The organism is Arsenicicoccus dermatophilus (assembly GCF_022568795.1).
In the GTDB taxonomy this organism is placed as follows: Bacteria; Actinomycetota; Actinomycetes; order Actinomycetales; family Dermatophilaceae; genus Arsenicicoccus; species Arsenicicoccus dermatophilus.
Genome location: NZ_JAKZHU010000004.1, coordinates 1 through 57671, shown reverse-complemented (window position 1 = coordinate 57671; position 57671 = coordinate 1). Strand labels below are relative to the sequence as shown.

Genomic DNA, 57671 nt, shown 5'->3' with positions numbered 1-57671 from the left:
GGGAGACACGACGACGCCGTAGAAGCCCGGCCATCGTCCTCGTCGACGGACGCCGATCTGGTCCGCGAGGGCCGCCGTGGTCACGCCGTAGGCGTCGGCCGTGCGGGTCAGGTAGGAGTGCCACGTCTCGTCCCGCGCTGGTAGGACGCGTAGGGCCAGCGCGTTCATCGCCGACCCCTGCTCTGCTGGCCGGGCGTTGTCGGGGGCGTGGTGGCGGCGCCGGCGTGGGTGATGCATCGCTGGGTGGCGTACAAGGCGCGTGCGTCCAGGACCGTGTCAGTGCTCACGGCGTACTCGGCGGCCTCCTTGGCCCAGGCGATGGCCAGGCCCGGCCTGTTCATGGACCCCTCCGCCAGTGTCGTGAGGGTGCTCAGGTGCTGCAGGCGGCTCTGGTCGGGGCCGCGAGGGAATGCAAGTGCGCGGTGCAGCGCCTGCCCGAGCCGCCCCCAGCTGGCTGGCTCCGTGCGGGTCGGCATGGGCCAGCCTCCGCAGGTGACGGTGAACTTCCCGGACAGCCGGACCTGGTCGCCGGTGGTGCCTGTGAGGATCTGGTCCTGGGCGAGGTTGGCGCCGACGATGACCCCGGTCGCGGGGACACCGGTGATCAGGCCTTTCAGGGCGGTGGCCAAAGTGGTGGAGTTCCGTGAGCGTGCCCCGAGCATGCCGTGGGCGTCGTCGACGATGTATCCCTCCACGCCCGCCAGGGCGGCTCCGCGCCTGAGGGCGGCCAGGTATCCCATGGCTCCGCGTTCGCTGGTGCCGGCGGGAACGCCGCTCTGGTCCAGGAGGGCCTTGGCGATCCCGGCCAGGCCGGCATGGTTCGCGGCCTCGGTGTACAACCAGGGTCGTGGCTTGCACAGCAGGTCGTCGGGGCCGAGCGCCTCGTAGACCTCGGCGGTGCGTTCGACGGCGTGCCTCAGGACTGCCCAGCTCTTCCCGGACAGCGGTGGGCCGTCGACGATGACGACCCAGCGGGGGGTCAGGGCCTCGCGGGCGTTGCGCCGCTGGGTCTGGAGGATCGCGTCGCGGACCTTGTCGGTGTCGTCGGTCCGGACGGGGCCGACGGCGAGGTTCCAGTCGAGGAAGTCCTGCAGGGGGTCGCCTGCGCGGGGGCGGCGCCTGCGGGTCAGGGCCTGGTGGTGAGGGTGCCAGGTGAGCGGGTCGCTGGCGCTGAAGGTGCTCATGCCTGTTCCTCGGTGCTGTACCAGTCCTGGTCCGGCTCGTAGGGGCCCAGGGCTTCGAGGTCGATCTCTTCCTCCTCCTGGTCCGCGTCCAGGTCTGCGTCGAGGAGCTCGTCGCTGTCCGCGTCCGCGTCGATGACGACGCCCTGGATGACGGTGTCGTCCTCGGCGCCGCCGAAGGCCAGCTCCCGGACCTCGGGGGGCGCGTCGGCCAGGTCGTGGGCGTAGTCCCGGGCCCGCCCCGCCTCGATCGCCAGGATGCGGTCCTGGTTGCGTTCGGCCAAGCCCTGGGCGTTCCACCGGTTGATGAACTCCGCTGCGCTGTGATTGCTCTCGGGCCCGGTCAGCGGACGCACGTCGCCGGCCAGCAGGTGCTGGCGCAACGCGCGATCGAACATGTCGCTGCAGGGCAACCGCGACCAGGACTCTTCCCCGGTGCGGGGGACGCAGAGCCAACCGCGGGTCTGGGGGTGGCGCAGGTAGACCCTGCTGACGTCCCAGCGGTCGTAGTGGACCAGGACCTTCCGGGCGCGCACTCCGGCTCCGGCCGCCACCAGGGGGCGCATCGCCTGCAGCTCGGTGGAGTTGTAGGTGCGGCCGTTGACGTTGACGCCGTACGCCTGGACCAGGCACGACTTGGTGGCCAGCAGCTCGACGTACAGGTAGGGGTCTCGGGGCGTGGTCAGGGAGCCACCAGAGCTCAGGTAGGCCGACCACACCAGGGCCGGGGACAGGGCGACATCGCTGCGGTGCGCGGCCGACAGGCCTGCGTGACTCGTGTGGTGGTAGATCAGCAGGATGTACTCCCAGAGCGCGTCACGCAGGTCCTGGGCAGTGAGGGTGGCCAGGTCCTCCACCCCCCTGGGATGGTTGTTGACGTTGGCGCCCTTGTAAGCCGGCAGCAGTGACTGGATCTCGCGCAGCACGTTGTGGAACGACTCGATCACGCCCTTGGCGTGCGCCGCCCGAGGTCCGCAGAAGTCGATGTCGATGCCGACCCGGGCCAGCGCGGAGATCAGGTGGACCGAGTCGAATTCCTTGCCGTGGTCCATGACGATCACGCTCGGAGTCAGGGCCGGCTTGATCCCGATCCGCTCCAACTCCTGCTCCTCCGGGTCGCACGGGTCGCTGTTCACCGCGATCAGGCGGGGGACACCATGGTGGTGGACCAGCTCGTATGGATACCCGGACCGGGTCACGACGGGACGGCCGATGTCCCACACGAGCATGGCGACGTCGCGTGAGGTAGGTGCGTTCGTGACCACACGCAGCGCCAGGATGCAGCGGCTGAACACGTCGATCGCCGTCAGCACGACCGCACGGATCCACCCGCACCTGGGGTCGAAGACGTGGATGTTGGTCGTGGTGGCATCGACCTGCACGACCTCGCCGGGGCGCGATACCACGCGCGATCCGTACACCACCTGCGGCTTGAGCGCGACCCGCTCACGACCCTTGGCCTCCAGGTGCAGGTCCATCGCGCGCGAGTGTTCCCCGATCAGCTGCTTGAGGCGGTAGTCGGAGAGCTTCGTCTCCACGCCGTCTCGAAGGAGCCGGGCCCGGATCAGGCGCAGCAGCGTGACCTGGGAGGTCTTCGCGCGCTGCGGCTGAGAGGCCAGGACTTCCTGGACGATCTGCAAGACCTGCGGCTCGGCGGTCCGCCGGGGTGCGCCAGGAGGATTGGTGTTGCCGTGGATGAGGCCGTCGATGCCGTGGCGCTGGGCCTGCTGAACCTTGCGGCGCAGCGCACGAATCGACGAGGGACTCACCCCGCGTCGCCTCCGCTCCCTGGCCTTGCGCTCCAGGCGCTGCGCCTGGCTGGTGGTGTGCGGGTCGTAGTCGGGGTTCGCGCGTCCATCGGCGATGTCGGCCGCCAGGTTTCCGCGCATGCTCCCGGTCAGGATCTGCAGCACGTCGGCGTACAGGTCCAGGTAGTAGCGCTGCTTGTCCGGGTCGCATGCCGCCAGCAGCGCCGAGCGGGGCGTCTCGTCGTCGGTGGGCGCTGGTAGGGGCGATCTCTGGGCTGAGAGCCGGGTCCACAGCTCGACCACCGGCATCCGCCACAACCCGTCGCCGGTGTCCAGGACCACCTCGAGTCGGGCGCCCGGGGTCCTGTCGAACGAGGCGATCGTGAAGGTTCGACCGTCCAGGACGACTCGTGCTCCCGCCCTGAGCACCTCGCCGGGGCCAGGCTCGCGGTCGTCAGCGGCAAGGGTCAATGTGCCGGCAGGCATTGGGTCCTCCTCGGAGGGAAGGGGCGGGTGCTCACGGGGGCATCCGCCGTCAGGGGGCTGTCAAGGTCGAGGAACAGGTGGCGTCGAGCCACGAGGTGGAACACGGCGGCGTACGCCGGGGCCGTGCGGGTGCCCAGCGCGACGGCAGCGCCGCGCAGCTGCGTGGTGGAGCCCAGCCCCTGGATCCGGGCCGCCCAGTCCGCAGGCAGGTGGTCTGGGACGTGGCGGTGGGAGTAGACGAAGGACACGTTGCGGCGGCGCTGGGGGGTCAGCTCCGTACGCACCTCGTACCGCCAGCCCAACGCGTCCGCCGTGGCGCGCGTCAGCACCAGCACGGCCACCAACCGTGGGTCTTCCAACCGGGCGCGGCGGGTGACGTCCACCAGAGTGATCCGACCGTCCCGGGACCGCAGTAGGGCATCGGGGACGTGAGAGCGGACGCCGCCGGGCAACGCCCACTCCAGGCGCATCGCCTGCGTGGACATGTCCACCACCGGGCGAGCCAGCAGCAGGTCACGGTAGTTGTCCTGCTCGTTGCGGGACTCATACCACCCCGCATGCCCGTCCACGTGGAGACTGGGCAGGCACATCCGGCCGATGGAGTTGGTCATCCCCTGGTACGACGCAGGCCGGCGCACGCTCGCCAGGGCGCTGACCCGGCACTCGGCCAGGGTGCGGGCTTCGTGCTGGTGTACGGCAGGGTCACGGCCATCTTCGGGCAGGCAACGGGTCGACACCCACGCGGCCGCACCCACCTTCTCGAGAGCGACGCAGTCCTGCGACAGCGCCAGCACCTGCTCCCACGGGGCTCGGGGGCCCTGCAGGGCAGGCAGATATGTCACCCGCGTCCCGCGACGATGCGAGACCGCCCGGTCCGGGGCGTTCACCGACGCTCCGACCAGGGTCGTCGGGCGTTGACAGACGCCACGACAGGCCGCCAAGATGGCATACGAAGAACTCCTCGCACAGGGGATGAGACTGCTGAGCGCTTCTCAGAGCGCTTGGACCACGCACGAGCCGGGTTGCCGCCCGGCTCTGCGCATGTCTGGGGTTGGTCGACGGGCTCCCAGTGACGCCCTCCTGTGCCCTGGCTGCTGGCGCTCACCTCTCTGTCGTGGCCGTCGGATCCGAACCCGCGGCGCGCTGGGCCCCCTTGACCTGCCTGGCACCGGTCGACCCGGCGGTGGCGGCAGGGGCTCTCGCAGCATATGACCGAACGTCTCTTCAGAACCACCCCTGGGCCCGTACGGCATGCGCCCGCCCAGCAGCTCCTCTGGCGGTCGAAGGCCCCCACGGCGCCGGTTTCAACCACGAGGGAAGGGGTCAACCACCGCAGGAATGATGTATAGGGGTAGGCAAGGAATGATGTATAGGGGTATACATTCGTATCTCCTCAAAGAATCCATAACACCGGCATACATGCCGCCCTGGGAGAGTCGATGAAGAAGCAGCCCGAGACAGCCGCCCTCACGGTCGCCGCCCCTGCTGCCCTTCGCCGCAGCCCCGCACCACCCACCGTGATGCGGTGTCTCAACCCCACGTGCACCAACACCTGCTCATGGAGCCCCCAAGGGGGTCGTCAGCCGCTGTACTGCTGCACCCAGTGCCGAGTGGACACTGCCCGCATCCAGAAGCGCCTGCAGAGAGACCTCGACACCCTGTCGGCCGTCGTGGACGACCCCAGCACCAGCACGGCCCAGCGTCGAGCGTTCGCCTCCCGCATCTCCCACACCCGTTGGGCCCTGCGCCGCTTCCCCAGCGGGCCCAACGCTCGGTCTCGGGCCGACGACGAATGAGCCGGACCGCAGCGAAGGCGTCGTCCCACAGCTCCAAGGCGCCAACGGCTCCGGCTCGGGCACCGGGTGGGACCCATGCCTGACGCGACGACACTGACGCTGGTCGCGACGATGGCGAAGCTCGCTCTGCGCGCGACCGGTCACAGCGACAGCGCAGATGCCATTGCTGACGTCATGGGAGCCGGCTCGACCCTGGGGTTCCGCGGGCGACTGCGGACCACCCCGTTCCACCACCAGATCAGCAAGGACCTGGAGGGTCTCCGCGAGAGCGAGTTCGCGAGCATCCAGGCCAACGACTGGGAGGCAGCCTGCCTGGAGGTAGCCGCGGTGCTCGAACGGATGGGACACGCACACGCGCTGGACGCGGTCGTGGACCCTGAAGACTTTCACCGTTCTGCGGCTCGCGCCGGCGCTGCTCGGCGACGCAGCCTCGGTGGTGAAGCCGCACAGCAGGCCTTCGACCTGCTCCTTAAGCACGCGGTGGACAAGCTCGCCGAGTTCATGAAGTCGAGCCCCCGGTTTCAGAACGAAGCGGCCACACGCCTGCTCCAGGAGTCAGCGGCCCTCATCTCGCAGGTGGACCTGGTCCTGGCATCCCAGACTCGCGTCGCTGAGGACATCGAGCGGCTTCTGTCTGGGGCGACGTTCGGCCTCACCCGCCTCGACGAGTACGCGAATCGCCGGATTCTGACTGATCCCAGCCAGCATGCCGGAGTGCATATCGGGCGCGCCGCCGAGGTGGAACAGATCGAGCAGTGGGCTCTTGGCTCCCAGGGCAGGAGCGCTCTCCTCGTGTCGGCCCCTGGAGGTCGAGGAAAGACCCGTCTGTGCACCGAAGCCCTGCTCCGCATCACCGCCGCCCAGCCCAATCTGCCCATCTGGGTCGTCGAAAGCGTGGACACCCTCAACGGGTACGTCCTGTCGGCCTTGGACGAGCCATGCGTCGTCTACGTCGATGACGCACACCGCCACCCTCACGTGGTGGAGCAGCTGGTCAACCAGGCACTGACCCATCCAGGTCTACGACTGCTGATGAGCGCGCGCCCGCAGGCCGTCGACCAGTTGCGCAGGTCTGTCACCGCCAACACGGGTGGTGCGGTCTCCTGGGTCATCGTGCCCCTGCAACGCCTCCAGCAGGCGCAGTCCCGGAGACTGGTCGACGCGATGCTGGCCGGCTCGGACTACGGGGCGCCAACTGCCTTCCGTAGATGGCTCATACAGCAGGCTCGCAAAGAGCCCTACCTCCCGGTTCACGCCATCGACCTGTTCCGCCAGGGAAAGCTCGCCGGAGCGCTGGCCGTTCAGGAAGACCTGCGCGACAGGGTGGTCTCGCGTCACTTCGAGGCTTGGCTCCCCGTCGTGGACGGAGTTTCCCGTCCGCAGGTCCAGCGACTGCTGGCAGCCCTGCACGCCCTGAGCACGGCGCGCACGGATCTGAAGGTCGCGGCCGAGGCTGCTCTCGATTTCGCGGACGTCGGACGTAGCCTGCGCGTCGCGTTGCTTGCCGAGCTCGAGGCCAGCGGGCTGCTCGAGCGCGTCAATGACCGCCTCGAGGTCGTGCCCGAGATCGTAGGCGACTACGCCCTGGAGCTAGAGGCGAGATTCGACGCCCCAGGCTTCGTCCGAACCCTGTGGGAAGAGCTTGGTCCGATCGGCGGATGGCCTGTCTTCGTCAGCCTGTGCGCTCTGGACTGGCGCCTGCGCGAGCAGGGCACGGACGGAGCCCTCGACGCGATCTGGTCTACCGTGCCCGATCACCTGCGCGCAGAGGGGTGGTGGGACACCGCCGAGGTACTCACCAAGCTCGACGCGCTGCCCCAGATGCAGCCTCGCAGGCTCGCGGACTCCCTGCTCGAGCTCATCGATCGCGCCCTGCAGGCCGCGTCGACCACGGACGAGCAAGGTGGTGACGAGATCGCGCACCTGTTCGCCGAGCCGGATGCCCTGGTTGTCGCAACCTCTGCCGTTTCACTCCTGTGCCGGTGCGCCGCCACGGAGAGCAGCCTGCTTCAGCGAGTCCTCGACGCGGCGTGGCGCGTCGCGACGCATCCCCGGATGCAGAGCACCGGCGCTGAATCTGTCATCAACACGATGGTCGACCAGCTCGGCAGACCCAGCACCCCGAGCGGGGGCACGCGTGACCCGCAGCCGGTAGCGGCCTGGGTCCGGCGGACCGCAGCCACCACAGCACCCGAGCACCTGCAGCTGCTGCTGCCCTTGTGCAAGGCCCTGATGTCCAAGACAGAGCGGTACTCCGAGCTGGTCGACGAGATGCGCGTCGTGTGGGGAACAAGGCTCGTCTCGCCCTCGCAGACGCGCGAGGCCCGAGACGAGATCCGGGCCATGGCCAAGGACACCATCGGCCGCATGCCGCCCCTGGCCGCCACCCAGCTGGTCAAGATCCTGGTGGAGAGCGCCCGCCGCGCGACACAAGGCGACGACTTCGACGACGTGGATGCCGCCCGCCACTACGAGGCTGCCTGGCAAGACGACGACCATGCGACCCTCGACCTGGTAGCGGCTCTCCTCTCCGAAGGCACGAGCCCGGCCATACGTCGGCTCGCTCGCCGCGACCTCGCCGCAGTCGTCGGATGGTCAGGCACCCCTGTCGTGGGTCTGCGGGCCCTGGAGATCGCCACGCAGCTCGACAACATCTGCGGCGACGACTGGGCTGAGGTTTTGCTCAGGGGAAACAACCTCCTGCACGACCGCCGTCTCCAGTCCCGGCGAGGCATGCCCCTGCCAACCCTCGAGGAGTTCATCGCCGAGGAACGCGCCCGCCCAACCATCAAGGAAGAGCTGCAGGCCCTACGGAAGGCCTCAGACCAGGCGGTGCAAGCCGCATCAAAGGCTCTCCTCGAGCTGGGCAGCGCGAAGGGGATCCAGACTCTGAGCGTCGCGGCGCAGGACATCGCCGCGGCTGCCGGAGCTGGCCATGTCCAGGCGTTCCCGCTCTGGGTACATGTCGCCACCACAGCCCCCGCAACTCAGGCTGCTGACCTGACCAGGGCGCTGGCGGAGTGCGAGCACCCTTACCTCGACGCTGGGGCAGCCAGTCTGATGAACGCGTGGCTCACCGCCGACGCGGCGGACTTCTTCGACTGGCTCGAGCCACGCCTCGGCGACATGCGAGTCTCTCTGCGTCGTGAGACAGCGCGGGCAATCACCTGGGGGCACACGTCTGATCCCCGCAGCGGCCAAGTGCTTGAAACGCTTCTCGGGGACGAGGACCCAGGCGTCCGCGACGAAGCGGTCCGGGCGCTGGCGAACGAGGTCCGCGACGTACCCTCACGGGGGCTGGCACGGCTCCTCTCCGCCCATCCCACGGTCGACGGGGCGCAAGCAGCCCTCGAGAGCGTTGCGCCTGAGCTGCCGGCATGGGTGTCCGCCCTGGACGAGGAAGGCCTCGGCAACGTGTTAGCCCTCCTGGAGGCGGTCGGGCCGGGCTACCCGCACCTGTCCGCCCTCGCGATCGCCCTCCTCCAGCGGGATCCCGCCCGTGTCATCGACATCTGCAAAGCGCACCACCAGCCCTACGGGACCGGACTCGACCACGACCTGGTCCAGCACCTTGGTGAACACCTTGACGACGTGATGACCCTGGCCTTCCACGGCGACCCTCACGCCGCTGCGCCGTTCATCAGTCACGTCGCCACGCTCCCCCTCCCCGAGGACATCCGGGGCGGATTCGCCACCCGGATGCGAACCCTCAGCGACGGGGAGGCCTTCACGGCCGCGCTGACTTCCCTCTCCAGCCTGGGCAGCTGGCCTCTGCGCGACCCCGAACTTGCTCTCGCTGTCCTCGATGCCGCGACTCATCTCGACCCGCGCGACCAACGACGCGTGCTGTACGCCGTTCGCAGCGCCATGGCGCCGATGTCGTGGACAATCGACCCCCACGGGGCGAGCGACGAGCTCGATCCCATCACCAAGCTGGCCCACGAGGTGCGGGGCAATGCCCGCTATGCCGCCCTCCACGAGTCTGCAGACGCCACCATCCAGTACATCGAGGAGCAGAGGCAGCAGGCACTCGGCGAGTGGGAAGAGCTGTTCTGACCGGTGACCGACCCAACTGCAGTGGGGGCTTGAGGCAGGTCAACACCGGCCCGCGAGGTCCTGGTTGAGGGCCAACAGATGCGCGAAAGGCGCAGGCTGATCACGCTCCCCGCGAATTGAGAGGTGTGTTCACATAGCACTGCCCGACCAGACGCTGACACCCTCCCGCCGTCGTGACGGGTCCTTGGCCGCCGCGTGACGCACGCCTCGCGACGCACGCCACCCGTCACGCAGGGTAGCCAACTCCGCAAACCCTCAACTTGTCCTTGCATCTTCGTGGCGGCTCGTGCTCAGGACAGGCCCCAGATGGACAGAATCTTCGTCCAACGAGGTCAAAGTGACGGATTACCCGTCAGTAGAAGCGGTCTGTGACAGATTGCTCGTCCGGACACCCTGAAAAGGACAGAATCACTCGATCCCGGACAACAACATCAGTCGTCGCCGGCATGGGCGCGCAGATACCTCCCGAAGTGCGGCACCGTGAACGCGATGCGCCCCCGCTCCCCGGAGTAGATCAGCCCCTTCTTCAGCAACGCGTCCCGAGCGGGCGACAAGGACTGCGGCTTGCGGCCGAGCAGCGTGGCCACGGCCGAGGTCGCCACGGACTCGGTCTCGTCGAGCGGGCGACCCGCCTCCCGCTCGGCGACCGCGGCGTCCGCCATCGCGCGCAGGTACTCCCGCTCCGCCGGCGTCGCCCGCTCGTAGCGGGACCCGAAGAACCCGACGGCCAGCTCCTCCTCGGCCGCGGGTGCCGCGACGCGCACGTCCTCCACCCGGATCGGCGAGGCGGGCGCCACGTCCCACGCGACCGCGCCGTACGCCTGGATGAAGTAGGGATAGCCGCCGGTCACGGCATACATCTGGGCGAGCGCGTCCTCCTCGAAGGCCGCGTCCTCCGACTCGGCCGGCGCCTGCAGGGCCTGGTCGGCGGCGGCCCGGGAGAGCCGGTCGATGCGGTTGTAGCGGAACAGCCTCTCCGAGTAGGACTTCGACGCGGACAGCACGGCGGGCAGGTGCGGCAGCCCGGCGCCGACCACGATGAGCGGCGCCCCCTGCTGGGACAGCTCGTGGCAGGCGGCGCACAGCGCGGACACGTCCTCGGGGTGCAGGTCCTGCATCTCGTCGATGAAGACCGCGATCCCGCGCCCCACGTCGGCGGCCAGCCCGGCGCAGTCGGTGAACAGCTCGACCAGGTCGATCTCGATGTCGCCCGAGTCTGCCCGCCCGGTGACGGCGGGCGCCTCGATGCCTGGGTTCCACCGGTCGCGCAGCTTGGCCTTGGGGTCGACGTCGCGCTGGGCGAAGGCCTTGATCACGCCGAGCACCTGGTCGACGTCCTCGCCCTGCGGGTGGCCGAGCTCGCGCACCGCGGTGTGCAGCGCGGAGGCGAGCGGGCGCCGCAGCCGCTGCTCCGGGCGCGCCTCCAGCTTGCCGGTGCCCCACTTCGCGCGGACCGCGGCCGAGCGCAGCGCGTTGAGCAGGACGGTCTTGCCGACGCCACGCAGCCCGGTCAGCACGATCGAGCGCTCCGGGCGTCCGCGCGACACCCGCTCCAGCACCACGTCGAAGGCCTTCAGCTGCTCGTCGCGCCCCGCCAGCTCGGGGGGTCGCTGTCCGGCACCGGGGGCATAGGGGTTCCTGATCGGGTCCACGCTCGGAGCCTATGCGCATCTCTAGGTCCGACCGCAGATGTCGTCATACAGCTGGATCGTGTCGCATCGACTCGTCTCACGTGTTCTCGGACGGTGACTAGACACACCCAGACATCCGTATGCCGGTCCAGACATCCCCACACCCGCGGACCTGGCTTGTAGGTTGAGCCCCATGGCCCTGGCCCGCTACGTAGACCTGACGATCGACGCCCGCGACACCGAGAAGCTCGCCCGCTTCTGGTCGCGCGCGCTCGGGCTCCGCATGGTCGCGTACGGCGCCGACGGCTACGGCCTGCTCGGCGAGGACCCCACCGACACCGTGTGGATCCGCCCGGTGCCGCACCGCGCCGACCAGCACCGACGCGTCCACCTGGACATCTACGCCGCCGACACCGACACCCTCGTCGAGGCGGGCGGGTCGATCGTCGACCGGCACAGCTATCCCTGGGACATCGCCCTCGACCCCGAGCAGCGCGAGCTCGGCGTGGTGGTGCGGCCGTCCGAGCGGCGCCGGATGTACCAGGTCGTCGTCGACTCCCCCGACCCCGAGGCCAACGCCGCCTGGTGGGGCCGGGTGCTGGACACCAAGGTGCACCCCGTGCCCGAGGACCCGGCGATCGCGTTCATCGAGCCGATCCCCGGGGCGCCCTTCGAGTCCATCGTCTTCGCCCGCGAGACCCGCCCCAAGAGCGACTTCAACTCCATGCGCCTCGCGATCACCGCGCAGACACCCGACGTCCTGCTGCTCCTGGGTGCGACGATGTGCGACGAGGACAACCCTGACCCCGCGCGCACCTGGATGCGCGATCCCTTCGGCAACGAATTCACCTGGGTGGCACCATGACTCTCCCCTCCGGCACGCATGCCTTCACCGGCCAGATCGCAGGGCTCGGCTTCGCCGAGGGCACCCGCGTGGTGGTCGGTCGCTGGACCGAGTCCCCCTTCGGCGCCTTCACCGACGTGATGGTCGAGCGCGGCGACGGGCACCGGGTCCTGCTGGCCCCGACCGCCGAGGTCGCCGAGACCGTCGGTCAGCTCTACACCTTCGACGAGGTCCAGGTCGTGCCCGTCGACGCCGCCATGTCCGGCAGCTCGTTGGTCGTCACCGCCGGCCCCCTGCGCCTGCGGGCGACCATCGGCAAGCGTCCGGCTCTCGGCAAGGCCCTCGCGGCGGCCCCCTCCGGGCTGCAGCGCACGAGCTGGTTCAGCAAGGTCACCGACCCGATCGCGCGCGCCGTCCAGCAGGGCGTCCGCACGCGCGGCACCACCGCCAACGGGCTGCAGGCGACGTATGGCGCCACGGACCTGCACCTCGTCACCGCCGCCCAGGCCTCCTGGAGCGGAACGGATCTCGGCGAGCTGGGACGCATCGACCCGCCGGTCCGCTTCGGCTTCGGCTCGACACCGCCCGAGCCCACCCTGACCTCGCTCACCACGACGATCGAGGTGCCCCGGCCCGACCCGCTCACCGGCGTCATCGACTGTTGGGGCATGGGCGCGCTGCGCGAGAAGCAGGCCCGCGAGGCCGGCCACGCGGCTGCCGTCGCCGACGAGCGCGAGCGTGAGCACGCGGACGCCGCCGAGGAGCGGATGCGCGAGCTCACCGACGCCGCGGCGGACGAGACCGGCGAGACCGGTCGGCACGTACGGTCCCAGCGCGCCGCGGGCGCCGACGCCGGCGAGATCCGCACCGTGCTCAGCGAGCAGCGCGCGGGCCAGGCCGACGAGGACCACGACGCCTGATCCGGGCCCCCCGATGAGGTCGTATGCCGCAATCTGTCCTCAGGACGAGATTCCGGCACAGGGCCTCATCGTCGTCTCTGGCCCGATCCGCATCCCGCCCCCGGCTCAGGAACGACGCGTCTGCGGGCCGAAGACGTGAGTCGAGTGCGCTGCGAGCGCCGACGTGGACGGGCGACGCGGGCGTGCACGGGCGCCCGCGGGCGTGCCGGGAGGTCGCGGACGTCGGTCACTGCACGTCGGGCTGACCACCCTGCTCGTCGACGAGGGCACGACCGGCGGCCTTCCACCCGAGCATGCCGTCGGTGAGGTTGGCGGCGTCGACACCCTGCTCCACCAGCCAGGCCGTGGCGCGACCCGCCCGCCCGCCGCCGCGGCAGGTCACCGGGAGCGGACGCCCCGCGGGCAGCTCGCCCACCCGCGCCTCGAGCTGCGGCAGCGGGATGTGGATGGCGCCGGGCGCATGCCCGAGGTCCCACTCGTCCTGGTTGCGCACGTCGAGGATCACCGCGTCGTCGGCGAGCTGGTCGCGGCTGATCTGGGGGACGTCGTCCTGGCGTTCGGTCGGGATACCCATGCACGTCAGCCTCCCACACCGGCCACCCGGCGGGAGACGGTCGGGCCGGCGGAGCCGCGAGCGCGGGGGGAACGAGCGAGGTCACTTGAGGAGCTTGGACATCCGCCGGTCGGCGAGAGGCTTGCCGCCGGTCTGGCAGGTGGGGCAGTACTGCAGCGACCGGTCGGCGAAGGCCACCTCTGCCACCGTGTCGCCGCACTCGGGGCAGGGCTCGCCGGTCCGCCCGTGCACCCGCATCCCGGCGCGCTTGGCGTCCTTGACCTGGTCGGCGGGCCTGCCGGACGCGGCGACCACGGCGGCGGCGAGGGTGTCGCGCAGCGCGCGATACAGCCGCGCGACGGCGTCGTCGTCCAGCGACGAGGCCTGGGCGAAGGGCGACAGTCGCGCGACGTGCAGCACCTCGTCGCTGTAGGCGTTGCCCACGCCGGCGATCACGGACTGGTCGCGCAGCAGCCCCTTGATCTGCACGCTGCGTCCGGCGAGCAGCCCGGCGAAGGCGTCCTGGGTGAGCTCCGGCGCGAGCGGGTCGGGCCCCAGCCGCGCGATGCCGGGCACCTCCTGCGGGGAGCGGACGATGTAGGCCGCCAAGGACTTCCGGGTGCCGGCCTCGGTCAGGTCGAAGCCACCGCCGCCGAGCAGCCCCACCCGCAGGGCGATCGGCGACCTCCCGGGCCGCACGGTGGTGCCGGGCAGCTCGTCGTACCACCGCAGCCAGCCGGCCTTGGCGAGGTGGAAGACCAGGTGCAGCCCGTCGCAGTCGACGTCGACGAACTTGCCGTGCCGGGACACCGACGACACCACCGCCCCCTCGAAGGCCTGGGGCGGTGGGTCGACGGTCTTGAGCACCGAGAAGGACCCGAGGGCGACCTGGGTGATCGCGTCGTCCACCAGCCGCTCGGCGAGGAAGTCGACGAGGGCCTGCACCTCGGGCAGCTCGGGCATGGCGTCAGAGCGGGTTCTGGTCGTCCCGGTCGGGCTGCTCGGCGAGCGCCTCGGCGTGCACCTGCGGGTCGGTCACGTCCGGGTGGTCGTGGGCGCCGATGTCGCGCAGGCGGTACTGCTTCTTGAGGCGGCGCCACAGGCCGTAGCCGTCGGGGGCGCGGTAGACCGGGGTGGTCGCGTTGATCCGCTCGATGGGCTGCAGCTCCTCGTTGGAGACCGGCAGACCGTGGGACAGGACCTGCTCGGCGGGGGTCAGCTCGCGGATGGCGATGAGCTCGACGACGTCCGGGTGGTCCTCGGCGAAGTCGCTGTAGAGCTTGGGGTCGTGCTGGCCGTCGTCGCCGATGAGCAGCCAGTGGATGTCGGGGAACTCCTGCCACAGGCGGCGCAGGTTGGAGCGCTTGTGCTCCTGCCCGGAGCGGAACCAGCCGGTGTTGGTGGGACCCCAGTCGGTGAGCAGCAGCGGCCCGAGGGGGTACTTGTGGCGGGCGAGGAACTGGGTGAGCGTGGAGTAGGTGTTCCAGGCGCCGGTGGACAGGTAGATCACCGGGGCGCCGGGGAAGACCTCCTGCAGCTCGCGGTAGAGCGGGGCCATGCCGGGGACGGCACGGCGGGCGCTGGAGTGCACGACGAAGGTGTTCCAGGCGGCGATCAGCGCGCGCGGCAGCATCGTGGAGATCACGGTGTCGTCGATGTCGGAGACGATGGCGTACTTCGTCTCCGCGCCGATCACCAGGACCGGCGCCTCGGCGACGTCGGAGTCGGGCGACTGAATCGTCGCGGTGTGCCACCCGGCCCCGAGCCCGTGGCCCTCGACGAAGACGTCGACGTAGCCGCCACGGTCGGTGCGGGCCTCGACGACCTGGTCGCCGAGCCTGACGGTCACCGGGCAGTTGACCGCCGGCGGCGGCGTCGCGAAGCTGCGCCACCCGCGGTCGCGCTCCTGGCCGCGCAGGTCCTGGACGGCGGCGTCCGGCTCCGGCGCCTCCTGGGTGGCCGGGTCGCCGGGACGGGCCATCTTGATGCGCCCGAGGACGCGCACCTTGTCGGGCGTGCCGTAGCCGGTGTGCCCGATCGCCTCGGTGCGCCACCCGCGCTCGTGCAGGAAGCCGGTGATCCGTCGGTGCCAGGCGTCCTCGACGAGGGACGCCGCGTGGGGTCGCGAAGCCATGGCTCCGACCCTATGCGCTGCGCGGCCCCGGCGGTGGCGTTGGCGCGAGAGAGGTCGAGGTCAGCGGGCGGGAGGGGGTCAGTGGCGGGCGGCGCCGAGCCCGAGGACGGCGGCGATCCCCAGGGCCGAGCGCGGGTCGTACGCCGAGCGCCAGAGCCCTCCGTGAGCAGCGGCCCGCGCCTCCGCGCACCACGGCAGCGTGGTGCGGTCGCTCGTCGAACGGCCCGGGTGGCGCAGGTCGTCCACGAGCAGGGCGGCCATGAGGGTGTTGGACGTGACGGGCTCGAAGACCTCGACGCCGAACCAGTGGGCCCCGGCATAGGCCGCCGCGAGGGCGCGGTTGCGGGTAACCGACCGGGTGCGGGTGGGCGGTGCGACGTTCATCGACACGGTGACGCCGTCAGCGGCGGCCACGGTGGCGCGCCAGCGGTGGACCCGCTTGGCGAGCAGGTAGTTCGGCCCCTGCTGGGACACGATGCTGTCGCTGATGGCGGGCACCTCGCGGGGGACGTACTGCCGGCGCAGCAGCCGTCCGCCGCTCGCGGCCCGGATCGGCTGTCGCACCAGGCGACCGACCCGGCGGCGCTGGTAGCTGCGGGCGGACTGGTCGACGGCGTCCGGGGGAACGACGAAGGCGTCGGTCGGGGTGGCGAGGAAGGCCAGCGCCACGTCGCCGCCGCGCCGCTCCAGGAGCCGCACGGCGAGCGCGTCGCAGGCCGTGGCCAGGCGCAGGTTGGTGGCGGCGTCGGCATACACGTAGTTGCCGATCACCAGCGGTCCGTCGAGGGACTCCAGCCAGGTCGCGACCGAGCCGAGGTCGTGCAGCAGGTCGGCGCCGGCGTGCCGGGTCTGCGCGCCGGGATCCGGACCCGCCGGCGCCGCCTGGGCGTCCACCGGCAGCACGAGCCGCCCGGCACTGCCGCGGGCCAGGGCGGCGAGCCGGGTCCACAGCTCGGGCCGGGGCAGGTCCACGCCGACGACCTCGCCGCCCCAGCGCAGCAGCGCGCGCAGGGGGCCCATCTGCGCGCCCGCCCCGAGCACCACGACCCGCTGGTCGCGCAGGTCGAGCCACTCCGGGTGGTCCAGGACCCGCTCGACGGCCTCCTGGACGCCGCCCTCGACGACCCCGTCGCGCACCCACTGCTCCAGGCGGCGCCGCACGTCGTCGCCGCGCAGCCGCCGCCCCTGGTAGGGCAGCGTCAGCTCGCGCTCGGGCTCGGCCGTTCCCTGGACCACCTCGCTGCGTAAGGGGGTCCGGCTCTCGTCGAAGGCCGCGGCGAGCGGTTGCTCGGCGCCCCCGTCCGGGCCCACCCACCGCATCTGGCGGTGCAGCTCGTCCAGACCCTGACGGGCCACGCGGACCGCGAGGTCGCCGTCGTGCATCCCGACCTCGACGAGCCGGCGGAAGTGGCGGCCGTAGTCCCGGCGCCACTCGGTGTCGCGGCGCGCGGACGCCGAGCCGATCGGGTCGGCGCCCGCGAGCGCGGCGGCGACGACGCGGCGCCCGACGGCGCTGGTGCTGCGTCGGTCGTCCTCGAGGGGGAAGACCACTCCGGTCATGTCGGCCACGGGATGCTCCTGCTGCAGGTGAGGGGCGCATCAGGACACCACGTCCGGGGCCGGCACGCATCCGGTGGCCGGTCCGCACCCCCCGGCGCGGCCTCGCGCGCTCCTAGACTGGACCCATGACCAGACCGGACGGGGGTGTGCCGCGCGCCGCGCGCGCGGGCGCCCTCGCGGTGACCACGGTCTGCCTGGCCGCGCTGGCCCACGCGTGCGGCGGCGGTTCGCTGCCGGGCCCGGCGGTCCTGCTCCTCCTCGGCGCCCTGGTCGGCACCGGCTCCCTCGTCGCGAGCGCCCACCGCCTCGGGACCCGTTCCCTCGCGGCGCTGCTCGGCGGCGGGCAGCTCGCGCTGCACCTGGCCTTCACGGTGCTCGGCCGGACGGGGGCACCGGTCGACCCCGGCGTCGGTATGGCGATCGCGGCGGACCACGGCCACGGCTCGGTCCCCGACCTCGCCACCGCGCACCTCCAGGCCGCACACCTGCACGCCGCCGGCGGCCACGCCGCAGGTGCGCACGCCGCCCTCGGGCACGCGCACCACGGCGGCTGGGTCATGCTCCTCACCCACGTCCTCGCCACCGCGGTCACCGCCCTGGTCCTCGCCCGGGGCGAGCGCGCCCTGTGGCTGCTGGCCGGACTGGTCGCGCCCGCCATACGCCCGCGGCCGACGCGACCCGCCCTCGGGCCGCGCCCGGCCCTGCCTGCCCTCCCGGTGCTCGCGCCGGCCCTCGCGCACGTCCGCGACGTCGCTCCCCGCCGTGGTCCACCTGCCCAGGTCTGCTTCGCCTGACCTGACAGACACCAGACCACCCAAGGACTTCCATGTACACGCGCCTCGCGCTCCCCTGCCTCGCCGCCCTGCTCGCCGTGTCCGCGTGCAGCGCCGACGCGGGCACCGGCACCACGACCGGCACCTCCTCGGCCGCCGGCACCGCATCGTCCGCCGCCGGCCCGCTCACCGTCTCCGACCCCTGGATCAAGGCCGTGAAGGGCGGCATGACCGGCATCTTCGCGACGCTGCGCAACGACACCGACCAGGACATCCGGGTCGTCAAGGCGTCCTCTCCCATCGCCGACCACGGCGAGCTGCACCTCACCGTCAAGGACGCCTCCGGTGCCATGGTCATGAAGGAGACCAAGGACGGTTTCGTGGTGCCCAAGCACGGCGCCTTCGAGCTGCGCCCGGGGGCCAACCACATCATGCTCATGGGCCTGACCAAGCCGGTGCTGTCCGGCGAGACGGTGCCGATCACCCTGGAGACCGACGCCGGCGCCAAGATCGAGATCTCCGCGCCGGCGCGGGAGTTCAACGGTGCCCAGGAGACCTACGGCGGCATGTCGATGACCCCCAACCAGGGCGCGCCCACCTCCATGACCCCCGCCCCGACCAGCGCGGGCTGATGAGCGCCGACGGTTCCCCGAACGGGCCCGACGACGCCGCCCGCGACAGCTCCGGCGGCGCGGCCGGCAGCGCCCCAGGTCCCGCGGTCAGCCGCCGTGGGTTGCTCGCCGCGGGTGCGTCGGCGCTCGGCGGGGTGGCCGTCGGAGCCGCGGCGACGGCGGGGGTGGACCGCTCCACCCCCGCCGCGCCCGGCGCTGCCGCGGGCGACGCCGCGCAGGAAGGCACCGACGCGCAGCCCGCGGCGATGCCCCTGGGCGGGGACAAGCGACGGGAGTTCTGGGGCGAGCACCAGCCCGGCATCATCGACCCGCCCCAGGCGCACGGCGTGTGGGTGGCGCTCGACCTGGTGCCCGGCGCCGACGTCACGGCGTTCCAGCGGTTGATGCGGATCTGGACCCAGGACATCTCCCAGATGATGAGCGGCACGGCGCCGTTCACCGACTTCGAGCCGGAGATGACCCGCACCACCGCCTCCCTGTCGGTGACGCTGGGGATCGGGCCGCGCGTCTTCGCGCTGCGCGGCGTCACCCAGCCACGGCCGCCCTGGCTCGGACCGCTGCCGGCGTTCCCCGCGATCGACAAGCTGCAGGACCGCTGGTCCGGCGGCGACCTGCTGCTGCAGATCTGCGCGGACTCGCCGATCACCGTCTCGCACGCCCAGTGGGTGCTCACCAAGGAGGCCCGCACCATCGCCACCGTGCGGTGGGTGCAGCGCGGCTTCCGGCAGGGGTATGCCGTGACCCCGCCCGGCGAGACCATGCGCAACCTCTTCGGCCAGGTCGACGGCACCGTCAATCCCCGACGAGGCGTGGACGACTCGATCCTGTGGTGCGGCTCGGACGCGCCGCGCTGGCTGCAGGGCGGCACCACGATGGTGCTGCGGCGCATCGCGATGCACCTGGACACCTGGGAGGAGGCCGACCCGGTCACCCGCGACACCTCCCTCGGGCGGCGTCAGCACGACGGGTCGCCGCTCACCGGCAAGGCCGAGCGGGACGCGCCGGACCTGGACGCCAAGGACAAGCTGGGCCTCCCGGTCATCGACGACTTCGCGCACGTGCGCCGCTCGATGCCCCACCGGGCCGACCGGACGGACCGCTTCCTGCGGCGGCCGTTCAACTACGACGACCCCCCCGAGCCCGGCCAGCTCAGCAACGCCGGGCTGCTGTTCATCGCCTACCAGTCGCAGCTGGCGCAGTTCGTCGAGGTGCAGCGTCGCCTCGCCGAGGGCGACCTGCTCAACACCTGGACCACCCCGATCGGCTCCTCGGTCTGGGCGATCCCCCGGGGCTGTCGTCAGGGCGAGCTGCTCGCCCAGGACCTGTGGGTATGACGGGTAGGTTCCCCGCATGAGCCCGGCCGCGTCGCCCTTCGAGCGCCATACCGTCTCCTGGCCGTCGAGCGACGGCCGGGTCTCGATCCGCCCGGCGTTCGAGGGTGACGTGCCGGCCATGTGGGCCTATCAGCAGCTCCCCCAGACCCATCCGTGGATCGGCCGGGTGGTCACCTCGCTCGACGATGCCCGCGCGGTCCACGCCGAGCGCACCGCCCCCGGCGGCTACCGGTGCGCGATCGAGGTGGGCGGGGAGGTCGTCGGTGACATCGGCGGCCGCTTCGAGCGGCCCTTCTCGCTGGGGCCGGAGGTCGACGCCTGGGACTGCACTCTCGGCTACGTCGTACACCCGCGCGAGTGGGGCCGGGGCATCGCGTCGGCCGCCGTCCGCCTCGTCGTGCCGATGCTTCACGACCAGCTCGGGGTCCGCCGGATCGTGGCCAAGGTGTTCACCGACAACGTCCCGTCGACGCGGGTGCTGCTGCGCAACGGCTTCGTGCTCGAGGGGACCGAGCGGGCGTGCGTCCTCGGCCGCGACGGGCGGTGGCTGGACGACCACACGCTGGCGCACCTGCCGAGCGACCCCTACGACTCGATGTCGTCACCTAGCCGTCTATCGGGTCATCGCTAGACGGCGCCATCGCCCCTGATCGAGCACCCCCAGGCACGGTCGACCCCCGACCCGTCAACGCCGCGAGGCGGCCGGGCACCTGGGCCAGACTGGCCCCGTGGCACGTTCAAAGGGGCCCCATAACGTTCCCATCGGGGCCACCCTGGCCCCGATGGCACGGCCCGGGCAGGTGAGTCGTGCGGGCGGGTCGGGGAGGTAGGCCGACCCGCCCGCGCTGCGTGCCCGCCGGGGCCGCCGATGACGGCGGATCAGGCTGTATAAAACTTTCACTAGAGTGGCATCGACGGGGTGATCCATCTGGTGCCGCGGACCCCCCACGGGGGCAGGAGCTGGTTCGCGATCCCACGGGTCACGGCCGGCGCCGGGCAGGCCGGACACACGTTCGACAGGCAAGGATGCGCTCACCCAGCGCCAACACCGCTCACCTGCGGCCTGACCTGGCGGCGCGCTAAACCACCGTCAGCGAAAACGTTGAACTAGCCGTGGGTTTCCTCGCGATTCTTGCCGCTGATCTCTAGAAACCCGCCCAGGGGCAACTTCTAAGGTAAGACCACGTCTCGCCCCTGAGCGCACCTTCACGTCAGCTCCAGAGGATCACCTGTGCTGTCCGACATCATCTCGCGATGCTCTCTTCTTGCCCGCAAGGCGGCCACCGCCCCGGACCGGGCCACGACTCCCACATCCGACACCGCGGGCCAGACCGGCCCGGAGTCCCCGGAGTCGACCACCACGCCCCTGCCTGAGCCGGCTTCCGAGCCCGTTCCCTACCCTGCTCCCATGCCGCGCCAACAGGCCGGGAGCGAGCCGGGTCCGGTAGATGATGCGAGCACCGTCAGGCTGACCAGGCCCGCCCGACCCGCACCCGGCACGGCAGCCGAGACGGAGGTCCTGCCACAGATCGAGCTGCCCTGGCCTGCCGCGCAGCCGGAGGCTCCCGAGGCCGAGACCACCCCCGCCACCGAGACCGCACCCGAGCCCGAGCCCGAGACCACCCCCACGGCAACCGTCCCCGCACCCGAGGCCACCCCCACGGCGACCGTTCCGACACCCGCACCCGCGGCGGCCGTCCCGGCACCCGCACCCGCACCCGAGACCACCCCGGCACCCGAGGCCGACGCGGAGACAACCCCGCGGACCGTCCCCGCACCCGAGACCGAGGCGGAGTCCGAGTCCACCCCCGCCACCGAGACCGCACCCGAGCCCGAGCCCGAGCCCGAGACCACCCCCACGGCAACCGTCCCCGCACCCGAGACCACCCCCACGGCAACCGTCCCCGCACCCGAGACCACCCCCACGGCGACCGTCCCCGCACCCGAGACCACCCCCACGGCGACCGTCCCCGCACCCGAGACCACCCCCACGGCGACCGTCCCCGCACCCGAGGCCACCCCCGCGGCTGCCGTTCCGACACCCTCACCCGAGGCCGAGCCCACCCCCACGGCGACCGTGCCACCCATCCCGGCACCCGCCACCGAGGCCACCCCGGCCACCGAGGCCGACGCGGAGACCACCCCGCGGACCGTCCCCGCACCCGCACCCGAGGCCGAGCCCACCCCCACGGCGACCGTGCCACCCATCCCGGCACCCGCCACCGAGGCCGTCCCCGCGACGAGCGTCATCCCCGGTCCGGTGGGCGCCACGTCGGTCCGTGCAGGCGCAGAGGACCTGGCCGAGACCGAGACGCCCGAGCGCCTCGGCCGCTTCGCCCGCCTTCCCCTGCCCTACAAGATCGCTCTGCCCGCCGGTGGCGTTCTCCTCGTCGCCTGCGCCGCTCTCGGCCACACGATCATGGACGAGTCAGCTCCGACCGGCAGGTCCACGCCCGCCCAGTTCGCAGAGGCCCCCTCCGCGGTCGCGACGACCGAGGACCTGGACCGCCCCCTCGATCTCGATGCCGCGGGGGGCGGGCACTCGGGGTCGAGCGAGGACCTCGACGTGCCCACCGAGTCCCCCACCTCACGCCCGCACGCCCAGACCCCGGTGCGCAAGCAGCAGCCCGCGACCACGCACACTGCCGAGATCCCTCCGCAGCAGCCGCGTCGGCCCGGTCGGCCTTCGTCGTCGCGCCCCTCGGCTCGACCCGAGGCGCCGAAGCCTCCTGCGGTGGAGCCCCCCGGTCGGCCACCGGCACCACGGGGCCTGCCGACCCTTCCGGCACCCACGGCGACTCCCACGCCTCCGCCGTCGCCGAAGCCTGAACCCACCGGCACCCCTCAGCCTCGGCCCACCCAGACACCTCAGCCCACCCAGACGACCCCACCCGCCGAGAACGACTGACCTCCTCGACGGCGCCATCCGCGCGACCGCAGCCCACCTGGCCGGCCAAGTGGGCTGCGGTCGCGCGGTGCGGGCGCCTCGCTCCCCATCCGTCACGACGTATGCTGGAAATGCTAGAACCGCCGATACGATCGCATCGAGCCCCATCGGCCGCCCACCCGGGCCCGCGTCGTAGCCTGACCGCATGAGCAACGACGCACCCCTGAGCGACCAGGCCCTCGAGCCTCGCGACGACGACGCCCCCAAGGCCACCGACCACGCCGACGACCTGTCCGACCTGCCCGCCGCCGCGGGTGGCCAGGACCAGGGCGAGCCGGCGCAGGGTGAGGGCGAGCACGGCTCGCACTGAGCCGGGTCCACCGCACCGACGCAGCAGGATCGGGCGACCGCGACCACACCCCCTGCAGGACGGGGACGTGACCCGCGGTCGCCCGATCCTGCGCCCAGGGCCTCGTGCCCGGAGCCCTGCACCCGGCGCCGAGCGCTCGATGCCCGGGGTGCTGCGCCGTGGCTCAGCGCACGGCATCGCCCCAACTGGTCTTGCGCGCCTGCTTGTAGTCCGCGCCCTGCCGCTTGGACACCATTCGCTCGGCGGCCGTCCCGTCCGGCAGGCAGAGCCTCAACCCGACGAGTCCCTTGCGCAGCAGAGGATGTCGCAGCACCCGCCCCGAGCCGGGCTGCCCCGGAAGGCGGGTCGCGACGACATAGCTGAACTTCTCGTCCTCGTAGGACAGCTCGCCGCCCTTGACGGTCCGGTGCAGCGCCGACCGCTCCACCCGTGCCGGGAAGTGGCACCAGTCACCGTCGGCGAGCGGGCACCTCGACTCGTGCGGGCACGGCGCGGCCACCCGCAGGCCCAGGGCGAGCAGCTGGTCGCGGGCGGTCAGGACCCGGCGGTGCCCCGCGGGCGTTCCTGGTTCGATCACCAGCACCGTGGACGCGAGCGACGCGGCGGCCTCGACAGCCTCGCGCCGCAGCGCCTCGGACAGCTCGCCGACGACATACGACACGACGGCCAGGTCGGCGTCCCCCACCTCCGCAGGCACCTGCGAGGTGCCGAGCGTCCAGGCGTGCCAGCGGGACTCGACCAGCGCAGGTATGCCGGACCGCCTCGCGAGCTGCGCCCCCGCGGCCCGGGCCGCCGCCGACTGCTCAAGCACGTCGACCTGGGCGAGCCCGCCGTCCAGCGACGCCACCGCCCAGCCGGCGGCGCCCGTCCCGCCGCCCAGGTCCACCAGGCGCGTGACCGCGAGATCCGGGACGGCGTCATACAGCTCGCCCAGCGCCGACCGCAGCGCGGCCACCGTCGCAGGCATGCGATAGGCGGCGTAGGCCGACACGGTCACCGGATCGTCGAGGATCACCGCGGCCGGGACTTCGCCGGAGCGGTAGGCCTCGATCAGCCGCTGCACCCGCCCGGCCAGTGCCGCGGTGGACCGTCCAGCGAGCGACTCCTGCAGGACGAGGCGCAGCCGGTGGGGCCACCTCCTCGGGATCGGTCACGTCGACGGTCATCGGGCCTCCAAGGTGTCGTGGCGCGTCCCGAGCCTAGCCAGGGCACCAGGTTGACCGTATGCCGGATAAGGCGGAACCTGGGAGTCATGTGTTCCTACTGCGGGTGCAAGGACATCGAGCTCATCGGTCGCTACATGGACGAGCACGAGCAGCTGATCAACGAGCTCGGCATCCTGCGCCGGGCCTGCGACGCCCAGGACCTCGCCGCCGTAGAGGCGGCGTGCGACCACCTGCGTGGCCTGATGCAGCCCCACTTCGACTCCGAGGAGCGCAGCCTGTTCGCGGTGCTGCGCGAGGACGAGGACTTCACCGAGCACGTGGACCTGCTCTGCTCCGAGCACGACGACCTCTGGGGTCTCTTCGACGCGGTCGAGGGCGGCGACTTCAGCGGCTACAAGGCCTTCGAGGACCGGCTGCGGATCCACATGGATCGTGAGGACAACGGCCTGTTCCCCGCGGCCGCGGTGTCGCTGGACGGCCCCCAGTGGGAGCGGATCATGGACCTCGCCTGAGGCGAGCGCCCTGGGTCAGCAGACGTCCCGCTTCCAGGCGCTGCCCTCGAGGATCCACGGCTCGACGATCTGGTTCACGCTCGGCACGTCGTACAGATAGGTCGCCCAGCCCACCCGGCCGGTGACCTGGGTCTGCAGGGTGCGGATGACGAGCGGCCCGGCCACCTCCCGGCGCACGGCCTGGGCCTGCCGCGTCAGCGTGCCGACCGAGGCGACCGCGCGGCAGCGGGTCGACAGCATCGGGTGCGCGGCGGGGCCGTTGCCACCGAGATAGGCGTCGGACCAGGCCCGCACCGCGCGCTGCAGCGCCGCGGACCTGGCCACGGTCACCGGGTCGCCGTAGGTGATGACCCGGCTGGGGCCGGTGGCCACCGGGCGGGGTGATGGTGTGACGACCGCGGGCACGACGGTCACCGGCGCGGGCGTCACAGCGGACGTCGAGGTGGTCGCGACGGGCGGTCGGGGGATCGCGGTGACGGGAGCCGTGGGTGCAGGCGCGTGCGGCGTCACCCGTTCCTCGGGGATCGCTGCCGCCGGCGGGGTCGCCTCCTGGCCCACGACGATCGTGCGACGGGGCATCGGCGTCGCCAGCCCAGCGGCCATGGTGCGCCCGGCCTGCCCGGCCTGACCCACCTGTCCTGTGGCCACCTGTCCTGTGGCCACGGGCGCGGGCACACCCTGGCAGGCGCCGAGCAGACCTGCGAGGCAGGCCGCGGCGAGGAGAGTCGTGGGTCGGTTCACGTCGTCACGATAAGTGTTACCTAGATACTGCAGGTGAGGTATGGCGGCAGAACCGCCCGAGACGTCAGCCGAACAGACCACCAGCCCCGTCCGCCCGGTCCCTACTGTCACCGTGGGAGCAGGACCCGCAGCTTGGCACATGCCTGGCGCGTGGTGGAGCCGACCCCACGCCACCTAGCCTGGAGCCATGAGCACACCGGTGACCGACCCTGCCCCTCCCGGCGCGACTCCCCCCGCAGCCGCGACCACCCCCGACCTGCTCGACAAGCCCCGGCTGCGCGGCTGGCTCCACGCCGGCATGACCCCGGTGGTGTTCCTGGCCGGGCTGGCGCTCTGCGTCGCCGCACCCACCCTGATCGCCCGGATCGGCAGCGCGGTCTACCTCGTGGCGGCGCTCATGCTCTTCGGCACCAGTGCGACCTACCACCGCGGTAGGTGGAACGACAAGGTCCGCGGGGTCTTCAAGCGCTGGGACCACGCCAACATCTTCGTCTTCATCGCCGGCACCTACACGCCGCTGAGCCTGCTGCTCCTGCAAGGACGCTCGCGGGTGCTGCTGCTGGTGCTCATCTGGTCCTGCGCCGTGCTCGGGGTGCTCTTCCGGGTGCTGTGGATCGCGGCGCCGCGCTGGCTCTACACCGGGCTCTACGTCGTCATGGGCTGGGCGGCGCTGGGGTGGCTGGGGTCCTTCTGGACGGCGGGCGGGCCGCTCGTGGTCGTGCTGATCGCCCTGGGTGGGGTGCTCTACACGATCGGGGCCGTGTGCTACGGCCTGCGGCGACCCAACCCCTCACCGACGTGGTTCGGCTTCCACGAGGTCTTCCACGCGTGCACGGTGCTGGCCGCGATCGCGCACTACGTCGCCATCGCCTGCGTGGTCTTCGGCTAGACCGTCCTCGCGCCCTGCCCTGGTGGGTCGGGCCGTCGCGGGGCGCCGGGGACCGACCGCCGTCGCGACCGGCAGGTCACCAGACCTCCGACTAGGCGTGCGGCAGCAGCATCGTCACCGTGAGGGTGCTCGGCTCCTGCGCCCGCACGGCGTGCCGCAGCATCGGGGTCAGATGCAGCAGACCCCCTGGCACCAGTTCGATCTCGCGCCCCTGGACGGTGAACGTCACCCGCCCCCGCAGCACCTGGACCAGCACCGGGTGCCGGGCGGCGTGCTCCTTGAGCTCGTCGCCAGCCGCGAACTCGAAGGCCACGACCTTGGCCGTCGGGTCGTCGATCACGGCGGTGGCTCCGGGGCGACCGCCCCGACTCTCGGAGCGCCCGCAGGCGTCGTCGACCTGGGTGACGGCTCCCTCGTCGGTGCCGGGGCTGCGGCCGGGGGTGCGCTGCTCGACGTGGCCGTCGGTGGGCTCGCTCATCCCTCCACGCTACCTGCCGGAAGCGGTCGGGTCCGCCTGCTCACGTCGCGCAGGTGGACCCGACGACCGGCGGCAGGTCTAGGCAGGGTGGGCGAGGAGAGTGACGTCGCCCTGACGGACCGCCATGCGCGGCTCGGCAGTGACGTCCAGCTCGACGTGGAGCACCGCCGCGGGGTCCCCGTGCTCCGGGGCGCCCGGCGCGGGTCGCACGGCATACACCATCCGCTCGTTGGCGAGCTCCACGGTCTCGACCTGCCCGCGCACCAGCCAAGGATGCCGACGCCGTATGGCGACGAGCGCCTGGTGCACCCGAAAGGTCCCCGCCCCAGAGGACTCAGCCCCGAGGGGGCCTGCGGCAACGGCGGCCGGACCGCGTCGTCGCCACCCTCACGGTCCTCCTTGACGCCCTCGAAGCCGTGCTCGTCGCCGTAGTACAGCGACGGTTGCCCGGCCACGGTCATCAGCACCGTCATGGCGAGCACGGCCTTGGCCTGACCCACCCGGGAGGCGATGCGGGTGACGTCGTGGTTGCCGACGAAGGTCATCGGCACGAAGGTGTCGAGGAGCCCCTGGTGACGCCGCAGCGCATGGTCCAGCTCCCAGAAGTTGCGGTCGAGCAGCGAGGACCAGATGGCCTTCCACAGCTCGTACTGCGTGACCGAGTCCAGCGTGGACTCCCGCACCACGTGGGCATAGTCGCCGTGGATCACCTCGCCGACGAAGGTCGCCTCGGGGAACTCCGAACGCACCTGCGGCAGCACACGCGCCCAGAAGTGCGGGTCGACGGCGTAGGCCGCGTCCAGCCGCCACCCGTCGATGCCGCGGCGCAGCCAGTGCCGCATGACGTCCGCGACCAGGTCGACGACCTCCGGACGACCGTGGTCCAGGGCGACCAGGGAGCCGTGCCCCTCGAAGACCTCCGGGCGGGCCTCTCCGCTGCTCCAGTCGATGCGGAAGTGCCGGGCCGCGGCGGAGTCCGGCCCGTCGACGAGGGCCTGCTGGTAGAGCGGGTGCGACCAGGCCACGTGGTTGAAGACGCCGTCGAGCAGCACCCGCAGGCCCTTGTCGTGGGCACGCCGGACCAGCTCGTCCAGGTCGGCGTCCTCACCGAGACGCGGGTCGATCCGGTAGTGGTCCAGCGTGTCGTAGCCGTGGGTCGCCGAGGCGAAGATCGGCCCCAGCTGAAGTCCGTTGGCGCCCAAGGCAATCGCGTGGTCGAGCCAGCCGTCGAGACGGGTCAGGGGGTGGTCGACGACAGCGGGGTCGAAGCCCCCGTGGATCGGCGCCCCCACCGCCCCGAGCGGATAGACGTGCCACCAGATGACGTGATCGGTCCAGCTCATGGGGCGAGTCTGCCGCACCGAGCAAGGTGTATGCCGAACCGCCGGGCCGGGCGGGAGCGGCGCCTCCGCGGGCGGCGGGTCGAGACGGTTCCCTCGGCGCGGACGCCCGTGGGCCTCAGCGGGGACGCGGCAGCCTCAGCGGGGACGGCGCGGCAGCCGCACCCGCGGTCGACCGCCGGGTCGGCCGCCCGCCCCGCGGGCTCGTCGCTGCAGCAGCAGGATCCGCCGCTCGACGATCTCCTGCGCGTGCAGGCAGACCCAGACGCTGATCCCGGCGAGGGGCAGCTCCACGAGGACGGCGAGCAGGATCGCCTCGATCAGCGCCCCCTGGTCCGGGGCCGTCACCAGGTCGAACCACGCGTCGGTCACCAGCAGACCGGCCGTCCAGCCACCCGTCGCCGACATCCACCGCGAGCGCCGCAGGGTCGCGACGGCCGTGGCGAGCAGGGCGACGAGCAGCATCACGTCGAAGCCCGCCCAGGCGATGTCGAAGTTGGGTGACAGGGCGCGGGAGGGCAGGGCGTCGAGGAGGTAGAAGATCCACGGGACCAGCGCGACCGCGCAGAGGGCGAACAGGATTCCCACCCAGGGCAGGGAGCGGGAGGACGTGACGGGCAGGTCGCTGCCGGGGTCGTCCGCCTCGGGGACGAGTCGGTCGACGGCGTCGACGACGTGGGCGACGGCGTCGACGGGGCGCGTGCTCCCGGGCCGTTCGCCGCGGGGGTCGGCGGTGCTGGGCACGGTCACCTCCTGCGCGGGACATGGGGCTCGGGCAAGCGTAACCCTCCGTGATCGCACTGCGGGCGGCCACCGGCCGACCGCTGCGATCGGCGCCGCGGCCGGGCGGCCTCGGGTCAGTGCCGCAGGCGCGCGTCCAGGTCGTCCCGGCCGCCCACGAGCTTGTCGAGCAGGTCGATCAGGGTGCGCTGCTCCTCCTCGGACAGCGCTGCGGCCCAGGCGGTCTCACGCTCGTGCTGGGCCTCGAACAGCCGCCGGATCTCGGCGACCCCGGCGCCGGTCAGACCCAGCCGCACGGACCTGCGGTCGTCCGGCGCAGGCTCTCGCCATACGACCCCCTGGTCGACCAGGGGACCGACCAGGTTGGAGACGGCGGCGCGGGTCAGGCCGGTGAGCTCGGCGACGCGGCGCGGCTCCAGGGCGCCGGCGAGCCAGAGGACGTAGAGGATCCGGAAGGCGGACCAGGAGCGCCCCGCCGGCCGGTGGACCGAGGCCTCGAGGTCGTAGGTGACGATGCCGGACGCACGGTTGAGGGTGAGGAGCAGCTCGGAGGCGCGGGCGTCCGCGAAACCCTCCTGCACCAGGCGGGTCCGGGCCAGGCGCACGAAGGACCAGAAGTCCAGCTCCGGCATGGCTCCCCCTGGCAGCGTGCGGGTCGATCGACTACAGTCGCGATAGTACACAGATGTACTACCCGCCGACGGCGCCACCACGGCGTCGAGCGACCGAGGAGCAGCGATGGCGCACTACCGCAGCGCGGGTCACATCCCGCCCAAGCGGCACACCCAGCACCGCACCCCCGAGGGCGGCCTCTACTACGAGGAGCTCATGGGCGAGGAGGGCTTCTCCTCCGACTCGAGCCTGCTCTACCACCGCTACATCCCCAGCGCGATCGTCGACGTGCGGCCGTGGGAGCTGCCCGACCAGACGCTGACGCCCAACGACCCGCTGCTGCCGCGCCACGTCACGACCCACGACCTGCCGACCCGGCGGGGCGACGGCGCCGGGCTCGACGTGGTCCGCGACCGCCGGCTGCTCCTGGGCAACGCCGACGTGCGCCTCGGCTATGTCGCCGCCACCGCGCCGAGCCCGCTCTACAAGAACGCCATCGGCGACGAGTGCTGCTACGTCGAGTCCGGGACCGCGACGGTGGAGACCCAGCTCGGCCACGTCGACGTCCACCAGGGCGACTACGTCATGATCCCGCGCGCCACGATCCACCGCTGGGTGCCGACGGGCGACGAGCCGGTCCGCGTCTACTGCATCGAGGCCAACTCGCACATCACGGCGCCCCGGCGCTTCCTGTCGAAAAACGGGCAGCACCTCGAGCACGCGCCCTTCTGCGAGCGCGACTTCCGTCACGTCTCGGACCCGGTGCAGGTCGACGAGCAGGACGTCGAGGTCTACATCAAGCACCGCGGCCGCGGCCCGTCCGGCATCGACGGCACCATCCACGTCCAGCCGCAGCACCCCTTCGACGTGGTCGGGTGGGACGGCTGCCTCTATCCCTACGTCGTCAACATCGCCGACTACGAGCCGATCACCGGGCGGGTCCACCAGCCGCCGCCGTCCCACCAGGTGTGGGAGGGACACAACTTCGTGATCTGCAACTTCGTGCCGCGCAAGGTCGACTACCACCCGCTCGCGATCCCGGTGCCCTACTACCACTCCAACGTGGACTCCGACGAAGTCATGTTCTACTGCGGCGGCGACTACGAGGCCCGCAAGGGCTCCGGCATCGGGCAGGGCTCGATCTCGCTGCACCCTGCGGGTCACGCCCACGGGCCGCAGCCGGGGGCCTACGAGCGGTCCATCGGGGCGGAGTTCTTCGACGAGCTCGCCGTCATGGTCGACACCTTCCGGCCGCTCGACCTCGGCGAGGCGGCGCTGGCGACCGAGGACCCCAGCTATCCCTACTCCTGGTCGGGCGGGCGACGCCTGTCCCAGGGATGATGCCGGTATGACGCAGCAGAACGCCGCCACGACCGCCCGCGACGCGGCCGACGCCATACCGCCCGGCACGATCTCACCGGCCACGATCCCGCTCGTCGCCGCGCTGGTCGACGACGCAGGGCTCTTCCCACCCACCGCGCTGGACATGACCGATGCCGTCGCCCGCCACCGCGCCGACGACGCGGCCGGGAACCCCGTGCACACCGGCCGCTTCCTGGTGCCGACCTCCCGCGTGGACGAGCTGCGGCAGGCGCTGCGCGAGGGCGAGAGCGTCCAGGTCGGGCTGATCGTGGACGAGCCGCTCGCGGACCTCGCCGCGCTCGTCACCGAGCTGGCCGCCGACCCGCGCCTCCGCCTCGCCGGGATCGAGCTGCGGCTGCCCGCAGGCGATCTCGCCGAGGCCGTGGCCTGCGTGCAGGCGGCGACGCAGGGCACCGGGGCCGCCACCTTCGTCGAGATCCCGCTCGCCGGGGCCGAGGCGGGCGCCACGGCGCAGGCGCTGCGCGCCGTGCACGCGGCCGGCCTCGGCGCCAAGGTCCGCTGCGGCGGCGTCACGCCCGAGCTGTTCCCCACCGCCGACGAGCTCGCGGACTTCCTGGTGCTCGCGGTCGAGCTGGGCACGGCGTTCAAGTGCACGGCGGGGCTGCACCACGCGGTGCGCTACGTCGACGAGCGGACGGGCTTCCAGCACCACGGGGTCCTGGACATCCTGGTGGCCGTGCTGCGCGCCCGGTCCGGCGCCGGTCGCGAAGCCGTCGTCGAGGCGCTGACCTGCGACGACGGCGACGCGCTGGCCGCCGAGGCGCGGGCAGCGTCCGAGGCCGACCAGCGGGCGGCCCGGGCGTCGTTCACGGCATACGGCTCCTGCTCCACCTCCACGCCCGTCGACGACCTGGTCGCGCTCGGCTTCACCACCCCCGTCGAGGGACCCGAGATCCGCGACCCCGAGCAGCAGCTCGACCACCCCTGACCCACCGCCGGGACGCGACCCCACCGCGCTCAACCCCACCGACTCGCCCGCCCTCTCCCGCCACTTGCCCCTAGTGCGCGCGACACGCCGCACGATCACCGCCACTTGCCCCTAGTGGCGAAGGGATGGGCGGGGTGAGCGGGGCACGCAGACCATCCACCCACCATCCGACACGCACCACCGAGGAGCTCCCGTGACGACCACCTGGGTCGACATCCCGCAGGACAGCCCGTTCGGCCTCGACGCCCTTCCCTACGGCTCGATGGACACCGGCGACGACTTCCCGCACCTGGGCGTGCGCATCGGCGACCAGGCCCTCGACCTCACCGAGGCAGCCACCGACCTGCCCGGAGAGTGGTCCGACGTCGTCGAGGAGGGCACCCTCGACCTGCTCCTCGCCGCCGGCCCCGAGGCCTGGGCCCGGCTGCGCGCCGACATCCAGGGCTGGCTGTCCGACGAGCAGCACCGCGAGACCGTCGAGAAGTACCTCCTCGACCTGTCGACCGTCACCCTGCTGATGCCGTTCACCGTGGGCGACTACGTCGACTTCTACGCCTCGGAGAACCACGCCACCAACCTCGGGCGCATCTTCCGCCCCGACTCCGAGCCGCTCACCCCCAACTGGAAGCACCTGCCGATCGGCTACCACGGTCGCTCCCAGACGGTGATCGTGTCCGGCGAGGACATCCCCCGCCCGCAGGGGCAGCGCCGCACGCCCGAGGGGGACGTGGTCTTCGGGCCGTCGGTCCGGCTGGACATCGAGTGCGAGCTCGGCTTCGTCGTGGGCGTCGGCAGCGAGCGCGGCTCCCGCGTCGCCGTCGCCGACCTCGACCAGCACGTCTTCGGAGTGACCATCACCAACGACTGGTCCGCCCGTGACATCCAGGCCTGGGAGTACGTCCCGCTCGGCCCCTTCCTCGGCAAGTCCTTCGCCACCTCGATCGGTGGCTGGGTGCTGCCGCTCGCCGCGCTGCAGGACGCCCGCGTCGAGCCGCCCGCCCGCGACGTGCCGCTGCAGGACTACCTGCGCGACGCCGACCCGTGGGGCCTGGACATCGAGTTCGAGGTGCGGCTCAACGGCGAGGTCATCTCCCGCCCGCCCTACGCGCAGATGTACTGGACGCCCGCGCAGATGCTCGCCCACACCACGGTCAACGGCGCCTCGGTCCGCACCGGCGACCTCTTCGCCTCCGGCACCATCTCGGGCACCGAGGTCGACCAGCGCGGCGCCTTCATCGAGATGACCTGGAACGGCCGGGACCCGATCACCCTGCAGGACGGCTCGACCCGCACCTTCCTGGAGGACGGGGACGAGGTCGTCATCTCCGCCACGGCCCGCGGCAAGGACGGCCGCCGCATCGGCCTGGGGGAGTGCGCCGGCCGGATCACGCCCGCCCGCTGACCCACCACGTCGACGGCGCCGCCACCCCTCGAGGTGCGGCGCCGTTCGCGTCGGCCTACGGCTGGTCGCTGGCCTGCGGCGCCTCCGGTATGCCGAGAAGCGCCACCCGCCGCCGCGGCCGGGCATCCCCGGGGGGTCACCCGCACGACGCGACCCAGTCCCTGGCCTCCCAGCCCCATCGGGCCAGAGCCGCACGACGAAGCCCCGCCCCCTCCGCTGCTCGGGCGGTGGGAGCGGGGCTCGCAGACCCGCCGGGGGCGGTCGGACTCGCCTGGGCGACGAGGCCCGGCTGATCCGACCGCCGCCGGAAGATCAGATGTCGACGGTGAGCTCGTGACGCGGGTTGAGGTCGTCCGGGCCGCCGTAGTTGCCGCCCGGCGTGATGATCGTGCCGGCCTCGCCGTCGATCATCTTGGCGACGTCCTGCAGCCGACCGATGGCCGCGAGGTCACCGGTGAGCTCCACGAAGCGGCAGGCCGCCTCGACCTTGGGGCCCATCGATCCCGCGGGCAGGTCCATCGCGCGGAGCTGACCAGGCGTCGCCCGCGTGATGGGCTTCTCGTCGTCGGTGCCGAAGCCGTCGATGACGTTGGCCACGTCGGTGAGGATGAACAGCGCGTCCGCCTCGAGGGCCTCGGCCAGCCGACCGGCGGTGAGGTCCTTGTCGACGACGGCCTCGATGCCCTTGAGCTTGCCGCGGTCGTCCCGGACGACCGGGATGCCGCCGCCACCGGCGCACACCACGACCGCGCCGGAGGAGAGCAGCAGCCGGATGATCCGCGTCTCGACGACCCGCTGCGGGGTCGGCGAGGCGACGACGCGCCGCCAGCCCTTGGTGTCCTGCCTGACGTCCCAGCCGCGCTCCTCGGCCTTGGCCTTGGCCTCCTCCTCGGAGTAGGTCTCGCCGACGAACTTGGTGGGGTTCTTGAAGGCCGGGTCGTGGGCCATGACCAGGGTCTGGTTGACCATCGAGGCGACCTGGCGTCCGGGCAGGGAGTTCTGCAGGGACTGCAGCAGCCAGTAGCCGATCATGCCCTGGGTCTGGGCGCCCAGGACGTCGAAGGGATAGGGCTCGGTCAGCGAGGGGTCGTTGGCCGACTCCAGCGCCAGCACGCCCACCTGCGGTCCGTTGCCGTGCGTGATGACGAGCTCGTGCTCCTCGGCCAGCGGCGCCAGGGCCTTGGCGGCCTCCTTGGCGCGCTTGAGCTGGATCGCGGCGTCGGGCTTCTCACCCCGCTCGAGCAGGGCGTTGCCGCCCAGGGCGACGACGATGCGCATCGGTCACTCCCCCAGGGTGGCGACCATGACGGCCTTGATCGTGTGCATGCGGTTCTCGGCCTGGTCGAAGACGATCGACGCGTCGGACTCGAAGACCTCGTCGGTGACCTCGAGGGCCTCCATGCCGGTCGCCTGGAAGATGTCCTCGCCGACCTTGGTGTTGCGGTCGTGGAAGGCCGGCAGGCAGTGCATGAACTTCACGTCGGGGTTGCCGGTGGCCTCCATGAGGGCGGCGTTGACCTGGTAGTCCTTGAGCAGCGCGATCCGCTCGTCCCAGACCTCCTTGGGCTCACCCATCGACACCCACACGTCGGTGTAGAGGTAGTCGCAGCCCTTGACGCCCTCGCGGACGTCGTCGGTGACGGTGATGCGGGCGCCGGTGCGCTCGGCGATCTCCTTGGCCTTGCGGACGATCTCGTCGGCGTTCTGCTGCTGCTTGGGGGCGACCATGCGCACGTCCATGCCCAGCATGGCGCCGGAGATCAGCAGCGAGTTGCCGACGTTGTTGCGGGCGTCGCCGAGGAAGGCGAAGGCGATCTCGCGGTCGTGCTTGGTGCTGAACTCGCGCATGGTGAGCTGGTCGGCCAGCATCTGGGTGGGGTGCCACTCGTCGGTCAGACCGTTCCACACCGGGACGCCGGCGAACTCGCCGAGGGTCTCGACGAGGGTCTGGGAGGAGCCGCGGTACTCGATGCCGTCATACATCCGGCCGAGGACGCGGGCGGTGTCCTTCATGGACTCCTTGTGGCCGATCTGCGAGCCGCTGGGCTCGAGGTAGGTCACGTTGGCGCCCTGGTCGTGGGCCGCGACCTCGAAGGCGCAGCGGGTGCGGGTCGAGGTCTTCTCGAAGATCAGGGCGATGTTCTTGCCCTTGAGCCGCGGCTGCTCGGTGCCGGCGTACTTCGCGCGCTTGAGGTCCATGGAGAGCTGCAGCAGGTGCTGCCACTCCTGGGGAGTGAAGTCCAGCTCCTTGAGGAAGTTGCGGTGGCGCAGGTTGAAAGACATCAGATGTCCTCTCGCTCGATCGGGCAGCTCATGCAGCGCGGACCCCCACGGCCCCGGCCAAGCTCGCTTCCCTTGATGGTGACCACCTCCACGCCGTTCGCGCGAAGGAAGTTGTTGCTCGTGATGTTTCGCTCGTAGGCGACCACCACGCCGGGACGGACGGCCAGCACGTTGCAGCCGTCGTCCCACTGCTCCCGCTCCGCCGCCGCCAGGTCCTGGTCGGGCGTGAGGATGCGGAGGTCGTCCAGGCCGATCGCGGCGGCGATCGCCTTGTGCATGTGCTCCGGCTCGTGCGCCGTCACCCGCAGGCGACCGGGCTCGTCGGCCGGGGTCAGGGTGTACGACGGCAGCATCCCGAGGCCGGCGTACTTCGTGAAGGTGTGGTCGTCGACCATCGACATCACGGTGTCGAGGTGCATGACCGCGCGCGCCTTGGGCATCGCGACCGCGACGACCGAGGTGGCCGCCTCCGCGGCGAAGAGCTGCTGCGCGAGCCGCTCCACCGCCTGCGGGGTGGTGCGCTCCGACATACCCACCAGGACCCCGCCACGGCCCAGGACGTGGACGTCGCCGCCCTCCATGGACGCGAGGCCGGTGCCGAGACCGTCGCTCCACCGGGTGAGGGAGTGGTCGCCGCGGACAGCACCGGGTGCCAGTGGTAGATCGCCTCGTAGTGCAGGGACTCACGCACCCGGGCGAGCATCCGCATCGAGTTGATCGAGACGCCGCCGTAGACCCAGCAGGTGGTGTCCCGCGTGAACAGGTGGTTGGGCAGCGGGGCCAGCATGAAGTCGGAGGCGGCCATCGAGCTCAGCACCACCGAGTCCGGGACCCGGGGCATCCGGTAGAACATCTCCTCCTTGGTGATGCCGCCGACGAGCACCTTGGCGAGCTCCTCGGAGCTCATCGCGCTGAGGACCTCCAGCATCGCGTCCAGGGCCTGCGGGCCGAAGACCTCGTCGTCGAGCAGGTGGTCGAAGAGGAACTGGCGGGCCGCAGGATGGTGCAGCGTCTCGGTCAGCACGTCCTGGAGGTAGAGCACCTCCACGTCCAGGTCCCGCAGCGCGCGGGCGAACTCGTCGTGCTCCTTCTGCGCCTCCTCGACCCACGGCAGGTCGTCGAAGAGGAGCGCATCCTTGTTGCTCGGGGTCAGCCGGGCCAGCTCGCGGTCGGGTCGGTGGAGCAGGACCCGCCGCAGCTGACCGACCTCGGAGCCGACATAGGCCTGGCGCTCGGTCGTCATGGGAACCTCGTTCATCCTCGGGGCGGCGGCCCGTCCGGCGGCCCTCGGGAGGGCGCGCGGGGCGGCGTCGCTGCCGTTGTCCGTGCCCTATCAAAGCGCAGCCCGGCGGCCCTGGGAACACCGGGGGCGGCCCGGGATCCCGCAGGCCAGACCGCTGGTGAGTGTCTATCCCGCGGTATGCCGGGAAAACGCAAGAAGAGGCCGATAGGTATGCGGCCGACGGCATCGCAGGACCCCGCCGCCCGGGGTGTTCCATGTCACGAATCAGCAACGGAGGAGCCCTCAGGCCGCCCCCAGGAAAGGTGCTCGCGCGCGAGCCTCTTACCGTGTGGGAGCGCCACACCCATCGGCGCGCGGCCCCGACGGCGTGGGCCACCGCAGCACCCATCTGATTGGAGGGCCACTCATGGCCACCGCGCACCATCCTCCGGCCGCCGCGCCGGCGCGACCGGACGGGCTCAAGGAGCTCACCGTCCGTGGCGTCGTCATCGGCGGGTTCATCACGCTCGTGTTCACCGCCGCCAACGTCTACCTCGGGCTCAAGGTCGGCCTCACCTTCGCCACCTCGATCCCCGCGGCCGTCATCTCCATGGCGATCCTGAGGTTCTTCCGCGACCACACCGTGGTCGAGAACAACATCGTCCAGACGATCGCCTCCGCCGCCGGCACGCTGTCCGCCATCATCTTCGTGCTCCCCGGCCTGGTCATGCTCGGCTACTGGAAGGGCTTCCCGTACTGGACCACCGTGGCCGTCTGCTTCTTCGGCGGCGTGCTCGGCGTGATGTACTCCATCCCCCTGCGCCGCGCCCTGGTCACCGGCTCCGACCTGCCCTATCCCGAGGGCGTCGCCGCGGCCGAGGTGCTGCGTGTGGGGGACTCCTCCTCCGGCGCGGAGGAGAACAAGCGCGGCCTGCAGGTCATCACGGCCTCCGGCCTCGCGGCGTTCTCCTTCATGCTGCTGACCAAGCTCAAGGTCGCGGCCGAGGGCATCAGCAAGGCCGTCAAGGTCGGCTCCGGCGGCACCATGATCGGCTCCAGCCTGTCCCTCGCCCTGATCGGCGTCGGTCACCTCGTGGGCATCACCGTCGGCATCGCGATGATCGTCGGCGTCCTGATCTCCTTCGGCGTCATCCTGCCGATGCGCACCGTCGGCCACCTGGCCGACGCCCCGACCCTGCTCAAGTCCGTCAACGGCGTCTTCCGCAGCGACGTGCGCATGATCGGCGCCGGCACCATGGCCGTCGCCGCCCTGTGGACGCTGTTCAAGATCATCGGCCCCATCGTCAAGGGCATCCGCGACGCCCTCGCGTCGACCAACGCACGCGCCGCCGGCCAGGAGGTCGACATCACCGAGCGCGACCTGTCCATGAAGATCGTCATCGGGACCACCCTCGCCTCGATGCTCCCCATCGGTGCCCTGCTGTGGCTCTTCACCCGTGGCACCCCGCTCGAGAGCGGCGCCACCGGACTGGTCATCAGCGCGATCGTCTACATCCTGCTCGTCGGCCTGTTCGTCGCCTCGGTCTGCGGCTACATGGCCGGTCTGATCGGCGCCTCCAACTCGCCCATCTCCGGCGTCGGCATCATCGTGGGTGTCACCTGCGCGCTGCTGGTCAAGGCGGTCCACGGCTCCGGCTCCGGCGCCACCACCGAGGCCCTGGTGGCCTACACGCTGTTCACCACGGCGATCGTCTTCGGCGTCGCCACCATCTCCAACGACAACCTCCAGGACCTCAAGACCGGCCAGCTCGTCGGGGCCACCCCCTGGAAGCAGCAGGTCGCCCTGATCATCGGTGTCGGCTTCGGTGCCGCCATCATCCCGCCCATCCTGGGCCTGATGAACAAGACCTTCGGCTTCGTCGGCGCCCCCGGCGCCACGGAGAACGCCCTCGCCGCTCCGCAGGCTTCGCTCATCTCCACCCTCGCCAAGGGCGTGCTGGGTGGTGGGCTCGACTGGGGTCTGCTGGGCCTCGGCGCCCTCATCGGTGTCGTCGTCGTCGCGATCGACGAGGTCCTCAAGGCCACCAGCCACGGTCGTCGTTCGCTGCCGCCGCTGGCGGTCGGCATGGGCATGTACCTTCCCATCGACCTCACCCTGATGATCCCCCTCGGCGCCCTCATCGGTCACTTCTACGACCGCTGGGCCGACCGTCGCCACAACCCCGAGGGCGCGAAGCGTCTGGGCACCCTGCTCGCGACCGGCCTGATCGTCGGCGAGTCGTTGTTCGGCGTGCTCTTCGCCGGCATCGTCTACCTGCGCGACACGGACGCCCCGCTCGCGATCATGAGCGAGGACTTCGAGCCCACGGCCGAGATCCTCGGTGCGCTCGTCTTCGCAGCGGTCATCGCCGCGCTGTACGTCTGGGTCAAGCGGGTCGCGAGCCGCGCGGACACCGATGTGCCCGCCCGCGGGGAGACCCGCGCCTGACCGACCACCGCCGGTCGGCTCCAGCCGGTCGGCTCCAGCCGGTCGGCTCCAGCCAGGATGACGGCAGGAGGGCCCCCTCGTGCGGGGCCCTCCTGCCGCGCCTGGAGCCGTGCCCAGGTCCGCACCGCACCGGCCGCGACGGCGCCTACGGTAGGGCCCATGCCCATCCCCGCCGAGCAGCAGGACCAGCAGGCCGAGCCCGTACAGGCGCACCCGCGCCCCGAGCGCCGTGAGCACCTCACCGAGGTGCTGCTGCTGCTCGGCCTCTCGCTCGGGTCCTCCGCGATCTACGCCGTCCTCAGCCTGACCGAGCGGCTGACCCGCCACGTCGCGCTCGACAAGCAGACCTCCCACCTCAACTCCTCGGTCACCCCGGACCGGCCCTGGCTCGACCTGGCCTACCAGCTCGCCGGCATCGGCCTCGGAGTCGTCGCCCCGGCCATGGCGGTCTTCCTGCTCCGGCACCGCCGCCCGCCCGCAGACCCCCGCATCGGCGTGGACCGCAGCCAGCCGCTGCGAGACCTGGCGCGCGGAGCCGGGCTGGCCGCCCTCATCGGCATACCGGGCCTGGCGCTGTATCTCGTGGGCCGCCAGCTGGGGATCACCACCCAGGTCGCCGCAGCCAACCTCGGCCAGACCTGGTGGGCCGTCCCGGTCCTGTGCCTGTCCGCGCTGCAGAACGCCGTGCTGGAGGAGGTCGTGGTGGTGGCCTACCTGCTGACCCGGCTGCGCCAGGCGGGTATGTCGGACCGGGCGGCCCTGGCGGTCAGCGCGGTGCTGCGCGGCAGCTATCACCTCTACCAGGGCATCGGGCCCTTCTTCGGCAACCTGGTGATGGGCGTGGTGTTCGGGCTGGCCTACCGCCGATGGGGCCGGGTGCTGCCGCTGGTGGTCGCCCACACCATCCTCGACGTGGTGGCCTTCGTGGGCTATGCCCTGCTCCGCGGGCACGTGGGCTGGCTCTGACGCCTCGCAAGCCAGGTCCGGGGTCGCCCGCGGCGCTCCAGCGATCGTCCGGCGCTGAAGGTGGCGCATTCGACGGACGTGGCCAACAGGTGGTGACACCTCCCCGGGCTTCCGCCATTCCCTCTCGCCCATGAGGGTGTTGCCTTCACAGTACGCACTCTTGTGTTGCCCGTTGTGCGACGATTTGGTTGCATCCTGAACGACTTTTCGGCCCGGATCCCCCTACCGCCGGGCAGCTGGAAGAGGCACCACGTGACCCAGACCTATGGCCGCCACCGCGGCTCCACCATGCAGGACAAGGCCGGGAACATCGCGGCCGGGCTGATCGCCGTCGCCGCCATCGGCGGGGCCGGCGTCATCGCCCTCCAGTCCGGGTCCGGGTCCGACGCCCCCTCCGGCGAGCGCACGGAGACGGTGGCCCCGGCCGCCGGCATCCGGGCCACGACGTCGACCCGCAGCGCCCTCGCGTCCCCCCGTGCCGCCTGCCCCGACGCCCCGGACCTCTACGCTCCCGGGGACCTGGGGTCGGCGCTCACCCAGGCCATCGAGGCCTACCGGGTGCACAAGGGCAAGGACTGCAGTCCCGTCCAGGTCCAGCCGACGACCGGACCGGCCGCCCTGGCCAACACCCTCGCCACGGACCGGGCCGGCCTCTGGCTCGCGCGCGGGGACGCCGACGTCGCAGCGCTGCCCGCCGCGGTCAGGCGCGGGCAGCCGACGGTGGTGGCCGGCACTCCGGTCGTCCTGGCCATGCCGGCCCCGCTCGCCGACGCGTGGGGCTGGCCTACCACGCCGATCACCACGCCGACCTGGCGCAACTGGATGCTCGGCCGCAGCACCTGGGCCACCGCCGGCCACCCGCAGTGGGGTCCCTTCTCGGTGCGGATCGCCGACCCGGTCGCCAGCCCCACGTCGGCGCTCGGCGTCGCCACGATGATGACCCTCGCCAACGGCGGACCCCTGACGGCGGCGCCCGACTACACCGGCGCCGACGAGCGCTCGCTCTCGCTCATCAAGACCGAGCACCACATTCGGTCGGTGGTGCCCGACGACGCGAGCGTCCTGCCCGGGCGCGACCAGACGCTCGCCCAGATCACCCAGCAGGCCTCGGCCTACCTCACCACCGAGCGGGCCGTCGCCGCCCGCAACGCGACCAACCCCGCCGTCCCCCTGGTGGCGCTGCCCCTGGGCGCGGGTGCGGCCTCGGTGCCGCTGTCGATCCTGCCCGTCGGGTCGGCCACCGGCGAGACCAAGGGCGTCAGCACGGCCGAGGACTTCCGCACCTGGCTCGCCTCCGAGGCGGGCAGAGCCGCCCTGCGCGCCGCCGGCCTGCGCGCCCCCGACGGCTCCGCCCCCACCGACAAGCCGGTCGGCGTGGCCTATGCCGCAGCTTCGCTGAAGCCGCAGGCCGTCCCGGTCCAGGCCCTGCGGACGGCGGCCAAGACCTTCTCGGTGATGCACACCCGCATCTCCTCCATGGCCCTGATCGACGCCTCCGGCTCCATGAACCAGAAGTTCTCGGGCGCGGACATCAGCCGGATCGACCTGGTCCGCGGTCTCTCGGCGGTGACCTACCGGACCGCGTCGCCCCGGGCCCGCTCCGGCGTGTGGTTCTTCCACACCACGGACGGCGGGACACCGCTGATCGAGCGCGCCACCACCCTGGACGTCAACGAGACGACGGCGGGCGGCGTCCCGCACAGCGGCCAGGTCATCGACGCGGTCAAGGGCGTCACCGTGCGCGGCGGCACCCCGCTCTACCAGGCCGTCCGCGAGGCCTACGACTACACCCAGAGCCGGTACGACCCGCACTACGTCAACCAGCTGGTGGTCCTCTCCGACGGCGCGAACCGGGACAGCACCAGCCCGGACACGCTGGCCGACCTCCTGGCGCACCTGCAGAAGGCTCAGGACCCCGAGCGACCCGTCCGCATCATCTGCCTCGGGTATGGCGCGGAGGCGGACATGGGCGCCCTGCAGGCCATCGCCTCCGCGACGGGTGGGCGTGCGGCGCGGGTCGGGTCGCCGGCCCAGATGCCCGCAGCCATGAAGTTCGCGCTCTTCTCGCTCTGACCGACCACGAGGGAGGGGTCCGGCCACCGTGATCGGTGGCCGGACCCCTCGGCATACACCCTGGTCCTGCCGGAGCACGCGCGCACCTCGGGTCGTGGCGATGCTGCGGCATGCGGAAGGGCCGACCCCCTGGAGGGGGCCGGCCCTTGCCGAGACCTAGCAGGTCCGAGCAGTGCTCAGACGCGATGCTCGATCAGATCAACCGATCTTGCCGTCGTTGTCGCGGTCCAGCTTGTCCTTGATCTTGTCGCCCAGGCCGACCTTGCCGTCGTGGTCGTAGTCCACGCCCTCGCGGCGGACGCCCTCGACGCCGTCGTGCTCGACGGTGATCTCCTCCTTGCGGAGGTCCTCGGAGACCTGCTGGTGCTCGGTGACCTTCTCCTTGCCGAGGGCAACCTGCTCCTTGGCGACGACGTTCTTGTCGACGACGAGCTCCTCCTCGTGGAGGCGGACCTCGGCGACCTCGTCGCCACCGATGCGGGCGTCGCCCACGTGACCGTCACGGATGGGGGTGCGCTCGACACGCACCTCCTCGTGGGTGACGGGGACGGTGACGGTCTCGCGCTCGGTGCGGACGTGCTTGCGCAGGCGGACGGTGCCGGCCTCGCGCTCACGGGTGGCGACGCGCAGCTCCTCCTCGGAGCGGGTCATCGCACCGTCGGTGTGGTCGCGGTCGGCCACCAGACGGGCGTCGGCGTCGCCGTCCGCACCGTGGTCGGCACCGTGGTCGTTGCGGACACCCGCGTCGGCGTCGTGCGTCGTGCCGGCGAAGGCAGCCGTGGTGTCGGCGTCGTAGTCACGGCCGTAGTAACGGTAGAGCTCGCGCTCCTCGTCGGCGTCCAGGTGACGGTCGGCGTCCACGCGGGGGGCGTCCTTGACCTTGTCCTTGGAGAAGGGAACGCGGATGGTGTCGCCCTCGACGGTGGCGTCGTCCAGCGGGATGAAGGTGCTGGAGGTGCCGAACAGGCCCGTGTTGACGGTGACCCAGGACGGGCGACCGGTGCGGTCGTCGTTGTAGACGTCGCCGACCTTGCCGATCTTGTCGCCGTTGTTGTCGACGACGACGCCGTTCAGGATCTGCTCGATGTGCTCGTTGGAGAACATGCTGGGGTTCCGCCTCTCGTTGGTTACCAGGTACGTGATGGGAAGCAACCCCCCGGCTGGCCGAGGACCACGGTGCTTCGCTACTCAGATGAATGCCCAGGGTGACGGGACGGCAAACCTGGGAACCAAAAATTCCAGGAAATTTCCAGGTTGGAGGCATCCCCCCAGGTCAGATCAGGGACGAGCTCTGGTCGGCGGGCTCGGACACGGCCGTCACCACGGGCCGCAGGTCCAGCCACCACTGGTCCCGGGGCCGCCGGTGAACCAGGTCCATGAGGTCGTGCATCCGGGCGACGGGGGTCGAGCGAACCCGGCCGCGGACCAGCCCGACGAGCTGCGCGGCGTCCCCGCCGGCGGTCAGCTCCTCGGTCAGCAGGTCCACGGCGTGCGCGACGAGCCGGGTGGCCAGCACCCGGTCGAAGGGCGAGGGGTCCCCGCCCTGCTGCACGTGCCCGAGGACCGCCTGGCGGACGTCATACCGCTCCCCGCCCTCCTGGTCGAAGAGCCGGGCGAGGAAGTCCATCGTGTACTGCTCGCTCGCCCGCTCGTTGCGGACGGCGAGGAACAGCCGCCGCCCGTGGTCGAAGGACGCCCGGAGCCGTGCGACGTCCCGCTGGAGGTCGTCCAGGGTGATCCCCTCCTCGTGGAGGTAGACCCGCTCGGCACCCCCCGCGAGGCCCCCCATCAGCGCGAGGTAGCCGCAGTAGCGCCCCATGGTCTCGACCACGAAGCACCGCCGCCGCGCCGAGGCCGACTGCTTGATCCGGTCGATGGAGTCCACGACGACGTTGAGGGCCGTGTCGGCGCCGATCGCGAGCTCGGAGGCCGGAAGGTTGTTGTCGATCGACGCCGGGACGCAGACGATCGGGATCCGGAAGGCCGGGTAGCGGTCCCGCTCCTGCCACAGCAGGTGCGTGCCCTGGTAGGCATTCCACCCACCGATGACCAGCAGCGCGTCGAGGCGGTGCTCCTCCAGGGATCGGCCGATGGAGTAGAGGTGCTCGATCTCCGGCACGCTCCGCCGGATCCCGAGCTCCGCGCCGCCGAGCGCCGTCCACCCCTCCACGTCCGCCCACGACAGCTCGGACACCTTGCCGTCCCGCAGGCCGGGGAAGCCGCCCCGGATGCCGAGCATCGTGTGGCCGCGGTCGATCCCGAGGCGCACGGCCGCGCGGGCCGCGGTGTTCATGCCGGGCGCGAGGCCTCCGGCGTGGAGTATGCCGATCCGCCGAGGCTCGCCGTCGACGTGCGGGGTCGGGGGCTCAGACATCTCGGTGAAGATCTGGGTCATCTCCGTGAAGGAGCCGCCACGCAGCGTCATCGCTCGGTCGTAGTCGCCGCGCTCGATGGCCGCCGGGACCTCCCGGGTGCGCTCCACGGCCTGCACCAGCGGGACCCGGGCGATGCGGTTGCCGCGGATGCCGATGACGTGGCCCTCGGTGTCGGCGGTGGCCGACAGCACCTCGTGGGCGGCTGCGTGACCCAGCCAGGTCGACGCCCACCGGTCGAACGCGCTGGGTCGCCCGCCGCGCTGCACGTGACCCAGGATCGTCACCCGGGTGTCCTCCCCCAGCCGCTGCTCGAGCGTCTCCCGCACGTAGGCCGCCGTGATCGGCGCACCCGAGCGGTCCTGCGCCCCCTCGGCGACGACCACGATGGAGTCGCGCCGCCCGGCCTGACGACCGCGACGCAGCTCGGCGCACATCCGGTCCTCCCAGCCGTCGGCGGGCGGGTGCTCGGGGATGAGCGCGTAGTCGCAGCCGCCCGCGATCGCGGACATCAGCGTGAGGTAGCCGCAGTGCCGTCCCATGACCTCCACCACGAACGAGCGCTGGTGGCTGGCGGCGGTGCTCGCGATCGCGTCGATGGCGTCGACGATGCGGTGCAGGGCCGAGTCGGCGCCGATGGTCATGTCGGTGCCGACCAGGTCGTTGTCGATCGAGCCGACCAGGCCCGCGATCATCAGGGCCGGGTGGGCGTCGGCGGTCTCCCGGGTGACCCGTCCGGCGGCGACCAGGTCGGCGAGCAGCTCCGGCCACTCGGCCCGGAAGAGGTCCAGCCCGCTGAGGCTGCCGTCCCCGCCGATCACCACGAGCCGGTCGATGCCGCGCTCGAGCAGGTGCCGGGCCGCCGCCATACGGCCCTCCCGCTCGCGGAAGTCCTTGCTGCGGAAGGTGCCGATCATCGTGCCGCCGCGGTGCAGGACGTTGCCCACGTCGTCCCAGCCGACCTGCCGGATGCCGTCGCCGCCGTCGACCATGCCCTGGTAGCCCTCGTAGATCGCGAAGACCTCGGCGCCCAGGTGCAGGGCGGTGCGCACGGCTGCTCGGACCGCGGCGTTCATGCCCTGGGCGTCGCCGCCGCTGGTCAGGATGCCGATCCGCTTGCCGGTGCCGTCGACCGGGGTGCCGAGCACCTCCTGCGCGGACACCGTCTCGGCGCCGGGCTGCGGGGGCGCGTCGATCGGCTCGGTGACGATGTGCGGGACCTGCTCCATGACTGCCTCCGGGAGGTATGACGGGTGCCCGTCCATCCAACCGCCCGCACGTGAACGCGACGTGACCGGGGTGGGCGGGGGAGCCCGAGGAGCGTGGGTTGGGCCGCGTCACCCTCGGGGAAGCGGCACGATCACGGGTCCTCCGTGCGGGGCGTCGAGGTCGACGTGGCAGGCGATGTCGTAGGTGCGGGCCAGGGCCTCGGGGGTGAGCACCTCGCGGGCCGGCCCCTCGGCCACGAGGCGCCCCGCCCGCAGGAGCACGACGTGGTCGGCGTAGGCCGCGGCCTGGGACAGGTCGTGCAGCACGGCGACCAGGGTGCGACCGGACTCCTGCAGCTCGGCGCACAGGTCCAGCAGCGCGTACTGGTGGGCCAGGTCGAGGAAGGTGGTCGGTTCGTCGAGGAGCACCACCGGGGTCTCCTGCGCGAGCACCAGCGCCAGCCAGGCGCGCTGGCGCTGGCCGCCGGACAGGTCGGTCAGGGGGCGGTCTGCCAGGTCGTGGACGTGGGCCTGGGTCATCGCGCGCTCGACGGCCGCCTCGTCACCCGGACCCGCCGCGCGCAGCCAGGAGCGGTGCGGGTGTCGCCCGCGCCGCACCAGGTCGGCCACGGTGAGGCCGGGCGGCACGGGCGGCTGCTGGGGCAGGAGCCCGACGGTGCGGGCCAGCTCGCGACGGGGGTGCGCGGCCAGGGCCCGCTCGCCGATGCGCACCGTCCCGGCCTGCGGGGCGAGGATCCCCGCCACGGTGCGCAGCAGGGTGGACTTGCCGCACCCGTTGGGCCCGAGGACGGCGGTGAACCCGCCTGCCGGGAGGGTGGCCGTGACGTCGTCGACGGCGACCAGGTCGCCGTGGCGCACGGTCACGCCGGTCAGCTGGATCGACAGGCTCATGGGGTCCTCCCGGTCTGAGGGTTCACAGGGTTCCTCGCCGCCACGCCTGCCCCAGGGTGAGGGCGAGGACTCCGGCGCCGAGGGCCGCGGTGACCACGCCGACGGGCAGACCTGCGACGGGTGGCGCCTGCTGGACGGCGAGGTCGGCGGCAGAGACGACGAGCGCGCCCGTGAGCGCGGCCGTCAGCAACGGCTCCTGGCCAAGCGCCCGGCGGGCGATCTGGGGAGCGGCGAGCGCGACGAAGGTGATCGGGCCGGCCACGGCGACGGCCGCGGCGGTGAGCGCCACCGACAGCACGGTGGCGACGGTGCGGGTCAGGTCGGGGCGTCCGCCGAGGCAGTGCGCGGCGTCGTCACCGAGGGCGAGCAGCTCCAGGGGCCGCCTGATCGTCAGCGCCACGGTGGCGAGTGCCGCCAGGGCTGCGACGACACCGACCGCCTGATCCCAGGTCCGGGCGGACAGGCTGCCGGTCAGCGCGGCCGTGAGCGCGGTGGCCTCCTCGCGTCGGACGACCAGCAGGAGGTGCTGGGTGACGGCCCCGGCGACGGCCGTCGTGCCGATGCCCGCGATGATCACCGCCGACGGCAGGCGATATCCACGCCCGGTGGCGACGTGCACCGCGACCGCCGCGAGCGCCGCGCCCAGGACGGAGCCCGTCGCGGTCGGGGCGTCGAGCAGCACCGCGGCGACCACGGCCCCCGCGCCGGCGCCGGCCGTGACCCCCAGGACGTCCGGGGTGACCAGGACGTTGCCGGTGGCCCGCTGGAGCAGCGCCCCCGCGAGGCCGAGGCAGGCCCCGGCGCCCAGCCCCACCACGAGGCGGGGGCCGCGCAGGCGACGCATCACCAGGCTGCCGTCCCCGGTCAGCAGGTCCTGCCAGGCGGCGGGCTGCTGCGCGGGAGGTATGCCGAGCCGGCCGGCGGCGAGCGTGGCCACCGCGACGGCCGTCAGGAGGACGAGCAGGAGCAGGACCACGAGCGAGGGGCGGCGGGCGGTCACAGGATCCCCCGACGGCGGCGCAGCAGACCGAGCAGGAGGGGGCCGCCGAGGACGGCGGTGACCACGCCGACCGGCACCTCGCCCGGTCGGGCGACGACCCGGCCGAGGACGTCGGCCCCGAGGAGCACGACCGGCCCGAGGGCGGCCGAGACCAGCAGCTGCCGGCGGGCCGAGCCGCCGGCCAGGGCCCGGGCCAGGTGCGGGACGGCCAGGCCGACGAAGGCGATCGGACCGGCGAGGGCCACGGTGGCGGCGGTGAGCGCGGCGACGGCGGTGAGCACGAGGACCCGCAGCCGGGCCGGGTGGTGCCCCAGGGAGGCGGCCGTCTCGTCGCTGAGGGCCAGGGCGTCCAGGCCGCGGCCTGCCGCCACGAGCCCGATGAGGCCGGCGCCGAGGGTGGCCAGGACCGGCCAGGAGACGCCTGCGGCGCCGGACAGCGAGCCGGCTCCCCAGTAGCGCAGCGCCTCGAAGGCTGCCGGGCTGCGCAGGGAGACGGCCTGGCTGCCTGCCATCAGCGCGGCGGAGACCACGGCGCCGGCGAGCAGCAGACGGGCGCCCGACGGCTCACGACCGCCGGCACCGAGCAGCATCACCGCGGCGGTCGCCACGAGCGCACCGACGAAGGCCCCGCCGACGATCCCCAGACCGGAGGCCCCGGACAGGGTGATCACGCCGACGATGCCGGCCGAGGCCCCGGCCGACAGCCCCAGCATGCCGGGGTCGCCGAGCGGGTTGCGGGTCGCCGTCTGCAGGGCCGACCCGGCCGCTGCGAGCGCCGCGCCGCACAGCAGCCCGACCCCGGTGCGAGGCACCCGGGTCGCCCAGACCGCCTGGACGTGCTCGTCGCCGAGTCCCCGGGCCGCGTCCGCCAGCTCGGGCAGGGACACCGGTCGGCTCCCCAGGGCCAGGCTGGCGCCGACGGCGAGGAGCAGCGCGCCGACGAGGGCGCCGGCCTGCAGCGGCCTCATGTCAGGCGCCGAGCCGGGCGACCTGCGCGTCGATCAGCGGGGTGAGCCGCGGCAGGGCCCACGGGACGGTCAGCGGGTTGATCATCGACATGGCGGTCACCAGCTGTCGGTCCCCGGAGGTGACGACGGTGTCGCGACGCACGGCCGGTATGCCGGCATACAGGGGCTGGGCCAGGACCTGCTTCTTGGAGGCCTCGTCGAGGTACCACGTGAAGATCAGGTCGGAGCCCTTGAGCCGGTCGGCGTTCTCCAGGCCGATGAGGGCGTGGTCGCTGCCGTCCGCGGGCGCGAACGACGCGATCGCCGGGTCGGGGGTCAGACCGAGCTTGGCGATCATGGCGACCCGCTGCTCGGTGGGGAGGTAGACCCCGAGCGTGCCGGGGCCGGTCGTGTAGACGTAGGAGAAGGTCTTGCCGCGGAACTGCGGGTGGGCGGCGACCGCCTCGGCGAACCGCGCCTCGATGGCGCGGATCTGCTGCTCGCCCTCCGCGGGCTTGCCGAGGGCCTTGGCGACCACCCGGATCTCGCCGTCCCAGGTCGTGGCCCAGGGAGCCTTGTCGTAGGCCACGGTCGGAGCGATCTCGGACAGCTCGGCGTACTGCTCCTTGGTCACCCCGGACCAGGGAGCCAGGATCAGGTCCGGCTTGAGCTCGGCGATCTTCTCGACCGCCACCTGCTCGCCCCCGGGGAAGGTCGTGGGCAGGGGCTGCCCTGCCTTGGTCACCGCCTCCCGCACCCACGGCAGGTGCCCGTCCTTGTCGGCGCCCCAGGCGAAGGTCTCGGTGCCCACGGGGACGGTGCCGAGCGCGATGGCGGTCTCTGCGGCGCCCTGGCCGAGGGTGACGACGCGCCGGGGCGCGGCCGGGATGGTGGTGGTGCCCAGGGCGTGCTTGACCTGCACGGGGAAGGCGCCGGAGGAGCCGGTGGCGGTGCGAGCGGCACCGGCCGCGCCGGAGGAGGTGCTCGTCGGGCCCGGGCCCGACGAGCAGGCGGAGGCGAGGGCCACGACGGCCGCGCCGAGCAGCGCCCGGCGCGGCAGGGGGGTGGAGAGAGGGTTCATGGTTCCTTCTGAGCGGGATGGGGTGGACATGATGGGTCGAGAAGACGCAGGGATGTGCTCACGGATGCGGGTGGGCGGGACCGCTCACGGATGGACGCGACCGCGACGCCAGTAGCCCATGAAGGCCACCCGCTGCCGGGGCCACCCGCGCTCGCCCAGCAGGTGGGTCCGTAGCTCCCGGACGACCGAGCTCTCCCCCGCCAGCCACGCGTAGTGGCTGCCGGGGCCCGGCTCCGGCTCCTCCCACAGCAGCTCGTCGGGCCCGGGCGGGACCGGCGGGTCGAGCCTGCTGCGGCGGCGGGGACCCGGCTGCGGCGGGGGCGCGGGCTGCCCGGTGTCCCGGACGGCCGTCAGCAGGGCGGTGCCGTGGGGACGACCGTCGCGGGCGACCTCGTGCACGGTCACCCCCGCCGGGGCACGCAGCCCCGGACGGTCCGCCGAGGTGGGCACCTCGACATACACCTGGCCCGTCGTGCTCTCCGGGAGCTCCGCCACGATATTGGCGATCGCGGGCAGCGCCGTCTCGTCGCCCGCGAGGAGGATCTCGGTGGCCGTGCCGGGGCGCCAGGCGATCCCGACGTCGTGGGCGTCCGGGTGGTGCGCCTGAGGCAGGGCGACGGCCAGACGGTCCCCCGGCGCGGCGGTGGCGGCCCAGGACCCGGCCGGGCCGGCCCCGTCGTGCAGCACCATCTCGACGTCGACCTCGCGTCGCTGCGGACGCACCTGACGGACGGTGTAGGTCCGCACGGGCGGCGGGTCGGTCATGGCCCGCCACCCCGCCCACCAGTCGCAGCCGCGGGGCAGGTCCCTCAGGTCGTCACCTGCTCGGCGGGGCAGGACCAGCTTGATCCGGCGGTCCAGGGTGCGCGGCGCGACCCGGTCGAGCAGGGCTCCGGTGACGGTCACGCGTCGCAGGTGCGGCGAGACCTCTCGGACAGCGCTCACCTCGACGTCGTGCAGGCGGTAGGGGGCGATCACGGGGGCGAAGTTAGCACACCCTAAGTTAGGGGGGCCTAAGCGAGCGGTCGGCGCCTGCAGCACCGCTGGCCGCGACGAGGATCCGCGGACGTGGAACGTGTTCGTGCCCAGGGCATGGTGAGCACTAACCTGTGGTTATGGTTGCCCCGATCGAAGCCCTCACCCCGGCTGTCCAGTCCGCCCTCGTCGCCGCCTTCGGCGAGGACGTCCGTGGGGCCGATCCGGTGCTGCGACCCAGCCAGTTCGCCGACGTCCAGGTCAACGCCGCCATGGCCCTGGCCAAGCGGCTCGGCCAGAAGCCCCGCGATGTCGCCCAGGCGATCGTCGACCACCTCGCCACCGACGGACCGGTCGCCTCGGCCGAGGTCGCCGGACCCGGCTTCGTCAACATCACCTTCGCCGACTCCTGGATCGCCGAGCAGGCCCAGGCCGCGCAGGCCGACCCGCGGCTCGGGGTGGCCACCCAGGAGCGGGAGATCATCCCGATCGACTACTCCGCGCCCAACGTCGCCAAGGAGATGCACGTCGGGCACCTGCGCACGACGATCATCGGCGACTCCCTCGCCCGCACCCTGGAGCACCTCGGCCACCAGGTGATCCGGCAGAACCACGTCGGCGACTGGGGCACGCCCTTCGGGATGCTCGTCGAGCACCTGCTCGAGGTCGGCGAGGACTCCCCCGAGGCCCACGTGGTCGAGACCGACCCCAACGCGTTCTACCAGGCCGCGCGCGTGAAGTTCGACGACAACGAGGACTTCGCGGTCCGCGCCCGGGCCCGCGTGGTCAGGCTGCAGGCCGGCGACCCGGAGACGCTGCGACTGTGGGGCAAGCTCTACGACCTGTCCAAGAGCTACTTCAACCGCGTCTACTCCACCCTCGGCGTGACGCTGACCGACGCCGACCTGGCCGGGGAGTCGGCCTACAACGACGCCCTGCCAGGAATCTGCGCAGACCTGCAGGCCAAGGGGATCGCGACCGAGGACGACGGTGCGCTGGTGGTCTTCCTGCCCGGCTTCACCGGTCGCGAGGACAAGCCGGTGCCGCTGTTCATCCGCAAGTCCGACGGTGGCTACGGCTACGGCACCACCGACGTCGCGACCGTCAAGCACCGGGTCGAGGACCTGCACGCCGACCGCATCCTCTACGTCATCGGGGTCACCCAGTCGCTGCACCTGCAGATGGTCTACGAGACCGCGCGGCGGGCGGGCTACCTGCCGGAGCAGGTCGAGGTCGAGCACGTCAAGATCGGCTCGGTGCTCGGCGAGGACCGCAAGATCCTCAAGACCCGGTCGGGCGCCCCGCTGCGGCTGATGTACCTGCTGGACGAGGCGGTGCAGCACGCGCGGGCCTACATCGACCAGGCCCGGCCCGAGCTGCCCGAGGACGAGCGGGCCCGGATCGCCCGCCAGGTCGGGATCGGTGGTGTGAAGTATGCCGACCTGTCCGTGGCGCACGACTCGGACTACGTCTTCGACCTGGACCGGATGCTCGCCCTCACCGGCAACACCGGCCCCTACCTGCAGTACGCCACCGCCCGGATCCGGTCGATCTTCCGCACGCTGATGACCGACCCCGCCGAGCAGGACGCGCCGATCCGGCTCACCGAGCCCGCCGAGCGCGAGCTCGCGCTCAAGCTGCTCGACTTCGGCGGGGTCGTGGCCCAGGTGGGCGCGGTCTACGAGCCGCACCGGCTGTGCACCTACCTGTTCGAGCTGGCCCAGACCTTCTCGTCGTTCTACGAGCAGTGCCCGGTGCTCAAGGCCGACCAGGAGGAGACGAAGCAGTCGCGGCTCACCCTGTGCGCACTGACGCTACGCACCCTCGTGCAGGGCCTGGACCTGCTCGGGGTGGAGACGCCCGAGCGCATGTGAGGCGTATGTCGATCCGCGGCGGGCGACCCCTCTCGCGGGGTCGCCCGCCGCGCTGCTGCCGGCCTCGGACAGGGCTTGTGACAACTCGCACAAGCCCGCCGAGGTAAGCGTAGCCTCAGTGGCATGGCTCACACTCGTCCGCACGTGGTGATCATCGGGTCCGGCTTCGGAGGGCTCTTCGCGGCCCAGGCTCTCGAGGATGTCGACGTCGACGTCACCCTCATCGGCAAGACCGTCTACCACCTCTTCCAGCCGCTGCTCTACCAGGTCGCGACCGGCATCCTCAGCCCCGGCGAGATCGCCCCCAGCACCCGCGAGGTGCTGCGCGGCCAGGACAACGTGACCGTCCTGATGAGCGAGGTCACCGCGATCGACGTGGCCGCCCGCACCGTCACCGCGGAGGCGTTGGGACACACCACGACCCACCGCTACGACTACCTCCTCGTCGCCGCAGGCGCCGGCCAGTCGTACTTCGGCAACGACCACTTCGCGACCTACGCCCCGGGGATGAAGACCATCGACGACGCCCTGGAGCTGCGCGCCCGGATCTTCGGCTCCTTCGAGGTCGCCGAGCTCACCGACGACCCGGCCGAGCGCGAGCGCCTGCAGACCTTCGTGGTCATCGGGGCCGGTCCCACCGGCGTCGAGATGGCCGGTCAGATCAGGGATCTCGCCGTCCACACGCTCAAGGACGACTTCCGGCGGATCGACCCGGCGCAGGCCCGGGTCATCCTGCTCGACGGGGCGTCGGCGGTGCTCGGGTCCTTCGGCGAGCGCCTGTCCGGCAAGGCCCGGCGCGAGCTGGAGCGGATCGGCGTGGACGTCGTCCTCGACGCGCTCGTCACCGACGTCGACGAGGACTCGGTGACGGTCAGGCACCGGGACGGGTCGACGCAGCGGATCGAGGCCGGGTGCAAGGTATGGGCGGCCGGCGTGCAGGCCAGCCCGCTCGGGCGCCAGCTGGGCGAGCAGACCGGGGCGGAGGTCGACCGCGCGGGGCGGGTGCACGTCGCCCCGGACCTGACGCTGCCCGACCACCCCGAGATCTTCGTGGTGGGCGACATGATGGCGCTGGACGAGCTCCCGGGGGTGGCCCAGGTGGCGATCCAGGGCGGACGGCACGCGGCGCAGGTCATCGCCTCAGAGGTCCGCGGGGAGCGGGACCGGTCGCCGTTCCGCTACCAGGACCGCGGGTCCATGGCCGTGATCAGCAAGTTCGGGGCCATCGCGAGCATCGGGCCGCTCAAGCTGACCGGGCTGCCCGCGTGGCTGGCGTGGCTCGTCGTCCACCTGATCAACATCGTCGGCTTCAAGCACCGGGTGACGACGCTGCTGCACTGGGCGATCGCCTTCCTGTCCACCGGGCGGGCCGAGCGCACCACCACCCGGCAGCAGCTCGTGGGGCGGCTCGCGGTCACCCAGCTCGGGAGCGACTTCCGGCCGACGATCGGCGGGGTGGCGCGAGAGCAGGAGCCACGGAAGGACTCCGGGACGCCCCGCTGCTGACCGGTCGCGCGCCGGGCCGGCACCCGTGCTCGGACCGGTGCGCGCCGGTGCGCGCCGCACGGTGAGTGCCGCGCCTCTCCCCGTGGTGCGGGGCGAGGCGCGGCGAGCGCCCTGAGATCACGAGCTACCACGTCTTCACCTGCAGTGATCACTGAACGTAGTCTCTCGGCAGATGGCGTTGCCGGGAGGATGCACGACCGCAGGGACGGCGTCGTCGACGCCCACGCGGCGCAGCGTGCTCAGCGCCGGCCTCGGCCTGCCACTGCCGACGGACATCGGCCGCGAGCATCCGTCCGGCGACCTGGCGGGTCCGGGTCGGCTGGCCTGGAACCCTCCGGCGACCGTGTGGCGGACCACGAGGCATGGGTACGACCTGGGCCCGTGGTCGCCGTTCTTCACGACATACACCCGTCCCTGTCCGCTCGACCTCGATCTCGCGCCCGTCGGCTCGGTCGACGGACTCGTGCTCCAGGGCGGGACCGTGCGCTGCCGGATCACCGGCTGACGACCACCACCTGGTATCTCCTGCCGCAGCTCTGGTCCTACCGCCTCGACCGCGACCCCCGGCGGCTCGACCGGATCCTGCGGACCCTGGACCACGCCGCCGCACTGACCCAGGCCGACCACGCGACGGGCGCCACCTGGTGGGTGCACCGCGGCGACCACGAGGGCGGTGAGCTCGGGCTCGACCTCCGCGGCCGGGTCTCCGGGATGACCCGGATGACCCTGTCGGTGCTGGCCACCCTGTGGGAGACCACGGGCGGGCAGCAGTGGCGGGCCTTGCTGGACAGCACCTTTCGCAGCTATCGCCACCACCGGCAGATCACCCCGGCGGCCTTCGCGAGCACTGGTTCGTGGCGCACGAGCGCGCGGCGGACGGGAGGGCCGAGACCTTCTTCGAGGAGTACCCCTCGCCCGCGGCCGACAAGGTCGCCCACGTCGTCAACGGCTTCGTCTGCTCGATCTGGGGCCTGTAACGACTACCACCGCGTCACCGGCTACCCGCAGGCACGCGTCCTGCTCGACCGGTCGCCGGCCACGCTGGTCACCTCCCTTCCGCGCTATCGCGCTGCCAGGCGGGCGTCCGGGCGCGCCATGACCGACTGGGGCCACGAGGCCTGGGGCCGAGCCCGCCCCGGCACCGGTGCCACGGCCGACGCCCGCCCCCACGGGGCCAGGCTGGCCCCGTGGCACGATCAAAGAGGCGTCAAAACGTACTCAACGGGGCCAGCCTGGCCCGAGAACGCACGGGAGTGGGGGCGAGCAGGTGACCGGGCGGCGAGCGCCCGACGAGCGGGTGACCGGGGCGCGGGCGGGCGAGGCGCGGGCGGGGTCAGCGCTCGGCGCGCTGCTGCGCCTGCGCCCGACGCTGCCCGCCCCGCTCCTTGCGGCGACCGGAACGCGCCTCCCACCGGGCCCGCATCCGCTCGCGCCGCTCCTCCAGGTGATGCATGACCGGGGTCGCCGCCATACCGTGCACCACGACCGACAGCAGGATCGCGAAGGTCGCGGTCGCCCACAGCGTCCGCTCGTCGTCCCAGGTGTGCTCGCTGGTCGCGAACCCGAGGTAGTAGATCGTGCCGATCCCGCGGACGCCGAAGACTGCGGTCGTCCAGCGTTCGCGTGAGTCCAGGGTGCTGGTGCGCCACAGGGAGAGCCAGCCGGCGAGCGGGCGGACCACGAAGACCAGCGCGGCGGCGACGATCACGCCCGGCCAGGTGAGGCCGGCGAGCTGCCCGGAGCTGAGGGAGACCCCGAGCAGCATCAGGATGAGCAGGGTGAGGATGGCCTCCAGGTGCTCGATGGCCAGGTGCAGGCGTCCGTGGTACTCGTGGCCGCGCTCCGCCGCCCGCAGCGCCAGCGCGCACACGAAGACCGCGAGGAAGCCGTAGCCGTGGGCGAGCTCGGTCAGCCCGTACGTCGTGCAGATCAGCGCGATGCCGAGGAGCGGCTCGCCCACGTCCGCGAGGCGCAGGCTGTCCCAGTGGGCGCGGAACACCAGCTTGCCGAAGGCTTCGTCACCCAGCAGTTCAAGCGCTCGGCGCTGCCCAACGGCCCCAAGGTCGTCGCGGGCGGGTCGCTCTCGCCGCGCGGTGACTGGCGGATGCCCTCGGACGCGTCCCCGGCGATCTGGCTGGCCGACCTGGCGAACGTCTGCGTGGCCGGGAGGAGGCAGCCAGCCAGTGAGGCCACAGGCCGACCCCGGCCCCTTGGTGGCCCAGGCCCGATCGCGTACCCGCGCCTGGAGAGCGCGTCCCGAGCCCGGCCTCCTCGGCGGGCCCCTGGACCGCGACCGCCGTCGGGTTCGCCCTCCTGACCGTCGGCGTCTCGGTGCGCACCGCCGAGGCCAGGAAGGCCCTGGGCTTCCCCGCAGGCCCGCAGGACGACACCGTGTTCTCGCGCTACGACCTCGACGCCATCGGCCAGCAGCGCCACCCTGGTGCGCAGCGGGCAGATCGATCAGCAGCAGCCGCGCTGGGACTTGCCCCAGGTCCGCCAGGACCGCCACATCAGGGGCTCGATCGCCAGTGCCGACGCCCATCAGGGCGATGAGGACGGCGATCTCGGTGACGTGCGCGGCGAGCGACTCGTGGAAGGCTGCGCCGCGCGCAGCTCGTGGCCGACGAGGGCCACCCCACGACCAGGCCGAGCCCGACGAGGCCACCGCCAGATCGCCGCGGCGGAGAAGGTCGCCAGGAGCTCGCCGACGCCCTCGAGCCGCTCCTCGTCTACGCCTGGCGGCGACACCTGGCCGCCGCCACGGCCCGGATGGTCGCCGACGACGGCGAACAGGCTTCCCGCCTGGGGGTCATCGCCTGCGGGGAGGTTCGCCGAGGTGGTGACGTAGAGCGTGCGCAGGTCCGGTCCGAGCGAAGGTGCCCAGGTCGGTGAACGCTTCGAGGCCCTGTGCTCCGACGACCTGCTCGAGCGTGCCGGTCGGGTCATCAAGACCGTCGGCGACGAGGTGCTCTTCGTCACCAAGGACCCCGTCGACGGCGCCCGGCTGCCGTCGACCTCGTCGACGAGATCCGCCACGACGAGCTGCTCCCGCCGGTGCGCGTCGGCCTCGCCCACGGCAAGCTCGTCTGCCGGTCGGCGGTCTTCGGCGACACCGTCAACCGCGCCGCCCGGCTCACCGCGGAGATGGTGACGTGCGGCAAGGTCCTCGGCGACCAGGTCGCCGTGCCTGGTAGAGCGTCGCGTGCCCGAGCTGCGGACCGCACGGCAACGCACCCGCACCCTGCGCGGCGTCGGGGTGGTGACCCCTCCCTGCTGCAGCGGGCGGTGCCGGCCTCGACCCTGGACGCGCTGCGGCTCGCCGAGGTCGTCACGCTCGGTGGTGACGGCACCGCGCTCCACCGCGCCGACCGCCCCGCGCGGCCCCGCGCAGGCAGGCGCGCCCGACAGGAGCCTCGCCGATGACCACGCCGACCTTCGACAACGTCACCATCGCCCGCCACGGGCAGGAGGGCCACGTCGCCGAGCTCGCCCTCGACCGGCCCGAGGCGATGAACGCCGTCTCCACGGCCATGGCCCGCGACCTGGGCGCGGCCACCCGGGCGCTCGCCGACCTGGCGCTCCGCGGGGAGGTGCGCGCGGTCGTGGTGACGTCGACCCACCCCAAGGCCTTCTGCGTGGGCGCGGACCTCAAGGAGCGCAACGGCTTCACCGACGCCGACCTGATGGCGCAGCGGCCGGTGGCCCG

50 protein-coding genes and 1 pseudogene (1 of these 51 running past the window's edge) are annotated in these 57671 nt (G+C 72.3%); 24 read left to right on the top strand and 27 right to left on the bottom strand.

Translation table 11 applies throughout. The features are described 5' to 3' along the window. The 4 genes in view from MM438_RS15330 to MM438_RS15315 are tightly spaced (each overlapping or abutting the next) and all read right to left on the bottom strand, a layout consistent with a single transcriptional unit that may run on beyond the window. On the bottom strand, nt 1–168 hold the beginning of the coding sequence (locus MM438_RS15330; RefSeq protein WP_241454324.1) for a TniQ family protein. The gene continues 810 nt to the left of window position 1, outside the view; the window shows 168 of its 978 coding nt (coding positions 1–168); the start codon lies at nt 166–168; its stop codon lies beyond the left edge, outside the window. Beyond that, nucleotides 165–1184 carry a hypothetical protein gene (locus MM438_RS15325; protein WP_241454323.1) on the bottom strand — a complete coding sequence of 340 codons (1020 nt, stop codon included), beginning with the start codon at nt 1182–1184 and terminating at the stop codon, nt 165–167. The genes MM438_RS15330 and MM438_RS15325 overlap by 4 nt, the downstream gene beginning before the upstream one ends. Further along, the gene (locus tag MM438_RS15320) at nt 1181–3415 is read right to left on the bottom strand and encodes a Mu transposase C-terminal domain-containing protein (protein ID WP_241454322.1); all 2235 of its coding nucleotides are present in this window, start codon (nt 3413–3415) and stop codon (nt 1181–1183) included. Before MM438_RS15320 ends, MM438_RS15325 begins: the two co-directional genes overlap by 4 nt. Then, entirely contained in the window at nt 3397–4257 is an 861-nt protein-coding gene (locus MM438_RS15315; RefSeq protein ID WP_241454320.1) for a hypothetical protein, read from the bottom strand. The genes MM438_RS15320 and MM438_RS15315 overlap by 19 nt, the downstream gene beginning before the upstream one ends. 768 nt (nt 4258–5025) lie before the next feature. Here MM438_RS15315 and MM438_RS15310 point away from each other — a divergent pair. Continuing rightward, nucleotides 5026–5211 carry a hypothetical protein gene (locus MM438_RS15310; RefSeq protein ID WP_241454319.1) on the top strand — a complete coding sequence of 62 codons (186 nt, stop codon included), beginning with the start codon at nt 5026–5028 and terminating at the stop codon, nt 5209–5211. 75 nt (nt 5212–5286) lie between these two features. Further along, entirely contained in the window at nt 5287–9267 is a 3981-nt protein-coding gene (locus tag MM438_RS15305) for an NACHT N-terminal Helical domain 1-containing protein (RefSeq protein WP_241454318.1), read from the top strand. A 431-nt stretch (nt 9268–9698) separates the two neighbouring features. On the opposite strand, the gene MM438_RS15300 is transcribed toward MM438_RS15305, so the two are convergent. Next, nucleotides 9699–10919, bottom strand: a complete 1221-nt coding sequence (locus tag MM438_RS15300) for an ATP-binding protein (protein WP_241454316.1) — start codon at nt 10917–10919, stop codon at nt 9699–9701. Nucleotides 10920–11091: 172 nt separating this feature from the next. Here MM438_RS15300 and MM438_RS15295 point away from each other — a divergent pair, with 172 nt between their 5' ends. Next, nucleotides 11092–11763, top strand: a complete 672-nt coding sequence (locus MM438_RS15295) for a VOC family protein (protein WP_241454314.1) — start codon at nt 11092–11094, stop codon at nt 11761–11763. After that, complete coding sequence (locus MM438_RS15290; protein ID WP_241454311.1) at nt 11760–12662, top strand: hypothetical protein; 903 nt, start codon at nt 11760–11762, stop codon at nt 12660–12662. Before MM438_RS15295 ends, MM438_RS15290 begins: the two co-directional genes overlap by 4 nt. A 226-nt stretch (nt 12663–12888) precedes the next feature. On the opposite strand, the gene MM438_RS15285 is transcribed toward MM438_RS15290, so the two are convergent. The 4 genes from MM438_RS15285 to MM438_RS15270 all read right to left on the bottom strand — a co-directional run bounded on the left by MM438_RS15285 (nt 12889) and on the right by MM438_RS15270 (nt 16909). Then, nucleotides 12889–13236 carry a rhodanese-like domain-containing protein gene (locus MM438_RS15285; protein ID WP_241454309.1) on the bottom strand — a complete coding sequence of 116 codons (348 nt, stop codon included), beginning with the start codon at nt 13234–13236 and terminating at the stop codon, nt 12889–12891. Nucleotides 13237–13317: 81 nt separating this feature from the next. Beyond that, nucleotides 13318–14178 carry an Fpg/Nei family DNA glycosylase gene (locus MM438_RS15280; RefSeq protein WP_241454307.1) on the bottom strand — a complete coding sequence of 287 codons (861 nt, stop codon included), beginning with the start codon at nt 14176–14178 and terminating at the stop codon, nt 13318–13320. Nucleotides 14179–14182: 4 nt separating this feature from the next. Then, nucleotides 14183–15349 (bottom strand): App1 family protein, encoded by a 1167-nt coding sequence (locus tag MM438_RS15275; RefSeq protein ID WP_241454306.1) that lies wholly within the window; start codon nt 15347–15349, stop codon nt 14183–14185. Nucleotides 15350–15427: 78 nt separating this feature from the next. Next, nucleotides 15428–16909, bottom strand: coding sequence for a hypothetical protein (locus MM438_RS15270; protein ID WP_241454338.1), 1482 nt, complete (start codon nt 16907–16909; stop codon nt 15428–15430). Between the two features lie 125 nt (nt 16910–17034). Between MM438_RS15270 and MM438_RS15265 the strand changes: the two genes are divergently transcribed. The 6 genes from MM438_RS15265 to MM438_RS15240 all read left to right on the top strand — a co-directional run bounded on the left by MM438_RS15265 (nt 17035) and on the right by MM438_RS15240 (nt 22905). After that, nucleotides 17035–17703: a hypothetical protein gene (locus MM438_RS15265; protein ID WP_241454305.1), complete on the top strand. Its 669-nt coding sequence runs from the start codon at nt 17035–17037 to the stop codon at nt 17701–17703. A 32-nt stretch (nt 17704–17735) separates the two neighbouring features. Beyond that, a complete protein-coding gene (locus tag MM438_RS15260; RefSeq protein WP_241454304.1) occupies nt 17736–18314 on the top strand; it encodes a copper chaperone PCu(A)C in 579 nt (192 codons plus the stop codon). Continuing rightward, complete coding sequence (locus MM438_RS15255; RefSeq protein WP_241454303.1) at nt 18314–19648, top strand: Dyp-type peroxidase; 1335 nt, start codon at nt 18314–18316, stop codon at nt 19646–19648. Before MM438_RS15260 ends, MM438_RS15255 begins: the two co-directional genes overlap by 1 nt. A gap of 16 nt (nt 19649–19664) precedes the next feature. After that, entirely contained in the window at nt 19665–20279 is a 615-nt protein-coding gene (locus MM438_RS15250) for a GNAT family N-acetyltransferase (protein WP_241454298.1), read from the top strand. Between the two features lie 777 nt (nt 20280–21056). Continuing rightward, nucleotides 21057–22556: a hypothetical protein gene (locus MM438_RS15245; protein ID WP_241454296.1), complete on the top strand. Its 1500-nt coding sequence runs from the start codon at nt 21057–21059 to the stop codon at nt 22554–22556. Between the two features lie 184 nt (nt 22557–22740). Beyond that, the gene (locus tag MM438_RS15240; RefSeq protein WP_241454294.1) at nt 22741–22905 is read left to right on the top strand and encodes a hypothetical protein; all 165 of its coding nucleotides are present in this window, start codon (nt 22741–22743) and stop codon (nt 22903–22905) included. Nucleotides 22906–23068: 163 nt separating this feature from the next. On the opposite strand, the gene MM438_RS15235 is transcribed toward MM438_RS15240, so the two are convergent. After that, nucleotides 23069–23968: a small ribosomal subunit Rsm22 family protein gene (locus MM438_RS15235; RefSeq protein WP_241454292.1), complete on the bottom strand. Its 900-nt coding sequence runs from the start codon at nt 23966–23968 to the stop codon at nt 23069–23071. Nucleotides 23969–24157: 189 nt separating this feature from the next. Here MM438_RS15235 and MM438_RS15230 point away from each other — a divergent pair, with 189 nt between their 5' ends. Continuing rightward, nucleotides 24158–24583, top strand: coding sequence for a hemerythrin domain-containing protein (locus MM438_RS15230; RefSeq protein ID WP_241454290.1), 426 nt, complete (start codon nt 24158–24160; stop codon nt 24581–24583). Between the two features lie 15 nt (nt 24584–24598). Here the strand turns inward: MM438_RS15230 and MM438_RS15225 are convergent, their stop codons facing one another. Beyond that, nucleotides 24599–25324, bottom strand: coding sequence for a hypothetical protein (locus tag MM438_RS15225; protein WP_241454286.1), 726 nt, complete (start codon nt 25322–25324; stop codon nt 24599–24601). A 187-nt stretch (nt 25325–25511) separates the two neighbouring features. Between MM438_RS15225 and trhA the strand changes: the two genes are divergently transcribed. Next, a complete protein-coding gene (trhA, locus tag MM438_RS15220; RefSeq protein ID WP_241454285.1) occupies nt 25512–26213 on the top strand; it encodes a PAQR family membrane homeostasis protein TrhA in 702 nt (233 codons plus the stop codon). A 91-nt stretch (nt 26214–26304) separates the two neighbouring features. On the opposite strand, the gene MM438_RS15215 is transcribed toward trhA, so the two are convergent. The 4 genes from MM438_RS15215 to MM438_RS15200 form a co-directional block, all read right to left on the bottom strand. Beyond that, complete coding sequence (locus MM438_RS15215) at nt 26305–26691, bottom strand: cupin domain-containing protein (protein ID WP_241454282.1); 387 nt, start codon at nt 26689–26691, stop codon at nt 26305–26307. Then, the gene (locus tag MM438_RS15210) at nt 26688–28034 is read right to left on the bottom strand and encodes an alpha-amylase family protein (RefSeq protein WP_338155567.1); all 1347 of its coding nucleotides are present in this window, start codon (nt 28032–28034) and stop codon (nt 26688–26690) included. Before MM438_RS15210 ends, MM438_RS15215 begins: the two co-directional genes overlap by 4 nt. 135 nt (nt 28035–28169) lie before the next feature. Further along, the gene (locus tag MM438_RS15205) at nt 28170–28775 is read right to left on the bottom strand and encodes a hypothetical protein (protein WP_241454280.1); all 606 of its coding nucleotides are present in this window, start codon (nt 28773–28775) and stop codon (nt 28170–28172) included. A 113-nt stretch (nt 28776–28888) separates the two neighbouring features. Further along, nucleotides 28889–29404 carry a MarR family winged helix-turn-helix transcriptional regulator gene (locus MM438_RS15200; RefSeq protein ID WP_241454279.1) on the bottom strand — a complete coding sequence of 172 codons (516 nt, stop codon included), beginning with the start codon at nt 29402–29404 and terminating at the stop codon, nt 28889–28891. 106 nt (nt 29405–29510) lie between these two features. Here MM438_RS15200 and MM438_RS15195 point away from each other — a divergent pair, with 106 nt between their 5' ends. The 3 genes from MM438_RS15195 to fahA all read left to right on the top strand — a co-directional run bounded on the left by MM438_RS15195 (nt 29511) and on the right by fahA (nt 33097). After that, a complete protein-coding gene (locus MM438_RS15195; protein ID WP_241454277.1) occupies nt 29511–30725 on the top strand; it encodes a homogentisate 1,2-dioxygenase in 1215 nt (404 codons plus the stop codon). Nucleotides 30726–30732: 7 nt separating this feature from the next. Continuing rightward, nucleotides 30733–31695, top strand: a complete 963-nt coding sequence (locus MM438_RS15190) for a hypothetical protein (protein ID WP_241454275.1) — start codon at nt 30733–30735, stop codon at nt 31693–31695. A gap of 193 nt (nt 31696–31888) precedes the next feature. Next, nucleotides 31889–33097 carry a fumarylacetoacetase gene (gene fahA, locus MM438_RS15185; protein ID WP_241454273.1) on the top strand — a complete coding sequence of 403 codons (1209 nt, stop codon included), beginning with the start codon at nt 31889–31891 and terminating at the stop codon, nt 33095–33097. A gap of 312 nt (nt 33098–33409) precedes the next feature. Here the strand turns inward: fahA and MM438_RS15180 are convergent, their stop codons facing one another. The 4 genes and pseudogenes from MM438_RS15180 to MM438_RS16490 all read right to left on the bottom strand — a co-directional run. Then, nucleotides 33410–34375 (bottom strand): carbamate kinase, encoded by a 966-nt coding sequence (locus tag MM438_RS15180; protein WP_241454271.1) that lies wholly within the window; start codon nt 34373–34375, stop codon nt 33410–33412. Between the two features lie 3 nt (nt 34376–34378). Beyond that, complete coding sequence (gene argF, locus MM438_RS15175) at nt 34379–35380, bottom strand: ornithine carbamoyltransferase (RefSeq protein ID WP_241454268.1); 1002 nt, start codon at nt 35378–35380, stop codon at nt 34379–34381. Then, complete coding sequence (locus MM438_RS16495; RefSeq protein ID WP_277628491.1) at nt 35380–35961, bottom strand: arginine deiminase family protein; 582 nt, start codon at nt 35959–35961, stop codon at nt 35380–35382. Before MM438_RS16495 ends, argF begins: the two co-directional genes overlap by 1 nt. A gap of 107 nt (nt 35962–36068) precedes the next feature. After that, a pseudogene (locus MM438_RS16490) lies at nt 36069–36623 on the bottom strand (arginine deiminase family protein); the annotation flags it as partial. 406 nt (nt 36624–37029) lie between these two features. On the opposite strand from MM438_RS16490, the gene MM438_RS15165 reads away from it, so the two are divergent. The 3 genes from MM438_RS15165 (at nt 37030) to MM438_RS15155 (ending at nt 42090) form a co-directional block, all read left to right on the top strand. Continuing rightward, nucleotides 37030–39051, top strand: coding sequence for an OPT family oligopeptide transporter (locus MM438_RS15165; protein ID WP_241454264.1), 2022 nt, complete (start codon nt 37030–37032; stop codon nt 39049–39051). A 159-nt stretch (nt 39052–39210) separates the two neighbouring features. Beyond that, nucleotides 39211–40017 (top strand): CPBP family intramembrane glutamic endopeptidase, encoded by an 807-nt coding sequence (locus MM438_RS15160; protein WP_241454256.1) that lies wholly within the window; start codon nt 39211–39213, stop codon nt 40015–40017. A 252-nt stretch (nt 40018–40269) separates the two neighbouring features. Next, the gene (locus tag MM438_RS15155; protein ID WP_241454254.1) at nt 40270–42090 is read left to right on the top strand and encodes a vWA domain-containing protein; all 1821 of its coding nucleotides are present in this window, start codon (nt 40270–40272) and stop codon (nt 42088–42090) included. Between the two features lie 198 nt (nt 42091–42288). Here the strand turns inward: MM438_RS15155 and MM438_RS15150 are convergent, their stop codons facing one another. The 7 genes from MM438_RS15150 to MM438_RS15120 form a co-directional block, all read right to left on the bottom strand. Then, a complete protein-coding gene (locus tag MM438_RS15150) occupies nt 42289–43194 on the bottom strand; it encodes a DUF2382 domain-containing protein (protein ID WP_241454251.1) in 906 nt (301 codons plus the stop codon). 169 nt (nt 43195–43363) lie between these two features. Continuing rightward, the gene (locus MM438_RS15145; RefSeq protein ID WP_241454249.1) at nt 43364–45691 is read right to left on the bottom strand and encodes a 6-phosphofructokinase; all 2328 of its coding nucleotides are present in this window, start codon (nt 45689–45691) and stop codon (nt 43364–43366) included. 108 nt (nt 45692–45799) lie between these two features. After that, nucleotides 45800–46582: an ABC transporter ATP-binding protein gene (locus MM438_RS15140; RefSeq protein ID WP_241454247.1), complete on the bottom strand. Its 783-nt coding sequence runs from the start codon at nt 46580–46582 to the stop codon at nt 45800–45802. A 22-nt stretch (nt 46583–46604) separates the two neighbouring features. After that, a complete protein-coding gene (locus MM438_RS15135; RefSeq protein ID WP_241454243.1) occupies nt 46605–47582 on the bottom strand; it encodes an iron chelate uptake ABC transporter family permease subunit in 978 nt (325 codons plus the stop codon). After that, nucleotides 47579–48550, bottom strand: a complete 972-nt coding sequence (locus MM438_RS15130; protein ID WP_241454241.1) for a FecCD family ABC transporter permease — start codon at nt 48548–48550, stop codon at nt 47579–47581. Before MM438_RS15130 ends, MM438_RS15135 begins: the two co-directional genes overlap by 4 nt. A gap of 1 nt (nt 48551) precedes the next feature. Then, complete coding sequence (locus MM438_RS15125) at nt 48552–49610, bottom strand: iron-siderophore ABC transporter substrate-binding protein (RefSeq protein ID WP_241454239.1); 1059 nt, start codon at nt 49608–49610, stop codon at nt 48552–48554. An 84-nt stretch (nt 49611–49694) separates the two neighbouring features. Then, complete coding sequence (locus MM438_RS15120) at nt 49695–50588, bottom strand: siderophore-interacting protein (protein WP_241453537.1); 894 nt, start codon at nt 50586–50588, stop codon at nt 49695–49697. Nucleotides 50589–50725: 137 nt separating this feature from the next. Between MM438_RS15120 and argS the strand changes: the two genes are divergently transcribed. The 4 genes from argS to MM438_RS16485 all read left to right on the top strand — a co-directional run bounded on the left by argS (nt 50726) and on the right by MM438_RS16485 (nt 54942). Further along, nucleotides 50726–52459, top strand: a complete 1734-nt coding sequence (argS, locus tag MM438_RS15115; protein WP_241453539.1) for an arginine--tRNA ligase — start codon at nt 50726–50728, stop codon at nt 52457–52459. A 123-nt stretch (nt 52460–52582) separates the two neighbouring features. After that, nucleotides 52583–53965, top strand: a complete 1383-nt coding sequence (locus MM438_RS15110; RefSeq protein WP_241453541.1) for an NAD(P)/FAD-dependent oxidoreductase — start codon at nt 52583–52585, stop codon at nt 53963–53965. Nucleotides 53966–54200: 235 nt separating this feature from the next. After that, entirely contained in the window at nt 54201–54470 is a 270-nt protein-coding gene (locus MM438_RS15105) for a hypothetical protein (RefSeq protein ID WP_241453543.1), read from the top strand. A 349-nt stretch (nt 54471–54819) separates the two neighbouring features. Further along, nucleotides 54820–54942: a hypothetical protein gene (locus MM438_RS16485; protein WP_277628421.1), complete on the top strand. Its 123-nt coding sequence runs from the start codon at nt 54820–54822 to the stop codon at nt 54940–54942. Between the two features lie 356 nt (nt 54943–55298). Here MM438_RS16485 and MM438_RS15100 read toward each other — a convergent pair whose 3' ends face one another. After that, a complete protein-coding gene (locus MM438_RS15100) occupies nt 55299–55964 on the bottom strand; it encodes a cation:proton antiporter domain-containing protein (protein WP_241454237.1) in 666 nt (221 codons plus the stop codon). A 1055-nt stretch (nt 55965–57019) separates the two neighbouring features. On the opposite strand from MM438_RS15100, the gene MM438_RS15095 reads away from it, so the two are divergent. After that, nucleotides 57020–57388 (top strand): adenylate/guanylate cyclase domain-containing protein, encoded by a 369-nt coding sequence (locus tag MM438_RS15095; RefSeq protein ID WP_241454234.1) that lies wholly within the window; start codon nt 57020–57022, stop codon nt 57386–57388. Further along, on the top strand, nt 57385–57671 hold a 287-nt coding region (locus tag MM438_RS15090), incomplete at its 3' end, for an enoyl-CoA hydratase-related protein (RefSeq protein ID WP_241454233.1). The genes MM438_RS15095 and MM438_RS15090, both read left to right, overlap by 4 nt.

Coding starts and splice junctions, on each gene's coding strand:
- MM438_RS15325 (WP_241454323.1), bottom strand. CDS start 1,184: ATGAGCACCTTCAGCGCCAGCGACCCGCTCACCTGGCACCCTCACCAC.
- MM438_RS15320 (WP_241454322.1), bottom strand. CDS start 3,415: ATGCCTGCCGGCACATTGACCCTTGCCGCTGACGACCGCGAGCCTGGC.
- MM438_RS15305 (WP_241454318.1), top strand. CDS start 5,287: ATGCCTGACGCGACGACACTGACGCTGGTCGCGACGATGGCGAAGCTC.
- MM438_RS15295 (WP_241454314.1), top strand. CDS start 11,092: ATGGCCCTGGCCCGCTACGTAGACCTGACGATCGACGCCCGCGACACC.
- MM438_RS15290 (WP_241454311.1), top strand. CDS start 11,760: ATGACTCTCCCCTCCGGCACGCATGCCTTCACCGGCCAGATCGCAGGG.
- MM438_RS15285 (WP_241454309.1), bottom strand. CDS start 13,236: ATGGGTATCCCGACCGAACGCCAGGACGACGTCCCCCAGATCAGCCGC.
- MM438_RS15280 (WP_241454307.1), bottom strand. CDS start 14,178: ATGCCCGAGCTGCCCGAGGTGCAGGCCCTCGTCGACTTCCTCGCCGAG.
- MM438_RS15275 (WP_241454306.1), bottom strand. CDS start 15,349: ATGGCTTCGCGACCCCACGCGGCGTCCCTCGTCGAGGACGCCTGGCAC.
- MM438_RS15270 (WP_241454338.1), bottom strand. CDS start 16,909: ATGACCGGAGTGGTCTTCCCCCTCGAGGACGACCGACGCAGCACCAGC.
- MM438_RS15265 (WP_241454305.1), top strand. CDS start 17,035: ATGACCAGACCGGACGGGGGTGTGCCGCGCGCCGCGCGCGCGGGCGCC.
- MM438_RS15260 (WP_241454304.1), top strand. CDS start 17,736: ATGTACACGCGCCTCGCGCTCCCCTGCCTCGCCGCCCTGCTCGCCGTG.
- MM438_RS15255 (WP_241454303.1), top strand. CDS start 18,314: ATGAGCGCCGACGGTTCCCCGAACGGGCCCGACGACGCCGCCCGCGAC.
- MM438_RS15250 (WP_241454298.1), top strand. CDS start 19,665: ATGAGCCCGGCCGCGTCGCCCTTCGAGCGCCATACCGTCTCCTGGCCG.
- MM438_RS15245 (WP_241454296.1), top strand. CDS start 21,057: ATGCCGCGCCAACAGGCCGGGAGCGAGCCGGGTCCGGTAGATGATGCG.
- MM438_RS15240 (WP_241454294.1), top strand. CDS start 22,741: ATGAGCAACGACGCACCCCTGAGCGACCAGGCCCTCGAGCCTCGCGAC.
- MM438_RS15230 (WP_241454290.1), top strand. CDS start 24,158: ATGTGTTCCTACTGCGGGTGCAAGGACATCGAGCTCATCGGTCGCTAC.
- trhA (WP_241454285.1), top strand. CDS start 25,512: ATGAGCACACCGGTGACCGACCCTGCCCCTCCCGGCGCGACTCCCCCC.
- MM438_RS15215 (WP_241454282.1), bottom strand. CDS start 26,691: ATGAGCGAGCCCACCGACGGCCACGTCGAGCAGCGCACCCCCGGCCGC.
- MM438_RS15210 (WP_338155567.1), bottom strand. CDS start 28,034: ATGAGCTGGACCGATCACGTCATCTGGTGGCACGTCTATCCGCTCGGG.
- MM438_RS15200 (WP_241454279.1), bottom strand. CDS start 29,404: ATGCCGGAGCTGGACTTCTGGTCCTTCGTGCGCCTGGCCCGGACCCGC.
- MM438_RS15195 (WP_241454277.1), top strand. CDS start 29,511: ATGGCGCACTACCGCAGCGCGGGTCACATCCCGCCCAAGCGGCACACC.
- MM438_RS15190 (WP_241454275.1), top strand. CDS start 30,733: ATGACGCAGCAGAACGCCGCCACGACCGCCCGCGACGCGGCCGACGCC.
- MM438_RS15180 (WP_241454271.1), bottom strand. CDS start 34,375: ATGCGCATCGTCGTCGCCCTGGGCGGCAACGCCCTGCTCGAGCGGGGT.
- argF (WP_241454268.1), bottom strand. CDS start 35,380: ATGTCTTTCAACCTGCGCCACCGCAACTTCCTCAAGGAGCTGGACTTC.
- MM438_RS16495 (WP_277628491.1), bottom strand. CDS start 35,961: ATGGAGGGCGGCGACGTCCACGTCCTGGGCCGTGGCGGGGTCCTGGTG.
- MM438_RS15165 (WP_241454264.1), top strand. CDS start 37,030: ATGGCCACCGCGCACCATCCTCCGGCCGCCGCGCCGGCGCGACCGGAC.
- MM438_RS15160 (WP_241454256.1), top strand. CDS start 39,211: ATGCCCATCCCCGCCGAGCAGCAGGACCAGCAGGCCGAGCCCGTACAG.
- MM438_RS15150 (WP_241454251.1), bottom strand. CDS start 43,194: ATGTTCTCCAACGAGCACATCGAGCAGATCCTGAACGGCGTCGTCGTC.
- MM438_RS15145 (WP_241454249.1), bottom strand. CDS start 45,691: ATGGAGCAGGTCCCGCACATCGTCACCGAGCCGATCGACGCGCCCCCG.
- MM438_RS15140 (WP_241454247.1), bottom strand. CDS start 46,582: ATGAGCCTGTCGATCCAGCTGACCGGCGTGACCGTGCGCCACGGCGAC.
- MM438_RS15130 (WP_241454241.1), bottom strand. CDS start 48,550: ATGAGGCCGCTGCAGGCCGGCGCCCTCGTCGGCGCGCTGCTCCTCGCC.
- MM438_RS15125 (WP_241454239.1), bottom strand. CDS start 49,610: ATGAACCCTCTCTCCACCCCCCTGCCGCGCCGGGCGCTGCTCGGCGCG.
- argS (WP_241453539.1), top strand. CDS start 50,726: ATGGTTGCCCCGATCGAAGCCCTCACCCCGGCTGTCCAGTCCGCCCTC.
- MM438_RS15110 (WP_241453541.1), top strand. CDS start 52,583: ATGGCTCACACTCGTCCGCACGTGGTGATCATCGGGTCCGGCTTCGGA.